The organism is Arthrobacter sp. AL05, from assembly GCF_029960715.1.
Classification (GTDB): Bacteria; Actinomycetota; Actinomycetes; order Actinomycetales; family Micrococcaceae; genus Arthrobacter.
In genome coordinates this window covers 1-44168 of sequence record NZ_JASBRC010000018.1, presented here as the reverse complement: position 1 = coordinate 44168, position 44168 = coordinate 1, and the positions used below count along the sequence as shown (strand labels likewise).

Annotated in this window: 44 protein-coding genes and 2 pseudogenes; 18 read left to right on the top strand and 28 right to left on the bottom strand. The window is 66.0% G+C overall.

Annotated features, from left to right (window positions below; genetic code table 11):
* Positions 1–220 precede the first annotated feature (220 nt).
* From rpsN to rpmB, 3 genes are read right to left on the bottom strand one after another with little or no spacing between them, the layout of a single operon-like run.
* Positions 221–526, bottom strand: coding sequence for a 30S ribosomal protein S14 (rpsN, locus tag QK287_RS16655; protein ID WP_011693742.1), 306 nt, complete (start codon positions 524–526; stop codon positions 221–223).
* A 4-nt stretch (positions 527–530) separates the two neighbouring features.
* Positions 531–698, bottom strand: a complete 168-nt coding sequence (gene rpmG, locus QK287_RS16650) for a 50S ribosomal protein L33 (RefSeq protein ID WP_011693743.1) — start codon at positions 696–698, stop codon at positions 531–533.
* Positions 698–934 (bottom strand): 50S ribosomal protein L28, encoded by a 237-nt coding sequence (gene rpmB, locus QK287_RS16645; RefSeq protein ID WP_056342125.1) that lies wholly within the window; start codon positions 932–934, stop codon positions 698–700. Before rpmB ends, rpmG begins: the two co-directional genes overlap by 1 nt.
* 484 nt (positions 935–1418) lie before the next feature.
* On the opposite strand from rpmB, the gene QK287_RS16640 reads away from it, so the two are divergent.
* From QK287_RS16640 to QK287_RS16630, 3 genes are all read left to right on the top strand, one after another.
* Positions 1419–2855, top strand: coding sequence for a ferredoxin reductase family protein (locus QK287_RS16640; protein ID WP_282360837.1), 1437 nt, complete (start codon positions 1419–1421; stop codon positions 2853–2855).
* Positions 2852–3412, top strand: coding sequence for an FMN-binding protein (locus tag QK287_RS16635; protein WP_282360836.1), 561 nt, complete (start codon positions 2852–2854; stop codon positions 3410–3412). The genes QK287_RS16640 and QK287_RS16635 overlap by 4 nt, the downstream gene beginning before the upstream one ends.
* 70 nt (positions 3413–3482) lie before the next feature.
* Positions 3483–4244, top strand: coding sequence for an FAD:protein FMN transferase (locus tag QK287_RS16630; protein ID WP_282360835.1), 762 nt, complete (start codon positions 3483–3485; stop codon positions 4242–4244).
* Here the strand turns inward: QK287_RS16630 and QK287_RS16625 are convergent.
* From QK287_RS16625 to QK287_RS16615, 3 genes are all read right to left on the bottom strand, one after another.
* Positions 4241–5002, bottom strand: coding sequence for an SGNH/GDSL hydrolase family protein (locus QK287_RS16625; RefSeq protein ID WP_226774134.1), 762 nt, complete (start codon positions 5000–5002; stop codon positions 4241–4243). The two genes, QK287_RS16630 and QK287_RS16625, sit on opposite strands and share 4 nt — an antisense overlap.
* A gap of 65 nt (positions 5003–5067) precedes the next feature.
* On the bottom strand, positions 5068–6885 hold the full coding sequence (glsA, locus tag QK287_RS16620) for a glutaminase A (RefSeq protein ID WP_282360834.1): 1818 nt from the start codon (positions 6883–6885) through the stop codon (positions 5068–5070).
* Positions 6886–6895: 10 nt separating this feature from the next.
* Positions 6896–7402 carry a MarR family transcriptional regulator gene (locus QK287_RS16615; protein ID WP_226774136.1) on the bottom strand — a complete coding sequence of 169 codons (507 nt, stop codon included), beginning with the start codon at positions 7400–7402 and terminating at the stop codon, positions 6896–6898.
* A 102-nt stretch (positions 7403–7504) separates the two neighbouring features.
* Here QK287_RS16615 and QK287_RS16610 point away from each other — a divergent pair, with 102 nt between their 5' ends.
* The gene (locus tag QK287_RS16610) at positions 7505–7792 is read left to right on the top strand and encodes a YciI family protein (RefSeq protein ID WP_282360833.1); all 288 of its coding nucleotides are present in this window, start codon (positions 7505–7507) and stop codon (positions 7790–7792) included.
* A 28-nt stretch (positions 7793–7820) separates the two neighbouring features.
* Here the strand turns inward: QK287_RS16610 and QK287_RS16605 are convergent, their stop codons facing one another.
* The 6 genes from QK287_RS16605 to QK287_RS16580 form a co-directional block, all read right to left on the bottom strand.
* Positions 7821–8657 carry an SGNH/GDSL hydrolase family protein gene (locus QK287_RS16605; RefSeq protein ID WP_282360832.1) on the bottom strand — a complete coding sequence of 279 codons (837 nt, stop codon included), beginning with the start codon at positions 8655–8657 and terminating at the stop codon, positions 7821–7823.
* 67 nt (positions 8658–8724) lie between these two features.
* The gene (locus tag QK287_RS16600) at positions 8725–9795 is read right to left on the bottom strand and encodes a siderophore-interacting protein (protein WP_282360838.1); all 1071 of its coding nucleotides are present in this window, start codon (positions 9793–9795) and stop codon (positions 8725–8727) included.
* 5 nt (positions 9796–9800) lie between these two features.
* Positions 9801–10637 (bottom strand): ABC transporter ATP-binding protein, encoded by an 837-nt coding sequence (locus QK287_RS16595; RefSeq protein WP_282360831.1) that lies wholly within the window; start codon positions 10635–10637, stop codon positions 9801–9803.
* A gap of 1 nt (position 10638) precedes the next feature.
* A complete protein-coding gene (locus tag QK287_RS16590) occupies positions 10639–11661 on the bottom strand; it encodes an iron chelate uptake ABC transporter family permease subunit (protein WP_282360830.1) in 1023 nt (340 codons plus the stop codon).
* Between the two features lie 77 nt (positions 11662–11738).
* On the bottom strand, positions 11739–12812 hold the full coding sequence (locus QK287_RS16585; RefSeq protein ID WP_282360829.1) for an iron chelate uptake ABC transporter family permease subunit: 1074 nt from the start codon (positions 12810–12812) through the stop codon (positions 11739–11741).
* Between the two features lie 10 nt (positions 12813–12822).
* Entirely contained in the window at positions 12823–13905 is a 1083-nt protein-coding gene (locus QK287_RS16580) for an iron-siderophore ABC transporter substrate-binding protein (RefSeq protein WP_282360828.1), read from the bottom strand.
* 442 nt (positions 13906–14347) lie between these two features.
* On the opposite strand from QK287_RS16580, the gene QK287_RS16575 reads away from it, so the two are divergent.
* Entirely contained in the window at positions 14348–14842 is a 495-nt protein-coding gene (locus QK287_RS16575; protein ID WP_226774142.1) for an FBP domain-containing protein, read from the top strand.
* Positions 14843–14864: 22 nt separating this feature from the next.
* Here QK287_RS16575 and QK287_RS16570 read toward each other — a convergent pair whose 3' ends face one another.
* From QK287_RS16570 to QK287_RS16560, 3 genes are read right to left on the bottom strand one after another with little or no spacing between them, the layout of a single operon-like run.
* Positions 14865–18350, bottom strand: a complete 3486-nt coding sequence (locus QK287_RS16570; protein ID WP_282360826.1) for an ATP-binding protein — start codon at positions 18348–18350, stop codon at positions 14865–14867.
* Entirely contained in the window at positions 18347–19351 is a 1005-nt protein-coding gene (locus tag QK287_RS16565; protein ID WP_282360825.1) for a DUF4194 domain-containing protein, read from the bottom strand. Before QK287_RS16565 ends, QK287_RS16570 begins: the two co-directional genes overlap by 4 nt.
* A gap of 2 nt (positions 19352–19353) precedes the next feature.
* Positions 19354–20802, bottom strand: a complete 1449-nt coding sequence (locus QK287_RS16560; protein ID WP_226774145.1) for a DUF3375 family protein — start codon at positions 20800–20802, stop codon at positions 19354–19356.
* A gap of 314 nt (positions 20803–21116) precedes the next feature.
* On the opposite strand from QK287_RS16560, the gene QK287_RS16555 reads away from it, so the two are divergent.
* The 3 genes from QK287_RS16555 (at position 21117) to QK287_RS16545 (ending at position 24485) form a co-directional block, all read left to right on the top strand.
* A complete protein-coding gene (locus QK287_RS16555) occupies positions 21117–21443 on the top strand; it encodes a hypothetical protein (protein WP_226774146.1) in 327 nt (108 codons plus the stop codon).
* A 63-nt stretch (positions 21444–21506) separates the two neighbouring features.
* Entirely contained in the window at positions 21507–23519 is a 2013-nt protein-coding gene (locus QK287_RS16550; protein ID WP_282360823.1) for an acyl-CoA dehydrogenase family protein, read from the top strand.
* A 153-nt stretch (positions 23520–23672) separates the two neighbouring features.
* Complete coding sequence (locus QK287_RS16545; RefSeq protein ID WP_282360822.1) at positions 23673–24485, top strand: TIGR04086 family membrane protein; 813 nt, start codon at positions 23673–23675, stop codon at positions 24483–24485.
* A gap of 35 nt (positions 24486–24520) precedes the next feature.
* Here the strand turns inward: QK287_RS16545 and QK287_RS16540 are convergent, their stop codons facing one another.
* A complete protein-coding gene (locus QK287_RS16540) occupies positions 24521–24958 on the bottom strand; it encodes a YchJ family protein (RefSeq protein ID WP_226774149.1) in 438 nt (145 codons plus the stop codon).
* A 226-nt stretch (positions 24959–25184) separates the two neighbouring features.
* Between QK287_RS16540 and QK287_RS16535 the strand changes: the two genes are divergently transcribed.
* From QK287_RS16535 to QK287_RS16515, 5 genes and pseudogenes are all read left to right on the top strand, one after another.
* Complete coding sequence (locus QK287_RS16535; protein WP_282360821.1) at positions 25185–25850, top strand: hypothetical protein; 666 nt, start codon at positions 25185–25187, stop codon at positions 25848–25850.
* Between the two features lie 40 nt (positions 25851–25890).
* Entirely contained in the window at positions 25891–26895 is a 1005-nt protein-coding gene (locus QK287_RS16530; RefSeq protein ID WP_226774151.1) for an aldo/keto reductase family protein, read from the top strand.
* A 58-nt stretch (positions 26896–26953) separates the two neighbouring features.
* Positions 26954–27753 (top strand): annotated as a pseudogene (locus QK287_RS16525) (SDR family oxidoreductase).
* Between the two features lie 36 nt (positions 27754–27789).
* A pseudogene (locus tag QK287_RS16520) lies at positions 27790–27900 on the top strand (hypothetical protein); the annotation flags it as partial.
* Positions 27901–28276: 376 nt separating this feature from the next.
* On the top strand, positions 28277–28699 hold the full coding sequence (locus QK287_RS16515) for a DUF4282 domain-containing protein (RefSeq protein ID WP_226774153.1): 423 nt from the start codon (positions 28277–28279) through the stop codon (positions 28697–28699).
* 25 nt (positions 28700–28724) lie between these two features.
* On the opposite strand, the gene QK287_RS16510 is transcribed toward QK287_RS16515, so the two are convergent.
* The 6 genes from QK287_RS16510 to QK287_RS16485 form a co-directional block, all read right to left on the bottom strand.
* On the bottom strand, positions 28725–29528 hold the full coding sequence (locus QK287_RS16510) for an anti-sigma factor (RefSeq protein ID WP_282360820.1): 804 nt from the start codon (positions 29526–29528) through the stop codon (positions 28725–28727).
* Positions 29515–30144, bottom strand: a complete 630-nt coding sequence (locus QK287_RS16505; RefSeq protein WP_282360819.1) for a sigma-70 family RNA polymerase sigma factor — start codon at positions 30142–30144, stop codon at positions 29515–29517. The genes QK287_RS16510 and QK287_RS16505 overlap by 14 nt, the downstream gene beginning before the upstream one ends.
* Positions 30141–30914: a sortase gene (locus tag QK287_RS16500; protein ID WP_282360818.1), complete on the bottom strand. Its 774-nt coding sequence runs from the start codon at positions 30912–30914 to the stop codon at positions 30141–30143. The genes QK287_RS16505 and QK287_RS16500 overlap by 4 nt, the downstream gene beginning before the upstream one ends.
* Before the next feature lie 79 nt (positions 30915–30993).
* A complete protein-coding gene (locus tag QK287_RS16495) occupies positions 30994–31830 on the bottom strand; it encodes a DUF4397 domain-containing protein (RefSeq protein ID WP_282360817.1) in 837 nt (278 codons plus the stop codon).
* A 236-nt stretch (positions 31831–32066) separates the two neighbouring features.
* Positions 32067–33746 (bottom strand): DUF4389 domain-containing protein, encoded by a 1680-nt coding sequence (locus QK287_RS16490; RefSeq protein ID WP_282360816.1) that lies wholly within the window; start codon positions 33744–33746, stop codon positions 32067–32069.
* 53 nt (positions 33747–33799) lie between these two features.
* On the bottom strand, positions 33800–34855 hold the full coding sequence (locus QK287_RS16485; RefSeq protein WP_226774159.1) for a zinc-dependent alcohol dehydrogenase family protein: 1056 nt from the start codon (positions 34853–34855) through the stop codon (positions 33800–33802).
* 372 nt (positions 34856–35227) lie between these two features.
* Here QK287_RS16485 and QK287_RS16480 point away from each other — a divergent pair, with 372 nt between their 5' ends.
* Positions 35228–36724 carry an amidohydrolase gene (locus QK287_RS16480; RefSeq protein ID WP_282360815.1) on the top strand — a complete coding sequence of 499 codons (1497 nt, stop codon included), beginning with the start codon at positions 35228–35230 and terminating at the stop codon, positions 36722–36724.
* Here QK287_RS16480 and QK287_RS16475 read toward each other — a convergent pair.
* Entirely contained in the window at positions 36721–37230 is a 510-nt protein-coding gene (locus QK287_RS16475; RefSeq protein WP_282360814.1) for a hypothetical protein, read from the bottom strand. The genes QK287_RS16480 and QK287_RS16475 overlap by 4 nt on opposite strands.
* A 410-nt stretch (positions 37231–37640) precedes the next feature.
* The gene (locus QK287_RS16470; protein ID WP_282360813.1) at positions 37641–37808 is read right to left on the bottom strand and encodes a hypothetical protein; all 168 of its coding nucleotides are present in this window, start codon (positions 37806–37808) and stop codon (positions 37641–37643) included.
* Here QK287_RS16470 and QK287_RS18530 point away from each other — a divergent pair.
* Positions 37762–38202 (top strand): nucleotidyltransferase family protein, encoded by a 441-nt coding sequence (locus QK287_RS18530; RefSeq protein WP_348774720.1) that lies wholly within the window; start codon positions 37762–37764, stop codon positions 38200–38202. The genes QK287_RS16470 and QK287_RS18530 overlap by 47 nt on opposite strands.
* Positions 38203–38482: 280 nt before the next feature.
* Here QK287_RS18530 and QK287_RS16460 read toward each other — a convergent pair whose 3' ends face one another.
* Entirely contained in the window at positions 38483–38896 is a 414-nt protein-coding gene (locus tag QK287_RS16460) for a GNAT family N-acetyltransferase (protein WP_282360809.1), read from the bottom strand.
* A 749-nt stretch (positions 38897–39645) separates the two neighbouring features.
* Positions 39646–39783: a hypothetical protein gene (locus tag QK287_RS16455; protein WP_282360808.1), complete on the bottom strand. Its 138-nt coding sequence runs from the start codon at positions 39781–39783 to the stop codon at positions 39646–39648.
* A 371-nt stretch (positions 39784–40154) separates the two neighbouring features.
* On the opposite strand from QK287_RS16455, the gene QK287_RS16450 reads away from it, so the two are divergent.
* Together QK287_RS16450 and QK287_RS16445 are read left to right on the top strand one after the other, a co-directional pair.
* Complete coding sequence (locus QK287_RS16450) at positions 40155–40835, top strand: TetR/AcrR family transcriptional regulator (RefSeq protein ID WP_282360807.1); 681 nt, start codon at positions 40155–40157, stop codon at positions 40833–40835.
* A 135-nt stretch (positions 40836–40970) separates the two neighbouring features.
* Positions 40971–41450, top strand: a complete 480-nt coding sequence (locus QK287_RS16445) for a carboxymuconolactone decarboxylase family protein (protein WP_282360806.1) — start codon at positions 40971–40973, stop codon at positions 41448–41450.
* Between the two features lie 680 nt (positions 41451–42130).
* On the opposite strand, the gene QK287_RS16440 is transcribed toward QK287_RS16445, so the two are convergent.
* Positions 42131–42556, bottom strand: a complete 426-nt coding sequence (locus tag QK287_RS16440) for a helix-turn-helix domain-containing protein (protein ID WP_282360805.1) — start codon at positions 42554–42556, stop codon at positions 42131–42133.
* A gap of 55 nt (positions 42557–42611) precedes the next feature.
* Between QK287_RS16440 and QK287_RS16435 the strand changes: the two genes are divergently transcribed.
* Entirely contained in the window at positions 42612–43451 is an 840-nt protein-coding gene (locus QK287_RS16435) for an alpha/beta hydrolase (protein WP_282360804.1), read from the top strand.
* Positions 43452–43733: 282 nt separating this feature from the next.
* Here QK287_RS16435 and QK287_RS16430 read toward each other — a convergent pair whose 3' ends face one another.
* Positions 43734–43937 (bottom strand): tautomerase family protein, encoded by a 204-nt coding sequence (locus tag QK287_RS16430; RefSeq protein WP_226775800.1) that lies wholly within the window; start codon positions 43935–43937, stop codon positions 43734–43736.
* Positions 43938–44168: the final 231 nt, after the last annotated feature.

The window sequence follows — 44168 nt, the reverse complement described above, 5'->3', positions numbered from 1 at the left end:
CCCACACCCCCAAAAACCCCGCCACGGCGGGCAAACCAAGCCCCCTGCGGCCGCGTCCAGCACCCACAGCCCGGAAATCCACCCCTGTGTACCGGGTCACACCACGCCGCAGCGCGCTCCACTTACACCAGGCACCCGTCGTCGAGCGCTTAAACGCAAGAAGGGCCGGCGCCAAGAGGCGCCGGCCCTACTTCAAGCTACTGGCAACAGCTGTGCTGAATTACCAGGAAGACTTCGTGATGCCCGGGAGCTCACCGCGGTGAGCCATGTCGCGGAAGCGAACACGGGAGATGCCGAACTTCTGGAAGGTACCGCGCGGGCGGCCATCGATGATGTCGCGGTTACGCAGACGCACCGGTGAAGCGTTGCGGGGCAGCTTCTGCAGGCCGAGGCGTGCAGCTTCGCGGGCCTCGTCGGTCGACGCGGGGTCAACCAGAGCCTTCTTCAGTTCGAGGCGCTTTGCAGCATAACGCTCGACGATGACTTTACGCTGTTCGTTCTTAGCGATCATTGACTTCTTAGCCATGTGTTTAGCGCTCCTCTCGGAATTCGACGTGCTTGCGGATGCGGGGATCGTACTTCTTCAGAACCATACGGTCCGGGTCGTTACGACGGTTCTTGCGCGTCACGTAGGTGTAACCCGTGCCCGCGGTCGACTTGAGCTTGATGATCGGACGTACGTCCTTGTCCTTAGCCACTAGAGCTTCACTCCTCGTGCCAGGATGGCGGCTACGACTACGTCGATGCCACGCACGTCGATGGTCTTGATGCCCTTTGCAGACAGCTGCAGAGTGACATTACGGCGCAGGGACGGAACCCAGTAGCGCTTCTTCTGGATGTTCGGGTCGAACCGGCGCTTGTTGCGACGGTGCGAGTGCGAAATGCTGTGTCCAAAGCCCGGCTCGGCTCCGGTCACCTGGCAATGTGCTGCCATGACGACTCTCCTCAAAAAATATATGAAACGGCTGCGGAGTTCCCGCGAAACCGTGCGGCAGGCAGCGTCCGCATCCAGCTCCCACAGGGTTTCGGTAGTTCCGCAGCGTTCAGGCAGAGGGCGTAAACCGACTGCTTTGCTCACTACGGCGAAAATTGTGGGCCACGGTCACCGGGCGGAGGAAACCTTGTGGGAAGCCACCGCGAAGTACCGGGATGCCGGGCGAATACAGGAGTGCACGCAACTTGAGCCCCTAACTACCGGCCCTCAGGACTGTCGATATTGCAGACAAATCCCGTCAACCGGAGCAATTGCACACGCTCCGCGCCACCTAGCGCCTACCAAGTCTACGAGCTTGATGAATTAAAGACCAATCCGGCAGCTGGAGGTGTATAAGGGGGCGCCAGCCGGTTCGGCGCGAAGTCACATCGGGACCCTAGGGCTTTCACAGCAGATTGATAGGCGACGGACGGACGGTGGAACCATGAACTCCTCACTCCAGGCCGCCGCGCCGGCCACGGCCCGCCGCACTCCAGTGGAGCGGTTCCGCGGCCAGTCACGGCGCCGGCTGCTCCGGGCGGACCTACTGACAGTGCTCGCGTGGGCTTCGGTGGCCGGGTCCATCGCGCTCTGGCTCGCCGACGGCGGGGCAGCGGGGTTCTCGACCCTGGCCGGCTCCTTCACGGCCATCGGAATTGTCGCCGGTCTGGCCGGCATGGACCTTGTGCTGCTGATGTTGCTGCTGGCGGCACGCACTCCCCTGATCGACGGCGCCGTGGGGCACGACCGGGCGCTGGAGTTCCACCGCAAACTCGGCAAACCCTCGCTGTATTTGCTGCTCGCACACGGAATCCTGATCGCCATCGGCTACGGGATGGCGGAAGGACTCAATCCGGTCAGTGAGCTTGTGTCCCTCTGGGTGCTGGTCCCGGACATGTGGCTCGCCATCGTCTCAATCGGACTGTTCATCGCCGTTGTGGTCACCTCGCTTGTGGCGGTCCGCCGCCGGTTCCCGTACGAATACTGGTACGCCATTCACCTGCTGACCTACGCGGCGGTGCTGACCGCAATCCCCCATCAGTTCAGCACCGGGGCTCTCTTCGCCGAGGGCACCTGGCAGCGCTGGTACTGGCTGGCCATGATTATCGCCACCGGCGCCGCCCTGGTCCACTACCGCGTGCTGGAGCCAATCGTGGCGACCGTCCGGCACCAACTGACGGTGAGCCGCGTGGTGACGGAGGGTCCCGGCGTCGTAAGTATCGAACTGAGCGGCCGCCATCTCGACGAACTGGCTGGCAGCGGCGGCCGGTTTTTCATTTGGCGGTTCCTCTCCCCGGGTGCGTGGTGGCACCCGCATCCCTTCAGCCTCTCCGCGGAACCCGTGCTGTTCGATGCCTCCGGCCGGGGCCGGTTGCGGATTACTGTCCGCAACCTCGGCCGGGGGTCCGCGCAGCTGGCACGTTTGAAGTCCGGGACCAGGGTAGCCATCGAAGGACCGTACGGGCTCTTCAGTACAGCGGCCCGCAGCCGGAACCGCATTGTAATGATCGGGTCAGGCATTGGAATCACCCCTATCCGGGCACTGCTGGAGGGCACCCCCTTTGAACCGGGAAACGCCACAGTGATCCTCCGCGGTCACAACAAGGCGGGACTTTATCTCGGCGAGGAAATCCTGGAACTCTGCCGCCGCCGCGGTGCGACGTTGTTCCATCTCACCGGCCCCCGTTCCACCGGGAAGCAGGGCTGGCTGCCCGAGTCGTCCTTCCGGTCCGGACACCGGCTGGCCAGCTATGCCCCGGACATCGCCGACGCGGACGTGTACATTTGCGGCCCGTCCTCCTGGGCGCGCAGTGTCATCAGCGAAGCCCGCGCGGCAGGCGTCCGCGAACCCCAGCTCCACTACGAAAGGTTCGACTGGTGAGAATACGCGCAGCAGTTTCAGCAGCACTGGCTTCCGCCGGGATCCTCCTGGCCGGCTGGCAGTCAGGCGCCCACGTGGCAGATACGGGAAGCACCGCGGCAGCCACCTCGGCGCCTGCGCTGTCCGGGACCGGCACCAGCGGCGGGACCACCAACGATGCTTCCGGGTTCAGCCCCGCGGGCGGCTCAACCGGTTCCACCGGTTCCAACGCTTCCACCGGTGCCAGCGGTGCCAGCGGCTCGCCGGGTTCCTCGGGAAGCTCCGGAACCGCGGCACCGACGGCGGGGACCTTCGCCGGAAAAGCAGTCCAAACCCGCTACGGCAGCGTTCAGGTGCAGGTCACCGTCAAGGCCGGCGCGATCACCGATGTCACTGCCCTCCAGTTGACCGACGACGACCGCAGGTCGGTGCAGATCAGCAACCGGGCCGCGCCGCTGCTGCGTGCCGCGGTGCTCAAGGCCCAGTCGGCCCAGGTGCAGACCGTCAGCGGCGCAACCGTGACCAGTGACGCCTATTTGACGTCGCTTCAGGGAGCCCTCGATGCAGCGAACCTCTAAGCCTTCACCCGCCGGGAGCCCGGCGCAGGGCGCCACCGGCCCGGCACTGAGGAGTACGAACTTCCGGTCCATGGGGACTGTCATCAGCCTCGCCCTGCCGGCGAATGGTCCCGGGACGCCGGACAGCGCCACCGCGCTGGCAGGCGCCGCGGCCGCCGTCGAACGCGTTTTTACCGGTCTGGACGAGACGTTCAGCCTGTACCGCCCCGGCTCCGAAGCGAGCCGGCTGGCCCGCGGCGCACTCACACTCCGGGACACCTCGGCGGCCTTCCGCGCCCGCTTTGCGGACGCCGCCGGCTGGCGGCTGCTGACCGCCGGGTTTTTCACCGCCGAGCGGCCCGACGGTGTCCTCGACCTCTCCGGAATCATCAAGGGCTACGCCATCGACCAGGCTGGCGCCGCACTGGGAGCGGCCGGCCTCACGGATTGGTGCCTGAACGCCGGCGGCGACGTTCTGGTGAGCGGATCACCAGCGCCGGGTACCGGAATACCCTGGCAGGCCGGCGTCGTGGACCCGCAAAACCGCGGAATGCTGCTCTCGGGCTTTCCCTTGGGCAGCACCGGCCGTTTCTCCGCACTCGCGACATCCGGCACTGCGGAGCGCGGAAACCACATCTGGCGGGCCGGTGCCGGCCGCACCGGCTTCGGCGCCCTCGAATTCCGCCAGGTGTCGGTGGCGGCGCCGGACATTCTTACCGCCGACGTGCTGGCAACGGCGGTCGTCGCCGGCGGCAAGCAGATGCTGGACCGGGCGACGGACGGCTGGGATGTCGAGGTGCTGGCAGTCCTCGGCGGCGGGGAACTGCTCGCGACGCCCGGCTTCCGCGCCTAGAGGTGCGTGAGCTGGGGGTAGCGCGGTGCCAGTCCGTCACCGGAGGACCTGCCGGTGATCCGGCGCACCACCCACGGCCCGGCGAATTCCCGGACCCAGCGGGCATTGGCGCGGACCGCTTCGGCCGGGCTCAGCTCAGGAACCGGGGTCATCGGCGGGACCTCAATGGAGTGGTCGTGCTCCAGGACGCCGAGGAAGCGCTTGGCCATGTTCGCGTGGCCGGCGGGGGACATATGCATCCGGTCCGTCGCCCACATTCCCCAGTCGTAATACTCGCTGAAGCGCCAGTAATCCACCAGGAGGGCACCGTGGTCCCCGGCGATTCCGCGGACCAGTTCGTTGTAGATGGCGGTGCGGCCGCGGGTGGTGCCGAAGATCTTTGAGCCGCGGGAATCGAACCCGGTGAACATCACCACTGTCGCTCCGGTCGCCGTGAGCTTGCGGATACCGGCGTCGTAGTCGACCAGCAGGTTGTCGATATCGACCTTGGGCCGGAAGATGTCATTGGCGCCGGCGTAAATGCTCACAAGGGTGGGCTTGAGTGCCACGGCGGCGTCGATTTGTTCGGTCATGATCCCGCGGAGCTTCCGGCCACGGATGGCGAGGTTCGCGTACCCGAAGCCCGGATCTGCGGCGCCGAGCTGCTCGGCCACCCTGTCCGCCCAGCCCCGGACGCCGTTGGGACGGCCGGGGTCCTCGTCACCGACGCCCTCCGTGAAGGAGTCGCCAAGGGCTACGTAGCGGTGCGTAAGATCCATGGATCCAGTCTGCCAGCAGTTGCCCCAAGCAAACAAAGCCGGGATTACGCCGGCCGAAGAAGCCGCTATTCGCGGATCCGGACAGCCGATTCGCGCAGGTACTGCTCGACCCGGGTGTAAGCGTCGCGGGTCAAGGCTTTCCAGAGGGCGATCGCCAGGCGCGGGTCGGCGGATTCCAGCTCGGCGATCGCTTCCGCGCTGAGCACCATCACGGTCACCGGCGCGACCGCGCGGACAGTGGTTTCCTGCCGGTTGCCGCTGCCCAGCGCCAGTTCGCCGAAGGTCATGCCGGCGCTGAGGGTATTGAGTTTGACCCGCTCCGCCGTGGGCCCCGGAGACGTGCTGCTGACCCGTCCGGAAGTGATGAAGTAGACCCCGCCGAAACGCAGTCCAACGCGGCGAATCACGTCACCGTCTTCGAAGGCTTTCGGCGTCATTAGGGCTTCCAGCGCCGCGGCGTCCGCCTCGTCCAGCGGGGCCAAAGCCGGCGATGCGGTGACCGGAACGTGGTCCGGCAGCAGCAGGTGGCTTCCGTGTCGCTCGAGCAGGCGGTTTTCGGAGTATTCGACGGCGGCGCTTCGGGTCGCGAAAGACGGCAACAGTTGCTGGTCCAATGGCCCCAGAGCCTCGGCGAGGGAGCCGTCTGACTCGATCAGTACCAGTTCCCGGCCGGCGTCGGCCATCCCTTGCCGGATCCTGGCCAGCATCCGAACGGCGACCTCGCTGATCTGGTCGGTGCGGCGGACATCCAGAACCACCAGGTCCACCTCGTCCGGCAGGCTGCTGAGCTCCCGGGCTGTGGACTCAGTTCCGGCAAAAAGAAGGTCGCCGTTGACTTCGATCACACGCGCGCGGTGGCCGTGCTCCCGGAGGACGTCGGCAGCCTCGTCGTTTCGGCGGATGCCCGAGGGCGTTTCGGTCACGTCGTACGCGGCGAGGATGGCTGACCGGCCCGTTCGGGCCGCTCGGACAAAATGCAGTTCCATGTCCCGGGAGAGGCGCTGGGCGGTGGCCAGGCCCCGGACGCTGCTGCCATGCTCATCCAGCGGCGGCGAGTAGACCGCGAGACCCACCTGACCTGGAAGCACTGCGATGATCCCGCCGGCCACCCCGCTCTTTCCCGGCATCCCCACGCTGCTGATCCACGCGCCGGCGTCGTCGTACATGCCGGAGGTCATCATGACCGACAGCACGCGTTCCACCGGGCCGATCTCCAGCACCTGCTTTCCGCTGAGCGGGTTCCGGCCGCCGTTGGCGAGCGTGGCGGCCATGATCGAGAGATCGAAGCAGTTCACCAGGACGGAGCACTGGCGGAAATAGTCCTCCAGCACGGGCGCCGGGTCATCCTCAATAATGTTGAAGGAGCGCAACAGGTACGCAAGGGCCGTGTTCCGGTGGCCGTGCTTGAGCTCGGATTCGAAGACCTTTTCGCTGACCGAGAGCGGGCGGCCGGCGAAGGCGGAGTAGGTGCTCAGGATCCGTTTGAAACCGGATTGCCCGCCAGAGCCCCTGATCAGCGACGTGGCGGTGAGGGCGCCGGCATTGATCATGGCGTTGGCTGGCCGGCCCGTCCCCTCGGCGAGGGAGATCTCATTAAACGAGTCGCCAGAAGGCTCCACGTCCACTTTGGCGTCCACAGCCTCGTTGCCGAGGTCTTCCAGCGCCAGGCCGTAGGTGAAGGGCTTGGAGATGGACTGGATGGTGAATTCCTCGCGGGTGTCCCCAATTTCGTACACCGTGCCGTCCACTGTGGCGAGGGCAATGCCGAAGTTGTCCGGGTCCACGTTGGCCATGGCGGGAATGGTGCTGTAGGGCTTGCCGTCCTTGAGCAGCGCGATCTCGGCGTGGATCTGGCGTAAGTAACTGTCGACAGGCGATTCCATAAGGCCAACTTTAGGTGTTGCGGGGGTCCCCGGCTTGCTTCCCCTCACGCAGGATCCAGTGGTGCCGGTCCAGGCCGCCGACGATCTTCTCGCCGATCCGTGCGAGGTCGGCAACGTCTTCCTCGGTCAGGGCGTCCAGGAACAGCGAACGGACGGCTTGGACATGCGCCGGAGCGAGCTCTTGGATGGTACCCATTCCTGCCTCAGTGAGATGCGCAGTCGTCACCCGGGCGTCACCGGGGTGTGGACGGCGCTCCACCCAGCCACGGCTTTGCAGTTTGGTGACCACATGCGAGAGCCGCGACAGTGATGCGCTGGTGCGCGCGGCGAGTTCACTCATGGGAAGAAACCGGCCGTCAGCCTCGGAGAGCATCGCGAGGACGTGGTAGTCAAAGAGGGAAATCTTGCGCGCGTGGTGAAGCTGCGTGTCCAAGGCTGCCGGAAGCAGTGTGTTGATGCTCACTTGGGCCAGCCAGGCCCGTCGTTCGTCGGCATTCAGCCAGCGCGGTTCAGTCATGGATACAGTGTAGGAGCAAGGAAGCTTGACGGTTCAACTTCGTAGGATTCCGGGCCGGCAGGATCACGCTTCGGCGCGCACACGAGACGGTAGGCTGACGCTATGTATGTAGTCTCGCTGACCTATAAGGTCCCCGAAGAGATCGTTGACTTCCATCTTCCGGCGCACGCTATGTGGCTGCAGGATGCCTTCGACGAGGGCATTTTCCTGGTCGCGGGGCGGAAGATTCCGCGCACGGGCGCCCTGTTGCTCTCCGCTGCGGACCGCGGCGCCCTCGATGCCTCGCTGGCGAGGGACCCGTTCTACGTCAACGGAGTCGCTGAATTCGACGTCGAGGAGTTCCACGCCAGCCGGGTGGCGCCGGGCTACGAGAACCTGCTGGACAGCTGACACCCGCGGCCCGGCCCAGGACGGTCGTTCAGCCCCCGGGGATCTTGGCGGTCAGCTTTTTCAGGCCGGCCTTTGGCGGGACCCTCACCGGCGCAGGCCAGCGCGGCCTGAGTTCATCGCCGAGCGTGACTCCCCGCAGTTTGCGCCTGAACAGCGGCAGGACCCAGTCATGGACCCAGCGGCGCTGGCGGCGTTCCCAGTCCCGGAGACCGAGCTTCGCCGGCGGAGCCCACTCCTTGGGCTTGACCTGGTGCGGAACTCCAAGGTGGTCCAGGACCTGGCCGGCGAGGTACTTGTGGCCCGCCTTGGACATGTGCAGCCGGTCTGAATCCCACATCCGCGGATCGTAAAACGCCTCAAAGCACCAGTAATCGACCAAAACGGCCTCGTATCGCGCCGCCACCTCGCGGACCCGCTGGTTATAGACCGCGTTGCGCCTCTTGAACGGTTCCAGCAGGGCCGAGACGCGAACATCGAAACCGGTGAACAGCACCACAGTGGCCCCGCTGGCTGCCAGTTTGGCGACCAGGAACTCGTAGTCCTTCATCAGTGCGTTGATATCCGTTCCGATATCCAGGACGTCGTTCCCGCCGCCGTACAAGCTAATCAGCGTCGGTTCCATGCCAAGCGCGGCGTCCAGCTGCTCCGTGATGATGTGCCGCAGCCTTTTGCTGCGGATGGCAAGGTTGGCGTACTCCCACCCCGGATCCGCCCTGGCCAGCTGCTCCGCCACCCGGTCCGCCCAGCCGCGAACCCCGTTGGGCAGCCGGGGGTTATAGTCCCCTACCCCCTCGGTGAAGGAATCCCCCAGGGCAACATATACCCGCCGCCCACCGGCGTCGGGGGATAGAAGGTTTTCGGCCATGGCGCCACGGTAGCCAACCCAACGGGCCGGCAGGGGACAACAAGGTAAACGGCAGGGGCTCTCCGGATTAGAGCTCGGCCTTGCCCTGCCGCCAGTACCCCATAAACGACACCTGCTTCCGGTCGATCCCGACGTCCCGCACCAGGTACCGGCGCAGCTCCTTGACTGTCCCGGCTTCACCGGCGATCCAGGCATAGAACGGCATCGCCCCCGCGGGCTTGGCCGGGTTCCTGCTGGCGCTGATCGCCGCGGCATCCATCCGTGCGGGCGTTTCCCACAGAATGTCCCGGTCCACGTTGACATCCTCGGGCTCGGGGCCGGCAGCAGGCTCACGGGAGGACTCAAGCCAGACCCAGCCGGGGAGGGTGACGGCGGCCCGGACCGCCTCCTGCAGCAATTCGCCGCGCGGACGCGAGCGGCCGATCGCCGCCCCGCGCGCAAGCCAGGTGATCTCGACGTCGGCGGCTGTCGTGATGACCTGGAAGTCCCGGGCCTCCGGAACCTCGAGAATCGCGTGCCCGCTAACGTCCGGCGGCAGGCTCTCCAGAATGGCGCTGATGGCAGGCACTGCCGTCTCGTCTCCTGCCAGCAGGACCCGCTGGGCCAGGCCCGGCCGCCATTCGATCCCGGAGTACGTTTCCGCGGTGACGCAGTGCGCAGCCCGGTTGTTTGGTCCGATCACGGTCAGGGTGTCCCCCGGCTTGGCGTTCAGCGCCCAGTTGGCCGCCGGTCCTCCGTGCCCGGCGTCGTCAAAGTGCAGGACAAAGTCGACGTCGATTTCCGGATAGACGGCATCCAAGCGTTCTTTCCGGACGGTGTAGGTGCGCATGGAGCCGCGGGTCGCAGGATCCATGGCCAGCCACGCGCGGTACCAGCCGGCCTGCTCCATCCGGAACTCCGGCAGCGGCAACGCGGTGCCATCCGCGTCAAACGACGGAATCATAAGTTTGACGCGCAGGTCCAGTGTGCTGCCATGGACGCCAAAGTCCCGCAGCGAATAGCCGCCCAACGTGACCCGCCGGAAGTTGGGCCCGAGTTGCTGGACCGCCGTGACCTGGACTTCGAAGGCAAGGGCTATGGGTTCGGTGGCGCGTGGGGTCTTGAGGCCGGCCCGGTTGCGGGCCGGGGTGGGGTTCATTGCAGTCACGGGACCAGCTCCGGGGTTGTAGTGTGCGGGAAACTGGCATGGTGGCGGCCCAGCGGGATGATCAGGGGAGCGCCGGACACCGGGTCCGGGAGCACCCTGGACGCCAGGCCGAACACCTCGCGCACCAGTTCCTCGGTGACCACCGCCCGGGCGGCGCCTTCGGCCACGATCCGTCCGTCCTTCATGGCGATGATGTGGTCCGCGTACCGTGCGGCGAGGTTGAGGTCGTGCAGCACGATCGCCACGGTTGTTCCGCGCCGGCGGTTGAGGTCCGTGATGAGGTCCAGGACCTCCACCTGGTGGGTGAGGTCCAGGTACGTGGTGGGCTCATCCAGCAAGAGCACTTCGGTTTCCTGGGCCAGGGCCATCGCGATCCACACCCGCTGCCGCTGCCCGCCGGAAAGTTCGTCCACGTTGCGCCCGGCGAGTTCCAGCGTTTCAGTGGCGGCCATCGCCTGTTGCACGGCGCGCTCGTCATCCACCGAGCCCGCGGTCGCCCCGGACCGGAAGAATCCCTGGTGCGGATAGCGGCCGCGGCCCACGAGGTCCCGGACGGTGATGCCCGCCGGTGCTGTCGGATGCTGTGGAAGCAGCCCCAAGGTGCGCGCCACCTCGCGGGCGCGGCGGCGGTGGATGTCCCGCCCGTCCAGGGTGACCGTTCCGGCCGCGGGTTTGAGCAGCCGGGCCAGGCCGCGGAGCAGGGTGGATTTTCCGCAGGCGTTGGCGCCGACAATCATGGTCACCCTGCCCTCGGGGATTTCCGTGCTGAGTCCCTCGATCACGGTCCGATGATCGTATTTCAGCGTCAGGCCGGAGGTCTGAAGAGTTGCCATCTCAGGCATCCTTTCGGTTGGAGGTGACAAGCAGCCAGAGCAGGAACGGGGCACCCAGGGCACCGGTCACCACCCCGACGGGCAGGACGGTGCCGCCCAGCAGCAGCGGTGCCATGTTGGTGGCGAAGTAGTCAGCGGCCAGGACGATCACCACACCGGTCAGGGCCGAGGCCGGCAGGCTCGCCGCGCGGACGAACCGGCGCGAGATTGGTCCGGCGAGGAAGGCGACGAACGCCACCGGCCCGGCGGCTGCAGTGGCCGCTGCCGCGAGTGCGACGGCGACCACTACAACCGCCAGCCGGACCGCCCCCACCCGGACACCGAGGCCGGCGGCGGAATCCTCGCCCAGTTCGAGGATGCGCAGCGGACCGGCGAGGAACCCGACGCCAGGAACCAGGACGATCAGTGCGAGGCCGAGGACTCCGGCCCGGTCCCAGTTCGCGGAGTTGAGGGAGCCGTTGAGCCAAATCAGGACGTCGGCGGCGGTGCGGATGTCCGCTCTGGTCATGAGGAAACTGACCATGGCGTGAAGGGCTGCGGCGATACCCGCTCCCGCCAGGATCAGCCGGCCCCCCGCGGCGTCCCCCCGGCGTCCGCCGGAACCGAGGGATCCGCTGCGGGAGATGGCGTAGATAAGGACGGCCACACCCAGCGCCCCGGCGAATGCGGCGCCCGAGACGGCGGCACCGGATGCGCCGAAGACCACAATGGCCGCCACAGCCGCGGCGCTGGCTCCGTAGCTGATGCCAATAACGTCAGGGCTGGCCAGGGGATTGCGGAGCATGGTCTGGAACAGCGCGCCGGAGAGTCCGAAGGCCGCGCCGACCAGCGTCCCCACAACGGCCCGCGGCAGCTTGTGCTCCATCACGATGAAACTGGCGCCGGGGATCTTCTCGCCGCCAATGAGGTGCGCGCCCAGGATCCTGACGAAGTCGGGGATGGTGACGGTGTAGCTGCCAAGCAGCACGTTGGCTGCGAAGAGCACCGCGACGGCCAAGGCCAGGCCGGTGGTCCGGCCGGGCACACTCCCGCGAGTTGGCAGATATGGCCAATGTTTGTGCGGATCATTGCCGCGAAGTGCCAACTCGGCGGCGGATCCCCTCATAGTCCCGCCCCCTTGCCGCGTCTTACCAGCCAGACGAACACCGGCGCGCCGACGAGCGCGGTCATGATCCCTGCGGGGACTTCGCCCGGAAGCAGGATCACGCGGCCGATCACGTCGGCGACCAGCAGCAGCGCCGGGGCCAGGACCAGGGAAAAGGGCAGGATCCAACGGTAGTCGGGACCGGTGAGGAAGCGGACAGCGTGCGGAATGACAAGACCCACGAAGCCAATCGGGCCGGCCAGTGCCGTGGCAGCGCCGCAGAGCAGGACGATGCCGAGGGCCGTGATGCCGCGGGTCAGCCCAACACGCTGGCCCAGGCCGCGGGCGAGGTCGTCGCCGAGGGCCAGATTGTTGAGGATCCGGCCCGCGCAGAGCACAATCGCGGCACCCAGCAGCAGGAACGGCAGGGCCGGGAGGATAAGGGACCAGTCGCGCCCGGCGATCCCGCCAACCTGCCAGAACCTGAAGCGGTCCAGGGTGTCCCGGCTGGAGACCAGGATGACGTTCATGAGCGAGAAAAGTCCCGCGCTCAGGGCCGCGCCGGCAAGGGCGAGCTTCACCGGCGTCGCGCCGCCCCTGCCGAGTGCGGCGATCAGATAGACCACGACGGCGGCACCCGCCGCGCCAAGGAACGCGAACCAGATATATCCAGCCAGAGAGGAGACACCGAAGACGTAGATTCCCGTGACGACGGCCAACGCAGCGCCGGCATTGATGCCGAGGATCCCCGGGTCCGCCAGCGGGTTGCGGGCCACTCCCTGCATTGCCGCCCCGGCGAGTCCGAGGGCGCTGCCGGCCAGCAACCCGAGTGCGGTCCGCGGAACCCGGGCGAGCACCACTGCGTGGTCACCGCTGGCCGGATCGAATTGGGTCATTGCCTGCCAGACGGTCTCAAGGGTCAGGCCGCGGGCCCCGATGCCGAGCGACGCCGCGGCCACGAGCACCAGCACGCCGACGGCGGCCAGCAACCAGAGCGCCTGCGGGCCCCGGACGGTCCGGTCCGGAGCCGTAAGTATCTCCGGGGCGGGCCGGGCGGCGGTGCTGGCCGCCGTCGTCGTAAGTGGGCTCATGGGACGCTGCCTACTTCACCGGGGCAGCGGCTTTGCCGGCTGCCGTCGCCAGCTGCGGCAGGAAGGTGTCGAGGGCCCAGGGCAGGCTCAGCGGAGATGACGCGGAGATGGACAGCGTTAGCGTGTTATCCGAGTCCGCGACCAGGGCACCGCTCTTGATGGCCGGGATCTGGCCGAGCAACGGGTCAGTTTTGATCGATTCGGCGGTTTGCGCGTCCGGGACCCAGGTCACAAAAAGGTCGGACGTGAGTTCGTTGGCTTTCTCCGCGGACCACGGGATGAAGAACTCCTTGGAACCCTGGGTATTGTCCGCCACCACGGGGGCCAGCTTCATGCCGATCTCGCTGAGGAATCGGGGGCGGTTGTCGTTGGCGGTGTAGACGTTGACGCCGTCGCCCTTGGCCGGCTCCAGGTTGCCGTAGATGAAGCTCTTGCCGGCCAGCTGCGGGTATTGGGCGGCCTTGGCCTGGATGGTGGCCTCGGTGTCGGCGATGAGCTCAGCGGCTTCCGCCTCCTTGCCGAGCGCCTTGCCGATGATGGCCGTGGAATCCTGCCACGAGGTGCCGTAAGCGACCTCCGGCTGGGCCACGACGGGCGCTATCTCGCTGAGCTTCTTGTAGTCCTCCGCGGTCAGGCCCGAGTAGGCGCCGAGGATAACGTCCGGGTTGAGCTTGGCGATCTCGGTGAAGTTGATGCCGTCCGCCTCGGAGTACTGCGCGGGAGCCTTCGCCGAGCCGAACCCGGCGCCGAGCTTGTTCAGCGCCGCGTCCTTCCACGGCGTGGACCCCTGGGCGTTGCCGCCCCATTCGTTCTTGGGCACTCCTGCCGGGACTACGCCGAGGGCCAGGGCGACGTCGTCGTTGACCCAGGAAACCGTGACGACGCGCTGCGGCTGTTCCTTGATGGTGGTCTCGCCGAAGGCGTGCTTGATGGTCAACGGGAAAGCGGCGCCGGCCGACTGTGCGGGGGCCTCCGCTGTTGTGGCGGCTGGTCCGGTGGAGCACCCGGTCAGGACCAAGCCGACGGCGGCCAGGAGCACGGCTGTCGCGCGGAGGGGGCGGCCGATGGTAGCCGGGAAGACTGCGAAAGCCACGGAACTCCTTAGGTAAGTGAAGTGAACCTAAGTAAGGCTAGCCTATCTTTGAATTAATTACGCAAGGTTTGCATAACTTAATTACCCTGATGTGGGTTCCGGCTGGAGCGGGGCTCGAAAACTGGACAGGAATCCGGGTGTTTGCGAGGATGGGCCGCACGGGTGAATCGGCACCGGTGCCAAAACTATTGGCTGCGATCTATCAGGGAAGTGAGCATGGGCATCCACATGATGACTGTTGCCACGGTTGGCGGGGTGGCCGCTCTGGCCTGCTACGCGCCCGCACAGTCGCCAGCCCTTCCCCGACAATCGGGTACCGCTGCGGTCTGATACCGCGGCAGCCCCGGTTCAAACCGGAGTCGCAGGCTGGCAAACGCCTGCCTGCCTTCCGTCCCGGCGCACCTTGGCCGGACCGGACCACCCGACTCCGAAAGTTTCCAACATGCAAAAAATCACTGCGCAGCAGATCCGCTCGTCCTTTATCAACGCAAGCCGGTCGGAAGCCTCGAAACTCAATCTGCCCCGGAACTTCGATGCCCTCGACTGGGAGAGCCTCGACTTTCTGGGCTGGCGCGACGGGAAGATGCCGCTGCGTGGCTATCTGGTGCTGCCCGGCCCTCAGGGTCCCGCCGGAATCATGTTTCGCGCCCCCGAAGGCGGGCCCAAGAAGAACCGATCAGTGCTGTGCGAGCTGTGCCGCGACATCTTCTCCAAGGACGATGTCCTGCTGTGGGTGGCCAAGCGGGCCGGGCAGTCCGGCCGCAACGGAAACACCGTGGGCACGCTGATCTGCGCCGAATTCGGATGCTGCCGCAACGTGCGGGTTGAACCTCCGGCCAATGAAATCAACCCGGACCCGGCCGCCGTCGTGCTGCGGCAGATAGGCGGGCTGGCGGCACGCACCGCCCAGTTCCTGGAGCGGGTCCAGGAAGCGTAGCACCGGCACGGGCACTGTGCCGTCAGCGCAGGACGATGTCCACCGGGTTTGCCTCGGAGCGCCACTTACCCTCGGAACCAGGGCCCGGGGCAATCACCGGCGCCGTCAGCACACCGGAACGGTTAGTGCGCTTGTCCCGCAGGATCTCGGTGACCGAGCCGAGGTGCCGGGACAGGTCGATCACGTTTTCCGGGGCGGCCAGGAGCAGCTGGAAGCCGAATTCATGTAGCGCCTTGATGCCGGCGCCCGCAAATTCCTCCGAGGCGAGCACAAAGGCTTCGTCCATCATCACCGTGCCGTAGGTGGTGAAGCCCTGCTCGGCGATGCCCAGCTGGTAACTCAGCGCCGCTGCCATAATGAACGCGGTGAAGCGTTGCCGCTCGCCGCCGGACATCGAGCCGGTGTCCGCGTGCATAAAGACCTCGGTCTTCACTGCGCGGTTCTTACCGCTGCCCTTCGCCGCACGCGGGCCTTGGATCTCGCGGTGCTCCTTGCACTGGATAAAAAGGTGGCCCCTGACGTCCAGCACCTCGGCACGCCAGCGCCGGTCCTCGGGGGTCTGCGAACCCAGCCGCTTCACAAGCGTTTCGAGCGACTTGTAGCGGCTGGTGAGCTCAACGTCGTCGTCCGGCTCGCCGGGCGTGCCGGCGGCAGGCGCGGCTGCCGTGCCCGGGCGGCTGTGCCGGACCTTGAGCGCGTTCTGGATCGCGTCTTTGAACTGCTTCGCCGTGGCCGGCAGGGTCTGCTTGATATCGAGTTCCAGGAAGCTGCCTTCGTGGAAGTTCACCTCGGAGAGGATGCCGTTCAGCGGCAGGATCCGGCTCGTGATGGAGCGGCGCTCCTCATCCAGCAGGTGCAGCAGGGTGCTGAAGGACTCATGCGTGCGCTGGTTGAAGAACTGCCGGAACTCGGCTTCCTGCGCGGGCAGTCCGTCGCTGACAATAGCGTGATAGCGGGCCTCGAACTCCCCCGCGGCCCCGATCGCGGTGCCGTGGTCCACGGAGATCGCGGTTCCCCATTCGCGGACAAAGCCCTCGAAGATCCGGGTGAGCCGCTCCGAGGTCCCCTGCCCCCGGGATTCGGCAGCGTGGAGCTCTCCGAGCAAGCGGGTCCGGACCTGGTTGGCAAGGTGGTCCAGCTCATGCATCTCCAGGACATCGCCGGCATCGGTGAAGTACGGTTCCAGCGCCGTGACAGTGGCCTCCGACGGCGGCGACTGAGCCAGCCGCTCCCGCGCGGCATCCAGCAGCGAATCGGCGCGGGAAAGTTGCGCGTCGACAGCCTTGTATTCGCTTTGCAGCACGGCCGCGGCCTCGGTGCTGGACTGGTGCTTGTGCCGGGCCGCCTCGATGTTGGCGCGCAGCGGTTCCAGGTCCGCCTGCGCGGCGAGGGCGTCCTTGAGCCGCTGCTCGATCCGGGCAAGTTCGTCCGCCGCGACAACTGCCGAGACCTGCTCCCAGGGGCGGTGGTCCTCGGTGACGCGGCGCAGGGCCTCTAGCTGCCGGTTCATCCCCTGGTGCGATTCTTCCCGGCTTTGCGCGAGCTCTGCGGCCTTGGCCAGTTCCTGCTGCAGGTCCTGGACCTGTGCGGCCACGAGCTCCAGTTTGGCGGCGTTGTCGAAGCCGAGGACATAGTCCTGCCGGGATGCGAAGCGGTCGTCCTTTTCCACGGTGTGGCGGTTGCGCTTTACCACCCCGCCCAGGCTCAGGCCCTTGTCCAGGCGGGCAAGTTCGTCCGGGTCCTCAACACACGGGTAGGCGAAATCGAGGGCGATCCGTTCCCGGATCCACTCGCCCGCGTCCGCTGCCGCACCCACGGCGAGGATGTCCAGCTTGGTGAGCAGATCGCCGTCGGCCGCGTCCTCGACGGCCAGCGCGCCGCCGGCAAGGGGCTTGGAGACGTCGACCGCGCGCACCGCACCGCGGACGGCATGGTCGTTGAGGTAGCGGGTGACGGCGGCGAAGTGCTCACCGGGAACCAGCAGCGTTGTGGCCAGACTGCGCAGCGCGCGTTCGGTGGCCGGGCGCCACCGTTCCTGTCCCTCGGTGAGGTCGATCAGTTCGCCGCCGAACGGCATCTGCTCCTCGGGAACGCCCGTGGCGGCCGCGATCGCGCTGCGGTTTTCAATGCTCGACGGCGGCAGCAGGGACTTGCGAGTCTTGAGTGACACCAGTTCCTGCTGGGCCGCGGCGAGTTCCCGCTTCCTGGCGGCGTGGCCGTCGAACGCCTCGAAGCGCAGTTCCTTCAGTATTTCGGCGTCCCCCGTCAGCTCGGCGGAACGCGCGGCGGCGTGTTGGTGGGCCTGCTCCCAGCCGGCCGCAGTCCACTGAAGTTCCAGTCCGGCCTCGGACAGCGTCTTGCGGGCTGATTCCTCCACCTGCTGGCGCAGTTTGAGCCCCACCCGGGCGTTGTCGAGCGACTGCTCAATCGCGGAGATTGCGTTGCCGCCCTGGTTGTTGTAATCCACTTCAAGCCGGCGCAACTCTTTGGCCAGGCCGTCCCGGATGCCGCGTTCGGCGCCAAGATCCCTGGCTTTCGCCTGGGCCAGGTCCTTGAACCGGACGAGGGTCTTCTCGTGCACGGTGACGGCCAACTGCTGCCGGTACGACTCGAATTCTTCGCCGGCGAGCTCCCGCAGCCGGTGGGCGTCGAGCAGGGACTGGGCATACTCCTTATTGAGGCCGGGGACCGGGGCCAGCTGGTCGCGCTGTTGCCGGACATCCTCAAGCCGCTGCCGGATGGACATCAGGTTGCTGAATTCCTCCACCACGTCATCCGACGCGGCGAGGGTAGCGGGTGCGTCCAAGACCTGGTCACGGAAAAAAGTGTTAACGCTGCCGCCGAGGCCCTTGCCGGCCTGGATGACGCGCAGCAGGGGCAGGGCCTGGTCCGAATTGATCCCAAGCAGGCGCCGGAAGCGTTCCGCAAAGGCCTTGTGCACATCGAAAACCTGGGCGTCGGGGAAGATCACATCCAGCGCCGACTTGGTGAAGCGTTTCTCCGCGATGCCCTCGATGGCCGTCAGGTCCAACGGTCTGTTGTCGATCAAGTAGAACCTGCCGACGCTGGACTCCGTGCCGTTTTGGGGCAGGTCGAACAGCGCCGACACCGTCACCCGGGTGCCCGCTGCGTTGTCGAATGTCAGGGCGACGGCGGACCAGGTGGCACCGGGTCGCTGGAAAGCACTGGCCGAGCCCTCCCCGACAGCTTTGTCACCCACCTTGCCGCGCATGTACGTGAACGTGGTGCGCTTGTCTTCGACGGCGCCCCCCGCCCGCTGGGCAGCGGCTTCGTTGGAGCGCGGCCTGGCATCAAAGACCCTGAGCATCGCATCGAACAGCGTGGACTTGCCGACGCCGGAATTGCCGGTCAGCAGCGTGCCGTTGCGGTCAACATGCATGGTGTGGGCGCCATGGAAGGTGCCCCAGTTCACCACCTGGACGAGGGCGAGGCGCATCTGGCCCGGGTTGGTGAGGTCCCCCATCGGCAGCATGGTCGCGATGCTCACTTGGCTTCCTCCGAGTCTTTGGTCATGCCCTTGTGGTCGCCTTCCGCGGCGCCACCGGACACATGCTCTGCATGCTCGCTCGTTCCTCGCTTAGACGCATGCTGCCGCATGTCCCCGGCGCCACCGCTGCTGTCAGTAACCGGATCGACGGCATCGCCGTCGTCCGAGTCATCCTCCCCCGGGCCTACCGCGTCGCCGTCGAACTCCAGCAGCGGCTCCGTGCCGGACGGGTCGGTGCTGGCGGCGACCAGGGCGTCGATTTGGGCCGGGATGTCGCCGATGTTCTCGAACGGGAGGGCCAGCGGGAGGGCGTTGGAGATCGTGTAAACCTCGTCCAGGCCGGTGGCCAGGAGGAGCTGGCGGGCCAGGAGTTTGGTGATGGCGCGGGTGACGACGTCGGAATCGCGCAGCGCGTCCTGCTGGCCGGCGGGCTGGTAGTGGGCCACCAGGTCGGCGATTTCCTCGCGCGTGATAGTAGGGTCGGTCTGGGCCGTGACATGGCGGTCCAGGAGCAGGCGCAGGCGCAGCAGGACGATGGTTTCGATGCGGCTGAGGGCCCGCTGCTGGCGCAGGATACTGGAGCGGGTGCCGCCGCCGATCGCTTCGGGGTCCACCGGTCGCAGCACGGCCACTTTTCGTTCGTGGTCCAGCTGAAGCGTCAGGAACAGTTCGGAGAGCCGGCTGCGCAGGATCAGCTGGTTGTCCAGCAGTGTGGTCCAGAGCTTCTCGTCCCGGCCGCCGTCGATGTACGGGCCCTTAAGGAGTTTCACCAGCGCCTGGCGGACCTTCATCGGAAGCACTCCGGTGTCCCCCGGAAAGAGCGCAGCGCCGTCGACGAAGGTGTCACGCGGGGTGACGGCGAAGGGATCTGCGGACACGTGCCGGGCGGGCTGCCCCGCCGGTTCCGCCGTCCCCGCCGGCCCCGCCGGTTCCGCCGGTTCCGCCGGTTCCGCCGGCCCCGCCGGTTCCGCCGGTTCCGCCGTCGTGTTTTCTTCAGTCATCTTCAATCCTTCTTGAGCGTGACGACCGGCAGGTACGCGGTGCGCGTGGAGCCGTCGATCTGTTCGAAGTCGAGAGTGTCCCAGGCCCCGCGGTCAAAGCCGGCGCCCACGTGCAGGGCGTGGGAGAGCAGGGCACGGATGGAGTTGATGTGGCGTTCCGCAGCCGGGAGCTGCTCCCAGGCCTCGGCCAGGGTGGAAGCGCCGTTGAACGCGGCGCGGATAGCCCCGGGGCTCGCTTTCGAAGTCCGCGGCGAGCGCACACGGTCCGAGTCGCTGAAGGCGATCGGGTCCGCCAACTTTGGCGGGGCCGCGAACTCGTCCGGGTCAAAGAGCTTGATCATGGCGAGGGATTCGAAGCCGGCGTTGAACAGCGCCGGGCCGGGGACCAGGCCGGGGCGTTCACGTTCGTACGGCAGCGAGCGGATGGCCTGCTCGGCCTCCCGGAGGACCTTGCGGAGCCGGACGGACTGGCGGAAATCGTCACTCTGGACATAGGTGTTGAGGCTTTCGCTGAGCTTGCCGTAGATCCGCTGGATCTGGCTGTGCTGGCTGCGCAGTTCGGCCACCAGGTTCTTCAGCGTCTCGCGCTCGTCCTGGCTGAGGTCGTCTGCGAACTGACGGCTAAGCACCTCCCCGATCGCCGAACGGAACCGCAGTTGTTGCTGCGGGTCCTCCAGGAACGCCGTGAAGGACCGGAACGTCCTGCCCTCCGGGCTCTGCCGAAGGCGCTTGTCCGCCGCCAGCACCTGCGCCATCGTGGCGCCCTTGCTGAGGGACTCCTCAATGATCTGGTTGCGGAGCTCGCCCACCAGCTCCTCAATACGGTCACGCATCTTCTTGTAGTCCGCGGGCAGGCTGGCTGCGAGGTCCAGGATGTTTCCCGCGGCTTCCACTGCCTCCTCGTCGTCCAGCAGTCCATCGAAGCCGCCCGAGCTGATGTCCTCGATGAGCTGGCGCCGCTCGCCGATCTCGTCCTCGAGGGACTCCAGCCGGGCGCTCTGATCCGGGTTCGTCTCGTTGGCGAGCTTTTCGACGTCGCCCAGCAGCGTACCGAGGCGGGAACCGTTGAGCGTGGAGCGTTCGCTTGAGAGGCTGTCAAGGAAGGCGAGGACGCGGGCCGCGGGTTCGGTGACCTCATACACGATCTGCCCTGACTGGTTCCGCCGGGTCAGGAAGTTCTTGCGGGTCCACTCATCGCCGAACGTCTTGCCGTTTGCGGTACCGCCGAGCCCCGGATCCTGGCGGCGGAGCTGCTCGAGGAAAGCGTCGACGTCGGCGTGGAACTGTTCCAGCGGGAGCTGCGGCCTGGTGCGGGTAAAGGAGGCCTGCAGCACGGCGATCACCCACGGTGCCGAACGGGTCAAGGCCCAGGCTGGCCCTTTGGTAAGCAGTTCGAGGTCCCGCAACCTGGCGCTTATTGCGTCGGCGGAGGACAGTGCTGAGCGGGTCATTCACTCTCCTTCAGCTGCCGCGGGACCTGGATCGGGCAGCGGATACGGAAAAACTGCCAGCTACAAGGTTAACGCAGGCCCCGGATTGCATCCATCGTGATGCGGGATCGTCTGGGGGCAGTAGATCTGCACGTCCGGACGGGCGGGCCGGAGCAAACCGTGCGGTGACCGCAACCGCTCCGTGACCTACGCCCCGGTAGCATTTCGATCCCGTATCAAGAACTCCGGCACGCGCGCCGGACTCTGGCGGGTCTCCGGCCCGAACCCTACGCTCGGGCTACTGATTCAGCCGATGCAAGGGTGCAGGGGGAAACATGCAGTTCGACCTCAACGCAGTGGAAACGGCAACGCTGGTGTTCATCGGAACGCTCGTATTTGCCCTGGTAATCACGGTGTTTATGATGATGGCGTCATTCGCGGCCCTGGTGCTGGTGGGGGTCGGCCGGCTCGCCTGGTTCATCGCAGGGACTCTCCTGCTGGGTCTTGTGCGAGGCATCAACCATGCCTGGGACCTGCTGGTTCATCATGCCTCCCGGGTAGAGCTGCCGGGCGACTTCGCCTCAGACATTGCCGCAGAAATGATGGGCCAACCGGCCCCTAGTACCGGGACCTACCCGCGGGTAGTATTGCGTGACAGCTGAAGGGTCCTCCACCCACGGCGGATCCAGGGCTCAAGCCGGTACCCCGGTTAGAGGAGATGCCCGATGAGCTCCGCCGTTGAAAATCCAGCCACTGGCAAACCAGCCGCCACGCCCGCCTCGGACGCCACAGCTCCACCTGCGGCGCTCGGTCCGGACGCTACTGCGGCCGACGCGCGGGCCATCAGCGAGGCTGCCCGTGAGTCCAGTTGGGACCGGCCCAGTTTCGCCAAGGGCCTGTACCTCGGCAGCTTTGACCTCAGCCTGATCCACCCGTGGCCGGAAGCCCCCGCGGACGACGTCGAACGCGGCGAAGAGTTCCTGGCCCGCCTAACCGAGTACTGCCGCACGATGTCCGGGCGCACCATCGAGCGCGACGCGCTGATTCCGGATGCGTACCTGAAGGGCCTCGCCGACCTCGGTGTTTTCGGCATGAAAATTCCCCGCGACTACGGCGGGCTTGGCCTCTCCCTGGTCTACTACGGACGGGCACTGGCGCTGCTGGGTTCCGTCCACCCCAGCCTCGGCGCCCTGCTCTCGGCGCACCAGTCGATTGGCGTCCCCGAGCCGGTGAAGGTATTCGGCACGCCGGCACAGAAACAGGAGTATCTGCCGCGCTGCGCCGCCGGCGCCGTGACCGCCTTCTTGCTGACCGAGCCCGATGTTGGCAGCGACCCCGCCCGGATGGGCAGCACCGCAGTCCCTTCCGACGACGGCGAGTCCTACCTCCTGGACGGCGTCAAGCTCTGGACTACCAACGGGGTGATCGCCGAACTCGTGGTGGTCATGGCGGTGGTTCCCTCCCGGACCGGTGCTGACGGCACGGTGCACAAGGGCGGAATCAGCGCCTTCGTCGTTGAGATGGATTCCCCCGGCATCACAGTGGAAAACCGCAATGCCTTTATGGGGTTGCGCGGAATTGAGAACGGCGTCACCCGCTTCCACCGGGTTTGGGTGCCGGCAGCCAACCGGCTCGGCCGCGAAGGACAGGGCCTCAAGATCGCCCTCACCACGCTCAACACCGGCCGGCTCGCACTTCCAGCGCTCTGCGTCGCCTCCGGGCGGTGGAGCTTGAAAATCGCCCGCGAGTGGTCCAACGCCCGCACCCAGTGGGGTCGCCCGGTGGGCCAGCACGAGGCCGTGGGCAAAAAGATCGCCTTCATTGCAGCCAGCGCCTTTGCCCTCGACGCGGTTTTTGAGCTTTCCGCCGAAATGGCCGACGCCGGGCAGAAGGACGTCCGGATCGAGGCGGCCCTGGCCAAACTGTGGTCCACCGAGATCAGCTGCCGGATCGCCGATGAACTGGTGCAAATCCGCGGCGGCCGCGGTTTCGAAACAGCGGACTCGCTCGAGGCCCGCGGCGAACGCGCCGTACCTGCCGAACAGCAGCTCCGGGATCTGCGCATCAACCGCATTTTCGAGGGATCCTCAGAGATCATGAAACTGCTGATCGCCCGCGAAGCCGTCGACGCGCACCTGACCGCGGCCGGAGATCTCGCCTCCGCGGACGCCAGCCTGTCCGACAAGGCCCGGGCCGCCGTCGGGGCCTCCGGCTTTTACGCGAAATGGCTGCCCAAACTGGTCGCCGGGGCCGGCATGGACCCGCGGTCCTACAGCGACTTCGGCAGGCTCGCGAAGCAACTTCGCTTCATCGAGCGGACCTCGCGGCGGCTGGCCCGGCAAACCTTCTACGGGATGGGCCGGTGGCAGGCCAAGCTTGAACACAAACAGGCTTTCCTGGGCCGGATTGTGGACATCGGGGCTGAACTGTTCGCCATGGCCGCGGCCTGCTCCCGGGCGGAAATGCTGCTGCGGACCTCCCCGGAGAAGGGCGCGTCCGCTTACGATCTTGCCGAGGCATTCTGTGAGCAGGCCCGGGTGCGGGTTGATGAATACTTCGACCAGCTTTGGCGGAACACCGACGAGACCGACCACGCGCTTTCCCGCACGGTTCTGGCCGGCGATCACCAATGGTTGGAGGCCGGCGTCCTTGACCAGTCCGAAGGGACCGGACCGTGGATTGCCGACGCCAGTGCGCGCGCGTCGGTGAAACCGAATCTGCACCGAAAGTACCGCTGACAGGAGACGACACCCAACGAGCAATAGTAAGCATCCTTGCTACCATGTTCTGGCCGTGATTAGCTGGTGGTGAGGCCCGCACGCCGGCCTCCGCCTGGCGGTGCCCGGCTCAAAAAATGAGTCCGGGTCATTCAGTGAAAGTGAGCAGTCCTCATGAGCAACCCAGCAGGCCCCGATGATCGCACTCCCCGACGCGCCCGTGACGAGGACACGCCCGGCAGCCAGAACGCCGGGATCCACGACGCCCGCCAGGATGCCGACCGCCACAACACCGTCCGCATCAACGACACCCAGGCCATCCCGACCGGCACCGAACCAGCCCGCAGCCGGCCCGTCACTGCCGTGCGCCACGACGCGACGGGGCATGAGACTGTGCTCGACGATGTCCCCACCCGCGAAACCGTGGTGGCCCGCGAAAAGGAGCAGTTCGGCGGCATCAAGATTGGTTCAGCATTCTTCGGCTGGCTGGCCGCCACCGGAATGGCCGTCCTGCTGACGGCACTGGTCGCGGCTGCCGGCACCGCCGTTGGCCTCGCCACTAATACGGACGTCAACGCTGCAGTCACCGCGGGCAACGAAACGATGGGGCTTGTCGGCATCATCGCCGTGCTGGTCATCTTGTTTGTGTCGTATTTCTCCGGCGGCTACGTCGCTGGCCGGATGGCACGTTTTAGCGGCGCAAAACAAGGATTTATGGTGTGGGTCTGGGCCCTCATCGCCGCGGTTGTCGTCGCCATTCTCGGCATCGTGGCGGGACAGCGGTACAACATCCTGGCCCAGCTCAACAGCTTCCCGCGCATCCCGGTCAACGAGGGCGAACTGACCGCCACCAGCGCCATCGCCGCAGTTGTGGTGGCCGCCGTGGCCCTTGTCGGCGCCGTCCTGGGCGGAACCGCCGGCATGCACTTCCACCGCAAAGTGGATCGCGCCGGGTTCACCCCGGTGGAACCGGTCGAGGAACGCTAGGCAGGCAATTTCGCCGGCACCTGCAAGCCGGTCATTCAGCCGAACTCGACGGCGTCAACGTAATACCAGCGGCGGTCGACCCGGACGAAGCGGCTGGTCTCATGGTGAACGCCGCGTCCGCCGTGGTGACGGAAATGGGCCTTGAACTCCACGATGCCCTCGGAGTCCAGCGGGCCACCGCGCCGGGTGGCGACGATGTCCAGCCGCCGCCACTGCAATCCATGATCCAGGTCCAATGCGGCCGGCCTGCTGTCCGGGTGCCAAGTCCGCAGCAGATAGCCCGCATCCAGCAGCACAAAAGCGCTATACCGGGAGCGCATCAGCTGTTCGGCCGTCGAGGCCTGCGCCGCGCCGCTGTGGAACCTGCCGCAACAGAGACCGTACTGCTCCCCCGAGAGGCACGGGCAGTTGTCCGTGAACGGGGCCGGACCGGGTTGGCCGGATCCGGGAGGGGCGGTGTCTGGGGGCGTCACAGTTTGTCCTTTCCAGGTTGCCGGACGACGCCGGCGAGGCTCCTTCCGACTATAGACTCAGGCCCGATGGTGCTGGCCGGGCCGGGTCCGTAACAGCTTCGACACGTCTTGGCGAAGACACCGCCTGCCTGCGTGTCCGGCAGAGAAAGTACGTATGGTTAAGGGGTGCCGTTGCCCGCAGCGCAGAGCGGGACGCGCCGCCGCAAGGCCAGCAAGGAGAGGTGAAATGGGAGATCCGACAACCATCGCCCTCAATCTGACGTTCTTCGGGACCTTGGCCGTTGCCTTTGTGATGACCTTCGGTCTCTTCCTGGCCTTTGTTGCCACGCTGGTGATTGCAGGCCTCGGCCGGCTGATCGCCGTGACCGTTATGGCCTTGGGACGCGCGCTCTTCAGTGCAGCAGGCAGAACCGCCGAACCGGTCGAGCACACCGGTCCGGTTCGCGCCGCCGTAACGATCCAGCATCGTCCGGCCCACCCTTCCGAGCCCGCCCAAGCGGCCGGGCCGGTAAGGACGGAACCTGCCCTATCAGCGGGCTGGGCTGACGCCGTCGCGCAGGCCGACGCCCGCGCAGCTGCCCGCGCCAAGGCGAAGATCGCGCCGGCCGTTAAGGTCACGGTCCGCGAACTGCCGGACCCGGCGGTCCCGGCATGTGACGTGCGTGCCGTAGCTCCGCTGGTAGAGTCCGCCACCGACCGGAACGGCCAGCTTGGGAGCGTCCCGGCCGCGTTCAAAAAGATCCCACTGCCTGCGCCTCAGTCGCTGCTGGACACTGGTTCGCTCGCTTCCGTTTCCGGGCGGCCTCCGCTGAAGCCGTTGCGCGCGTCCGTTTCCCGGCAGCCGAACGCCCGACCATCCGGGACCCAGTCCCAGAAGCGCAAGGCAAGCTAGGGCCTTACCCCCGGAAGCTAAGTCGGCTACGTTGGAACCCATGGAATTCAGATACCTCGGGAACAGCGGCTTCAAGATTTCGGAAATCACCTTTGGCAACTGGCTTACCCACGGTTCGCAGGTAGAGAACGAGGTCGCAACCCAGTGCGTACGGGCCGCACTCGACGCCGGCATCAGCACCTTCGACACGGCAGATGTCTACGCCAATACCGCCGCGGAGACCGTGCTGGGCAAGGCCCTCCAAGGCGAGCGGCGCGAGTCGCTGGAAATCTTCACCAAAGTCTTCGGCCCTACCGGCCCCAAGGGCCACAACGATCTTGGCTTGTCCCGCAAGCACATTATGGAGGGCATCAACGGCTCCCTTTCGCGGCTGCAGACGGACTACGTGGACCTCTACCAGGCACACCGCTTCGACTACGAAACCCCGCTGGAAGAGACGATGCAGGCGTTCGCGGATATCGTGCGGCAAGGCAAGGCCCTCTACATCGGCGTCAGCGAATGGACCGCCAACCAGATCCGCGACGGCCATGCCCTCGCCCAGGAACTGGGTTTCCAGCTGATTTCCAACCAGCCGCAATACTCCATGCTGTGGCGGGTCATCGAGGCCGAGGTGGTTCCGACGTCCGAGGAACTTGGTCTCTCGCAGATCGTTTGGTCACCGATGGCGCAGGGTGTGCTGAGCGGGAAATACCACCCGGGCAAACCCGCGCCGGAGGGCAGCCGAGCGACGGATTCCAAGGGCGGCTCGAAGATGATCGAGCGCTGGATGTCCAACGAGGTCCTCACCGGCGTGCAGCAACTCAAACCAATCGCTGACGAGGCCGGCCTGACCATGGCCCAACTGAGTATTGCCTGGGTCCTGCAGAACAAAAACGTGGCCTCGGCCATTATGGGCGCATCCCGGCCGGAGCAGATCGAGAAGAACGTCGCGGCCGCGGGCGTGCAGCTGGATGCCGGGATCATGGCCAAGATTGACGCCGCGATCGGCTCTCTCGCCGAGCGCGACCCGGCGCAGACCAAGTCGCCGGCGTCCCGGGAGGCCTAGGCCCGTGACGTGTACGCCCACGCTCGCCGTCACTGGTTCCACCGGGCACCTCGGCGGCATGGTGGCCCGCCACCTGGCCGACGCCGGCACCCCGCAACGACTGCTCGTCCGTGACCCAGCAGGGCCCCGCAGCTGGAACGCGCCGACGCCGCCGTCGTGACCTACGCCAACCCGGCGCTGGCAAAAGCGGCACTTGCGGGGGTGGAGACGCTTTTTATGGTCTCCGCCGCCGAGGCCGAAGACCGGATGCAGCAGCACTTCACCTTCGTGGACGCGGCTGCCGCAGCCGGTGTGCAGCACATCGTCTACACCTCGTTCTTCGGCGCGGCGGCTGATTGCGCCTTCACTCTCGGCCGGGACCATTTCGCCACTGAGGAACACATCAGGGCTTCCGGTATGGACTACACCTTCCTGCGGGACAACTTCTACCTCGATTTCCTGCCCTTGCTGGCGGGCGAGGACGGCGTGATCCGCGGACCCGCCGGGGACGGTTCCATGGCGGCCGTTGCCCGGGCGGATATTGCCCGCTCCGCCGTTACCGTGCTCCGGGACCCGTCCCTGCACATCAGCAGAACCTACGACCTCACCGGACCTGAGGACCTCTCCTTGGCCTCGGCCGCGGCACTTCTCACCGCCGGGACCGGCCGGACCATCACGTTCCACAACGAGAGCCTGGATGAGGCGTACGCCTCGCGCGCCTCCTACGGGGCTCCGGCGTGGCAGGTGGACGCCTGGGTGAGCACCTACACGGCAATCGTCACCGGTGAACTGGCCGGGCCGACGTCGGCCGTCCACGAACTCACCGGCCGCGAACCTTTGGGCCTGGCGCAGTTCCTGGCCGAGTCGCACGCGATCTAAGCTGCGGGACTGGGCCGGTGTTGACGCCGCACCCGGTCCTGCCGCGCCACTGACGCCTCCGGCGCAATCCAGCCACTGGAACAGTCCTGGAACTACCAGGGGATGGGCAATAACGTGGTGCAACGGATCAAGGTGACGGTCCAGTAGCAGGCCGTCCCCGGTTTAGTCCCACGTGGCACTGCCCCAATAGTCTTCGATCGCGACTGCTGAAATGCTGACAGTGTCCCCGGAGACGACCACCGCCTTATTTGGGGCCATAAAGCAGGCAAGGTTTCCGACGTCGGCAGGCGTTGCGGTGCGGTTCAGGTGGGCGGTCCTACCCCGCAGCAGCCCCCTTGCGGCACCTCGTTATTCAGCAGGCCCGCCGGCGTCCCGGAAGGCCCTGGGCCCGGCCGTTTCGACGGTTCGCTGAACACTCGACGCAGCACAACAGCAAAACCGCAGGAAACCGCCGCAGCTGCGGTTATGCTCAGCGTGACAAACATAAATCGTCGCTGTCAACGGCGCTACTTTGGGGGAAATTGTGAAGAACTTGTTTGACCTGTCATTTACTCGTTTTATCTCGCCATCCATCGCCAAGATCGTCTACATCCTGATCATGATCGCCTTAGGCGTGATGTACCTGGTTTTTGTTATCGCAGCGTTTAGCAGCCGCAGCCCCGTTTTGGGTCTGCTCGTTCTCTTGGTGATCGGGCCCCTGTTCGTCATCATTTACCTCGCGCTGGCAAGAATCGGCCTCGAATCCCTCGTAGCCGGTATCCGCACCGCGGAAAACACCGCAGAGCTGGTCCGGCTCCAGGGCGGAACGCCCGCCGCAGGAACCCACGGCGGGCTCCCTGCCGGGCCCAACTCGCCGCCGGTGTGGAATGCGCCGACCTCCCAGTCACCCGGAACGCAGCAGTACCCCGCCGGATACCGGACGCCGGAACAGCCGCCAGGGCAGTAGGGCCGGCATCTGGGGATCGGTCAGCTCACAAGGCAAGGGTCCCGCGGACAATGCTGACGCTGGAGTGCGCGGGATTCCCGTCAACCGGTTCGTCGGACACGTCCACGATCGGGTATTCGGCCAGATCCAGGCCCTCCGGCACGGAAAATGTGCCGGAGCCGGCGGTCATGACCCCCAGGCTCACCAGCCGCGAGAGATCCGGCGCGATCAGCCAGACCTCCTGGTAGCCGCGGGCCTCGTTTTTGTCGACCTGTACCTCCAGGGTGCGCTGCCCGTCCTTGGCCTCGACGACGCGGGCCGATCCGGTCGCGGAATGCCGGTCCACCGGAGTGAGTTCGGCCCGTGCCAGTGGGGTCACCGCCGACTGGTTCTGCTGTATGGACCAGAAGGCCCCGCCGGCCAGCAGCGCTGTGGCCGCGGCCGCAGCCAGCCACATCCCGGACCGGCGGATCCGGCCGAAGCGCCATCCGCCCGTCTGCTGCTCGCCGGTGCTTTCCGCCCGGGACGGGAACGGCGTCACGGACCCATGCGCCGGCGGTGGCTCAGTCGCTGCCACCGGGCGGGAACCCGGCGTCGGCGCGGACCACAGCGGGTCGGCAGCTACAGCGGCGGAAAGCCCCAGGACGCCGTGAATCCCTGCCCACACCTGCGGCCCCGGCGGCTCCAAGGCGACGATGGCCGGTCCGGGCTTGGCCGCCAGCACAGCGCGGCGGAGGCCAGAAAATTCTGCTGCACAACCAGCGCAGGCCCGGAGGTGGTCCGCGGCGTCGTCGCCGATCGCTTCGCCGAGGGCTAGCAGGCTCAGGGAATCCGGATCAAGATGTTGCACGGTCTACCTCCAATCGGCTTCTGAGCTGGGACAAGCTGCGGCGGATGTGGCTCTTGACCGTACCAAGCGGCAGGTCCAGTTTCTGTGAAATCTGCGAATGCGTCAGGTCATCGTAGAAGGCAAGCCTAAGGATTGATCCTTGCGGCTCGCCCAGTCTCTCCAGTTCCCCGTCCAGCAGCAGTCGGTCGGCCAGAACCTCCGCAGCCGCGTGCCCGGCCGCCTGTTCCGGGTCCGGGGAGCGTTCGACGGCGGCCAGTACCTTCCGGGCTTCCCGCATCGAGGCCGCTTCCGCGTCCGTGATCACGTTCCGGGTGATGCCCACGATCCACGCCGGCAGCCGCGCTTTCTTCGGGTCGAACGCAGACCGCGACCGCCACACCCGGATGAACACCTCCTGGGTAACGTCATCGGCCGCGGAGTTGTCGCGCAGCGAGCGAAGCGCCAGCGTGTGCACCAGGGGAGAGAACTGCCGGTACGCCTCTGCCAGCACAGTTTCGTCACCGGCGGCGAAAGATTCGGTGAGTTCCGGGTCCCAGCCGGAAGAGTCCTCGCGAGGTGCCAATCCCGGCTCCTTCCCGCTGTTGGTGGCGACGATGAGCCCTGCGCCTTGAATCATGCCGGAGCCGCCGTGACAATCACATTGTCACCGTAGTCCTGCTGTTCGTCCAGCCATCGGCCCCCGCAAGTCACCAGTTTCAACTGGGGCGGACCGTCACGCCGGAAGATGGAAACGCCGTCGAACGCGTCTTTGGCCATAAGTTCGACCCCGGTCACCCGGAACGTTAGGGCTGCCGACCCTTCGCGCTGGACCGTCACAATGGTGCCGGGCGCGAGGGACTTTAGTTGGGAAAAGGGCGCCGAGTCGGAGGTCGTGTCGACGTGTGCCGCAAGCACCGCGGATCCGGCCGCGGCCCCGGGAGCCGGGCCGTAGCGGTACCAGCCAGCCTCGTCGAACGGATCCGGGATCTCCATGGCCCCGTCGGGGCTGACACCCACCTGCACGATCGGCATGTTGATGGTGGTTCCCTCCACCGTAAGGAATCGGGGGGCCGGGTCCTTGGGCGCCCGGACCAGTGGGGTTGCCGGCCGGACCGGAATAGCTGAGGTGGGGACTGCAGGAGTCGCAGCCTGTACCGGCGGCGGGGGCTCCAGGCTGGGTCGGCCCGCGTCGGGGACGGACGCCTCCATTGCGGCGCTCTCCGTTGCCGGGCTCTCCGTTGCCGGGGTTAACGGCGCCACAACGTCCTGCGGAGCGGCGCACCCCGCAATCAGCAGGGCCATCGTGAGGGCGGCGGCCGCGTGTCGCGCGGCTGGGCTCCTTTCGGCTGTCCGCTGCCAAGGAGCCGACGATCCCCCGGCGCCCTCCGCCGTTGTCGTGCGCTTCATGACCGTCCTCCTGACGTGGTGAGACCCGGGCCCCGGCCGCCCGGCGGGTAGCCGGGCGGCCGGGGTTTGTGGTTGCGGCTTAGCGGGTGCGGTGGAACACCGGCTGCCTGCGGGACAAAGCGACGCCGCCTCCCAGCAGCAGGAGGATCACAACACCAATGCCTGCCATCGCGGCCGGCTGACCGTTTGATGCGGTTCCCGCGTCAACGGCACCGGAGCGTCCGCCGGGAACGCCGGCGGGGGCGGAATGCAGTCCTTCAATGTTCTGCACGGCCAGAATCAGGTTCTTGTCCGCGAGGCTGCCCCAGGCGTACACGATCGTGTGGGTGCCCTCCGCAACCGTCACATCGGCCGGACCAATCACCGGAGCCGTGGTCCCGGCGGCAGCAACCGCAACGGACAGGGTGCCGGGATCCAGCGTGAGGGTCTTCTCATTGGGGTTGGCCAGGCCGGAGATCACGGAGGCACCACCGGCGAGGATGTCCACGGCCGGCGCCGCTGCGGTGTGGCGGACAGTGAGCTTTCCCTTACCGGGCTCCAGCCGTGAAACGTCGTTCGTGAAGAAGTTAGCCGTCGGTTTCCCCCCTGCGTCAAGGTTTGCGACGGCCGTGTAGTTGCCGCTGGCAGCGAGGGTAACCTTCACGGGTCCGATCACAGGGGCGGAGGCATCCGCGGCGTCTGCGGCGGTGATGGCGAGGTCATAGTCGCCGGCCGGAAGGGCCAGCGGACCGGCCAGGGTGCCCGGAGCGAAGTTGTCAAGGGTCCGTTCGCCGTTCACCCAGACGTCAACAGTAAGTCCGGGAACGCCATGGAGGACGGAAAGCTGGGCGTCGGACTCGGCGGCCTGGGCGGGGCCGGCAAGGGTGAGAGCTGCCGCAATTACTACGGCGCCCGCTGCGAAAATCCTGGTACGCATCTACATCTCCTTCAACGGCCCGCCGGGCGGGCGATTTTTGCTTACACACCTACTACCGGCGCACGGGGCCGTTTGGATGCACATGCATGTAAACAATTTTTTTGAAGGAGGTCGAAAGCAGCGTCGAAGCACGGCCAACACCATGGCGGCGGTTTCGGCATAGCGGCCGGGCACTCCGGTGGACTTCCCGGCCGCTGCGTCGAGTGTCCCGAAACGGACTGGGGTCCCGGAATGGACTAGTGGCTCGGCCGGTTGTCTTGGCTCGCTGGGACGGTCGGGCCCGCCGCGGCCTCCGGTCCGGCTGGAGTCTCGCGTTTTTCCGGGCCGCGGGCTGCCGGCCCACCGATGCCGTAGAAGCCCTGCCCGCCATTTGTCGGCCGGGCATTTGTCGGCCCGGCGGGATCGCCACCGGGTGCACCGGGCCCGGCGGGATCACCACCGGGTGCACCGGGCCCGGCGGGAGACCATGCCGGGGGTATCGCGGCGGTGTCACCCGGATCACGCGGCCCCGAATCCAAATGGAAAGGCGGGTATTCATCCCGCATCAGGGAAACATAGGCCCAGACGCGGTAAATCCAGCGGTTGAGCCCCAGCAGGAAATCGAAGAGCCCCCTCGCGTACGCCCCTGTGAACAACAGGACCACTCCGGCGATGAGAACCAGCAGCCCAAGCAGCGACACCCCTACGCCCACCTGCGCCCAGCGACCGTCCCGGTAGACCCACGTCTGGGCAGTTCCGGTCAGCAGAGCCACGATCAGCAGGTGCGGGATGGCCAGGAGCCAGGACTTCACGAGCACCAGGCCGCGGGACAATTTCTCGGGATAATCGACGTCGAAGTCCGCCGGGTAGTCCGTGCGCTCCAAGGTGAACGGCGGATAGATATCCGTGCCGAGCGCCGCGTAGGAGTAGAAGGCCACCCGCCAGCTCCAGCGGAGAACGCCGACGTTGAAGTTGAACAGCGAGCGCGGGTAGCGGCCGGTAAAGAGGATCGCGAACCACGCCACGATCGTGACCACGCCAAAGGCAAACCAAAGGAAAAAGAGCACAATGAAGTGCGGGATCGCCAGGAACCATTTGAACAGCCACAACCACCGGGACAGCTTGGGGTCCAGATAGCCGCTGAGCCGGGCCGGATAGACGGCGGCAGATCCCGGCGGGGCACCCGCCGCCGCACCGGCCGCAGGGAACTGGGGGGCTGCCGCTCCGGCCACCGCCCAGCTCTGCCCGGGCATCGGCGGCGGACCACCCCGACCCAAACCGGCGGCGCCAAGCACTATCAGCGGAATCCCGATCAGCAGAAATACAACCCCGCCGATCAGGAGACCGACGAAGACTGGCCACAACAGCTCGGAGCGGGCTCCGGCCTTTAGCTCAACGGCCGTCGGAGGGCTGGCGTCCGCGTTCATAATCACCACAGCCCAGCTACCGGAGCGCAGGTCCCATTCCAGCTGCTGCTCCCCCGCACCGGTAGCAGAGGCGGCCCAAAAGCTTTGGTCCGCCGGCCGCGCCGGAACGTTGGCCCCGGCCACACTCCGGTACTCCACCCGGAAAGGGTTGAATCGGACATCGGTGATCTCCGCATGGCTGACACCGTCCAGGTAGGCCGCCACGTCGCTCCGCGGCCCGACCCCGATGAAGATGTCCTTGCCGGACTCCCCCGAACCGCTCAGCATAAGGCTTCCGACCACGCCGACCGGAACGGCATCGGGCACTCCACGCTCCGTCATGATGTCCAGGCGGGGTGTGGTCAAGGCGTAGCCGCTCGTGGCGTACCGTTCCGAAGGCGTGGTGAAGTACCCGTTGTCGCGCTGGACATAGTTGCCAAAGCCCGCGGCGCCTGCTCCGGCCAGCAGCCCCAGCCCGAGGAGGGCGCTGAGCGTACCCAGCACCAGCATGACGATCCGGCCTGGTCGCATGGCCGCCATCCTTTCAGATCACTCGGATAACCCTGCTCAGACAACCAGGGCTTTTATGCCGTGATGACTACTTTGAGCGCCTTCGTCTCTGCGGCACGGGCAAACGTGTCGTAGGCCTCCAGGAACTGGTCGAACGTGAAGTGGTGGGTGGCGAACTTTTCCGCCGGAACCTTCTTTTGAGCCACGAGTTTGAGGAGCATCGGGGTGGTGTTGGCGTTGACCAGGCCCATGCTGATATTGATGTTCTGGATCCAGAGGCTTTCCACGTGCAGCTCCACAGACTTGCCGTGCACACCGACGTTGGCCACGTTGCCACCGGGGCGCACGATTTCAGTACACATGCTGAAAGTCGCCGGGATGCCGACCGCCTCGATCGCCACGTCAACACCCTGACCATCGGTCAGCGCGAGCACCTGATCCTTCCAGTCCGGGTCGCTGGAGAGGACAACGTCGGTGGCGCCGAACTCCCGGGACTTTTCCAACCGGTTCGCGTCAAGGTCGACGGCGATGACGGTGGCAGCTCCGTAGAGACCGGCGGTGGCGATGGCGGCGAGGCCTACCGGGCCCGCGCCGACGACGGCGACCGTATCGCCGGGCTTGACGCGGCCGTACTGCACCCCGATCTCGAAGCCGGTAGGAAGGATGTCGGAAAGCATCACTGCCTGTTCATCGGTGACGCCCTCGGGGAGCAAATGAAGGGAGTTTTCGGCGTAGGGGACCCTGACGTATTCGGCCTGGGTGCCGTCGATCAAGTGCCCAAAAACCCAGCCGATGCCGGCTGCACCCTCCCCGCCCATACAGTGCGAGTAGAGGCCGGTCTTGCAGTTGGCGCAGTGGCCGCAGGACTTAATGCACGAGATGATAACGCGGTCGCCCACCTTCAGGCTGGTGACCGACGAGCCGGTTTCGGTGATGGTCCCCACGCCCTCGTGGCCCAGAATCCGGCCTTTGGTGACGGCAGGGACATCACCTTTGAGGATATGGAGGTCTGTCCCGCAGATCGTTGTAGTGTCCACTTTGACAATCACATCGCTGGGATTCTGGATCTTGGGATCGGGGACGTCGGTCCAGGACTTCTCTCCTGGACCGCCATAAACGAGGGCTTTCATGCGTTCTCCTTGATTGTGGTGACGGCCGGTGGATTGGCCACGAGGTGCCGGCACGGTGTGAACGAAGCGTCTTGGACGGCGAAAGTGCCGCCACGGCTTACCTGCTGCCCGTGGGGCACGGAGATGCATACCTCCCGCGCAGCCCGTGGGCAGGACGCTATTCCTTCCCAAGGCTCGAGCGGGACCCGGACCACCCATATGCAAGCGGTTCATCCCCCAATGCCCGCGCAGGAACCGCTACGAATCCAGCCTCGCCGGTACCCGGTTCCCGGGTAAGGGGCGAAAGTCCCGTGTCCGGCCCGACCCCTGGCAGCCAGCGGCGGCGGAGGGCCCGGATTGGCGCATTGCGCTCCGGCCCATACCCTGTGTCCTATGCCCGAGACTGCTGACGTTCCCCGCAATGACCTCGTTCTCGCCTCGGCGCGCTTCCCCGGCGGGACGACGCTGTATGACCTGCACCTAAGCGGCGGGGTGGTGGCGCGGATCGCACGCGCCGGACTGCCGGCTGTCGCTGCATCCCGGGTGGCGGATCTGGGCGGCCGCTACCTTATCCCGGGGTTGTGGGATGAACATGTCCATATGACCCAGTGGGCCCTCGCCGCCAACCGGATCGATCTCGCCGGCGCCGCCTCGGCGCATGCGGCAGCCGACGTCGTCAGTTCCCGTCTCGCCAGCCATAGCGCTGGCGGCATGACGGTGGTGGGCGTCGGCTTCCGCGACGCTCTCTGGGCGGATGTGCCCAGCCTGGAGCTGCTCGACGGCGCCACCGGGGGCGTGCCGGTGGCGCTGCTGAGCCACGATCTGCACTGCGTCTGGCTCAACAGTGCGGCGGCTCGCCGTTATGGCCTGACAGTGGACGCCTCAGGGCTGCTGCGCGAGGAGCCGGCCTTCGAACTGACCCGTGAGCTGGGCAACCTGCCCGATGCCGTGGTGGATGCCTGGGTGCGGGGGTCGGCGCAGGCTGCGGCCGCGCGCGGGATCGTGGGGATTGTTGATTTCGAAATGACGTGGAATGCCGGCGTCTGGCGGCGTCGCGTTGCGGCCGGCTTTGATTCGTTCCGGGTGGAGGCCGGCGTCTATCCGCGGGATCTGGCCCGGGCCATTGCGGAGGGGATGCGGACCGGGCAGGAACTCGACGGCGGGGCGGGCCTGCTGCGGGTGGGCCCGTTGAAGGTGCTGATCGACGGCTCGCTGAACACCCGCACCGCCTTCTGTGTGGACCCTTACCCGCACGGCGGCCGCGGGCTGCTCACGGTGAGCGAGGCCGAACTGCTGGAACTGCTGGTCCGGGCCAAAGAGTCCGGCTTTGTCCCGGCCGTGCACGCAATCGGCGACGGCGCCAACGAGGTGGCTTTGAATGCCTTCGCCGCGGCCGGGATCGCCGGGCGGATCGAGCACGGCCAGTTCGTCCGCGGCCAGGACTTCGCCCGCTTCGGCCAACTCGGCCTGACGGCGAGTGTCCAGCCCGCCCATGCCCTGGACGATCGCGATGCCGCCGATTCCAACTGGGCGGGGCGCACCGACCGGGCATTCCCGCTCCAGTCGCTGCTGTCCGCCGGTGCGACGCTGGCGCTGGGCTCCGACGCGCCAGTGGCTCCGCTGGAACCGTGGACCGCAATGTCGGCGGCCACCACACGGGCGCGGCAGGACGGTCGAGACCCTTGGCACCCGGAGCAGGCACTCACACGGCAGGATGCCCTGACGGCGTCAACACGAGGGCGGGGCAGGATCCGGGTGGGGGATCCGGCGGATCTCGCGGTACTCGAAGGCGACCCGCTGGCGGTATCCGATGCTGTCTTCGCGGCGATGCCGGTGGCTGCAACGCTCGTGGCGGGGCGCTTTACGCACGGCGGGGCAGCCTGGAGCTAGCTGCCCTTGACCCGGGCCTGGACCAGGTTGGCGTAGGGCAGCCGTCCGTACTGATCAACAAACGCGGCGTGGTGTCCGGCCTCGGCCGCATGGAGCTGCTCAACAGGCAGCTCTTTCCACGCGACGACAAGCGACCCGGCGGCGGCGAGCTGCCAGATCAGCCGGCCGTCCCAGTGGCCGGGTGGTTTGCCGATGCCGAAGTCGACGAATTCCTGGATCTGCCGGCGCAGTCCGCGGTTGCCCTTGCTGCCGGGGCCGGCCTTCCCCATGTAGAGGACGTCGGCGCCGTCGACCCATTCGGCAGCGAGCGCTTTCGCCGTCAGGGTGGGGTCCTTCTTCTTGAAGATGCCGGCCGTGCTCTTGGCCAGGAACTGATGTCGGAAGCCCTCCGGCTGCAGCACGGCGAAAATCCCGGGTTTCTGCGGGATCCGGTTGATATCAAGGTCTCCGAGCGGGCGGAAACCGGTGAACCCGTCCTGTTTCAGTGTTTGTCTGTTGATCGGCATGGGTTCCTTGGATCGGGGCGAGGGTGTGGTTTTACGAAGTCGTCTGCACAAGCTTCCCCGAAAGCACGGGGGTTTGCAGCCGGGTATGGACATCTGGTGTCCGAAGTCCCCTGCACAAAGCGTCACTTTGGTCAGGAGTCGCCTGCCCAAAACGTCAGGGTACCGCGCGGCCCGAGTAGGCCTTCTCCGGAGTCTCTGTGTCAGGGTCTAGCGAGGCGTTGAACGAGGGTGTCGGTGCAGGTCCTGGTATGCGGCGGGAAATTGAGCGCCCATGCCGCGCCGAACCGATGTTCACGATGTGCCGGCTCGCTGGCTCGCTGGCTCGCTGGCTCGCTGGCTGGAGAAGATCACGTGGCCGGCGCGGCGCGCTGGATGGCCCGGTAGACGGTGGAGCGGGCGACGCCAAAGAGTTAGGCGATCTCCGTTGTGGTGTGTGTGCCGCCCCGATGGAGGCTTACGAGGTGCGCTTCCCGCTTTTTGGAGAGTTTGGGCTGTCGGCCTCGAAGCTTGCCTTTGGCCTCCGCCAACGCCATGCCTTCGCGGGTCCGGGCGCGGATGAGGTCACGCCACCGAGGCATTCGTATGCAGTGGCATCACCCACCAGGCCGACCAATCGGTCGAAGGACAACAACATCGCGTAAGGCTTACGGTGAGTCAGACCCCGTAGGTGATGCCACCTATATCCTCACTGGCTTACGGGCAGCACGCGAGCCTATGCCACACTGTCGGAATGACGCCATAGACAGTTTCGCCGCGACAGCCTGCTGCGTTGCGCTGACCCGCGTCGGGCAGTTCATCGACCTCTACGCACCATTCGGCCTCGATGACACCATCGCCATGCATTTGAAACCGAACCGCCGCCTGGCTCCACGCAGCGTCTATGAGACCAAGGCGAATCAGTACCGGGCCAGATGGCCACAGCTCACCGCCGATCCGTGGGAGCCAGGACCGCCATCGCGCCAGTCCGGGTGAAGGATCGATGGGCGCTATCACGGCATGATCGTGTAACGACCGACTTCCCCTCGTTTCGTCGTGACGATACCGTCGAAAACACCGCCGCAGCGTTCTATGGTCTTCACCGAGGGAACGTTGTCCACAAAGCAGGCAAGCAGAACTCGATTCATGCCGCGGACCTTGGCAACGCCGCATGCAGGGCAACCGAAGGACGGACGAGCAGAGACATAGTCCAACGCTACCGTTCACGAGCGACCCGGTGAGGGACCCCTGCTGGACGCCGTCACTCCGTTGGGTCTTAGCCGCGGACCAGCCGTATTTCTGGCAGCTCACCCCAGGCCCGTGCCAGGACCTTGCGCGCCCCGTCCGGACTGAATCCTGACTTTCGGTAAAAGGCTCTGGCGCGCTGGTTGTCCTCGAGTACCCAGAGGTATGCGGGAGCGTCGCCGATGGCCGCTTCCATAAGTTGGGTGCTGAGACCCGAACCGTAGGTACGGCTCAAGGTATAAATCCTATAGAGCTCCGGGATGCCCACCATATCCGAGTCCCGTGCCGGGCCGGCGTCTGCCAGCCCCACTACTTCGCCGGTCTCGTCATGAGCTACGAGCCGGGGTCTTTGCTGGCCAGAAAAGGACCGCGCTGGTCTATACGTTCCCCAATGCTGTCCCGGTGGCTGGCAAAGAACGTCGATGGAAACAGGTGACCATAGCATTCCTCGTGTGCAACGGTGTGCATCCTGACTATGGCTTCAGCATCAGCAGGCGTTGCTTGGCGAATTCTGTAGGGCATCTTGCCAGCTTAACGAAACAACCCGGTGAGGGACCGGCATATCGGACGGGGTGCCGGGTAAGCCTCCCGGTTGACGAACATGGCCTGTGCGTAGGCTTGGTGCGTGATCATGCATGAGAGTCAGCTCAGTCTGGGCAGGACGGAAGCTGTGCGGCTGGTGCAGGGGCTGTTTTCCTCGGTCTCCGAGCCGGAAGTAACCGCGGTCGAGAGTGCCGGAACGGTCAATTACCTATACCGGGTGGGAACGCGGTGCGCCGCCAGGTTCCCGATGCAAGGCGGGGATGCTGACGAAGTCCGCGCAGTCCTTCTTGCGGAACACGCTGCAATGCGCGAGTTCGCCGCAGTGAGCACTGTTCCGTCTCCGTTGCCTGTTGCGATTGGTGAGCCAAGCGCCGAGTATCCGCTACCCTGGTCCGTCCAAACCTGGATCGAGGGCGAAATTGCGACCCCGACCTCGGTCGCGTCGTCGACATCCTTCGCGGTGGACCTCGCAGCGCTCATAGCGAGCCTTCGCCAGGCGGACACCAAGGGTCGCTCGTTCTCCGGCGAGGGCCGCGGAGGCAAGCTGACCGCGCAGGATGAGTGGGTCGCGCATTGCCTCCAACAGAGCGAAGGACTCCTGCCGGTGGGTCGGCTCCGCCGGGCCTGGTCATCGCTTAGGGCGCTCCCTCGTCACGGTGACGACGTGAGTCCCACAAGGATCTCATCCCAGGAAATGTGATCCTCGGCGCCGGCTGCCTCGCGGGCATCCTCGACACGGGTGCCTTCGGCCCCGCAGACGCTGCCCTGGACCTCGTTGCCGCGTGGCACATGCTCGACTCCAGGAGACGGGACGCCCTCCGCACCAAGCTCGCGATCGGGGACCTCGAATGGAGACGGGGCGCCGCTTGGGCCTACGAACAAGCGATAGGGCTCGTCTGGTACTACGCCGACTCGAATCCCGCGATGAGCGGACTCGGGAGGAGCACACTCGATCGCCTGCTCGCGGACCCGACCTTGGGCCTGTAAACCGATGGTGTCCCAGTCAGGGATGGCGGTTTCAACGGGCAGCAGGCTAAGCCATGCAGAAGGTCACTCATCGGTGTTCCTGCTGGGGGCCGACGACGGAACCTGCGGTGCCGGGTATGCATTTCTCACCCACTCGGAGCCTCATAATAGGACGACGCTAGGAGAGTCTTATTATGGGCAGTGCAGACAATCACGTTGGCAACCCGCGCGGCGTTCGGCAGGGGTATCCACGTGCGCGGCGGCGGGCTGCTGATCCGGCGCGCCCCCAGGCTGGCTCCCGAGAATCCGAGATCCGCTTGCAGGTGCTGAACGCAGCGAGCGATCTGGTTGACCGCCTCACCTATGACGAGGTCACCATTGATGCCGTAGCCAGGGCCTCGGGGGTGAGTAAGTCAACCCTGTACCGTCATTGGCCCTCGCGGCGTGTGTTGGTATTGGAGGCCTATACGTACAAAACCAATCTGGTGACCCACGTTGAGGATACCGGGGACGTTGGGCATGACTTGTATGCCTATCTCGTCGCACTGTCAAGGTGTCTCGACGAGGGGGAAACGGCCTCGACGGTGGCAAACCTGCTTGCCGAAGCCATCCGCAATGCTGAGTTTTCACGCCTGTATCGGCAGACCCTATTGTCGGAGTGCCGGCAGGGTTTCCGGGCAATTCTGGAGCGGGGCCGGGGCCGTCGGCAGATCCGTGACGACGTGGACCTGGGGATGGTAATCGACGCGGTGTACGGCGCAATTCACCACCGGCTCGTCGCGACAGGAGAACCCATCGAGGCCCCCTTCCTGCGGCATCTGAACGAATTCATCATTCTAGGCTGCGCGACACGTCCGTATCTCGAGTCGCACTGACGTACCCAGACGCAGTTTCAAGGTGGAACGTTCAGTGCCATTTCGTTTCATTTCTTACTCCTGGGCGTGGCGCTGGATCGATAGTTGAAGCAGCGCCGGACCAGGCGCTCAGGGACTATGAGAAGGATCGAACCCATGACCACCACCGCAACGGCACCGCGGACAAATATTGGCAGCAAGCACCCCGAGCTGTACGAAACAGTCGCCACGATGGCAATGACGTCGGATCAGGCGGCCCTCGCCGAGGGCCTTTCCCCGCTTCTGATCGAACTGGTCAAGATCCGGGTTTCCCAGATCAACGGGTGCGCATTCTGCCTACGCATGCACACCACCGACTCCCTTGCCAAGGGAGAGAGCCAGGAACGGCTCAGTGTACTGCCCGCCTGGCAGGAGACAAGGTACTTCGATGAGCAGGAACGCTCGGCCCTGGCCTTGGCCGAATACATCACCATGATCAGGGACGTCCACTCGAACGTGGACCTGTACGAATCCGCTGTAGAGCACCTGACTCCGGGCCAGGTGTCGGCCGTCTCCTGGGTGGCGATGTCGATCAACACCTTCAATCGCATCGCTATCACTAGCTCCTTCAAGGTCGGACCCACAAAACAACGCTGAGCAGCGAGCCCAAGAACAAAACCCAGGCGAGAACGGGACCGCCCAGTCGTCTCCCCGGTGAAGGCCGGATTCGAGTCAACCGGCTTCTGGTATACGTCCTTTTCGACCGCGGTCACGGTGGCTTCGATCGAGGTGGCGGGTTGGAGGCGAACGTCCACGTCAAGGAATTAACCGAGGAGTACCTCGCCTCAACGGCGCCAGTCACAAGCCGCGTTCCGGGCACCTGCGGATGGCTGGCAGCTAGACAGCATCGCCTCATCCCGTACACCGGGGCGTCGTGCCGATGTCATCGCCGAGGGCGAAGGCCCGCGCCCGCATGCCAGTGAGGATGTAGTTGGCATCATCCATTGGGTCTGACTCACCGTAAGCCTGACACGATTTTGTTGTCCTTGGATCGATTGGTCGGCCTGTTGGGTGGTGTCATTGCATGCGAATGGCTGGGTGGCGTGACCTCATAGGAGCGTGCGTTCAATGCGCCCATCACCGGCTTGTCCGTCCCACTCGAGCATCGTGTGCCAACTCAATGAACGCGCGAGGGGGAGCCCTCCGCCGACCGGGGCCGTCCCAGCGACGCCGCGCTCGAGCGCGTCAGCCGCTTCGTCGACGACCAGCTGGCGGCTCAACCCGTGAAGGCCGCGCTCGTCTGAACAAATGGCACCGGTCGAGTCGCGCAGCTCGCGCTAATGGGCCGCATCCCAGGCAGTGGCTGCGTCATCGATGGCAGCCATGTTCAATTCGGCCCACTCCCGCAGCGCCGCAATGGGATCGCACAACGTGATACCAAGCTCCGTCAAGGCATAGTGCACGCGCGGCGGCGTCGTCGCTTCCACACGACGGGCGACCAAGGAGTCCCGCTCGAGGCTTCGGAGAGTCTGGGCGAGCATCTTCTGCGACACCCCGGGCATCCGCCGCTTCAACTCCGCGAAGCGCACCTCCGTCGGCCACTCAGCGCCCAGCACCGTGATCGCCATTGCGACCCATTTGCCACCGATCCGGTCGAGAAGCTGGCGAGTCGGGCACCGCGGGTCGAAAAGATCGCCACGTCGCCCGACGGCGGTTACCGCCAGGTGACCAGGTGCGGTCAAAGTGCCGTCTTCCAAGCTCACGTCCAGTCTCCTACCGTTTGGTAGTACCTCATAGTAACCGCGAATGGAGTCCCTCATGCCCGAATTGACCGAAACGATGATCGCCACGAACGGAACGCGCCTCAACGTGGCGATCTCCGGAGAAGGGGCGCCGATCGTCCTACTGCACGGCTTCCCGCACACCTGGAAGGTCTGGTTCAAGATGATCCCGACCCTCGCCGAGAAGCACCGCGTCATCGCGCCCGACCTCCGGGGACTCGGCGCGAGCGACCGTCCAACTTCCGGATACGACGCACGGAACATCGCCTCTGACATCCGCGGGCTGCTCGACGCACTCGACGAAGGCGCTGCAACGGTGGTCGCCCTGGACGCGGCCGTGCCGCCCGCCTTCATGCTCGGCCTCGAGCACCCGCACCGCGTGACCCAGCTGGCACTGATGGAAGGCACGATCGGCCGGCTCCCCGGAGCCGAGGGCTTCTTCCGCGCTGGCGCCCCGTGGTGGTTCGGATTCCACGCCGTCCCCGGTCTGGCCGAGGAGGTCCTGCTCGGTCACGAACCCAGCTACATCGACTTTTTCCTCCACAGCGGGACGGCAAGGGGCCGTGGAGTAGGAGACTCACTCCGCGACGAATTCGTCGCCGCGTACACCGGGCGGGAGGCGCTGCGCGCCGCGTTCGAACACTATCGCGTGATGCCAATCAACGCTGACCAGATCGCCAAGGCGATCAGCAGCGCGCGGCTGAGGGTCCCGACCATCGCGATCGGCGGCGGAGTCGTCGGGCCGGCACTCGCAGGACAGCTCGAAGCCGTGACCGATGACCTCCGCAGCAATCTCCTGCCGGACGTCGGGCACATCATCCCGCTCGACGCGCCAGAGGCGCTGCTGAACATCCTCGCCCCAGCTCTCATCAGCTGAAGGCGTTGGGCACCAGACCCTTTGCCCTCTGCAACAACCAGCCTGGCGGACTTCGCATCCATCTCGAGGAATGCCCGGAACAACACCTGTACGTTCAGTCCGAGATGACGGAGATCGACGGGATTCCACGGCACTAGGCGGCGATACTGAACGCCGATTCCGCGCAAGACGGCGAATTCCTACGCGAGCACACGCGCGGTGTTTCACAAGGGGATCCTTGGGTTCTTGCAGTGATCCAAAATTGATTCGGCGCAGCGCATTTCCAAGGGCTATTGGGCCAGTTCAGACGGATTCGTTTTGGCCTGACTCCGCCAGGGTGATGCCGGCGACAGACCAGTTCTCGCGGGGGAGCTCGTGCAAGATCACCCGGATCGTGTCGGGACGGATTTCCATGACCTCAGCGTAGGTGGCCGTTAGCGCAGCCAGCAGCTGACGCTTCTTTTCCGTGGAGGAAGGGGACGCATTGAGAACCTGAATGAGGGGCATGCACAGATTGTGGCATCTGCTTCAGAGGAACGGGTGGACGCCGGATCGGCCTGATGTGTCTCAAAGTGAGCAAACCGCTTGACGCTGGCCATCTTGGGCCCGCCAGGTCAAGGATCCTCGAACGGGCGGGTGCTCGTGTCGCGCTTGATGCCCACCCACGCCCAGTTGAAAGCGGCCTTGACAGGCCAACTACTTAGATAGACAATCTAGTCATGAATGTTCCTGCCCCTG

What these genes read in the sequence shown, in the direction of transcription:
- rpsN (WP_011693742.1), bottom strand. Translation starts at nt 526, where the DNA reads ATGGCTAAGAAGTCAATGATCGCTAAGAACGAACAGCGTAAAGTCATC.
- rpmB (WP_056342125.1), bottom strand. Translation starts at nt 934, where the DNA reads ATGGCAGCACATTGCCAGGTGACCGGAGCCGAGCCGGGCTTTGGACAC.
- QK287_RS16640 (WP_282360837.1), top strand. Translation starts at nt 1,419, where the DNA reads ATGAACTCCTCACTCCAGGCCGCCGCGCCGGCCACGGCCCGCCGCACT.
- QK287_RS16630 (WP_282360835.1), top strand. Translation starts at nt 3,483, where the DNA reads ATGGGGACTGTCATCAGCCTCGCCCTGCCGGCGAATGGTCCCGGGACG.
- QK287_RS16625 (WP_226774134.1), bottom strand. Translation starts at nt 5,002, where the DNA reads ATGGATCTTACGCACCGCTACGTAGCCCTTGGCGACTCCTTCACGGAG.
- glsA (WP_282360834.1), bottom strand. Translation starts at nt 6,885, where the DNA reads ATGGAATCGCCTGTCGACAGTTACTTACGCCAGATCCACGCCGAGATC.
- QK287_RS16615 (WP_226774136.1), bottom strand. Translation starts at nt 7,402, where the DNA reads ATGACTGAACCGCGCTGGCTGAATGCCGACGAACGACGGGCCTGGCTG.
- QK287_RS16610 (WP_282360833.1), top strand. Translation starts at nt 7,505, where the DNA reads ATGTATGTAGTCTCGCTGACCTATAAGGTCCCCGAAGAGATCGTTGAC.
- QK287_RS16605 (WP_282360832.1), bottom strand. Translation starts at nt 8,657, where the DNA reads ATGGCCGAAAACCTTCTATCCCCCGACGCCGGTGGGCGGCGGGTATAT.
- QK287_RS16600 (WP_282360838.1), bottom strand. Translation starts at nt 9,795, where the DNA reads ATGAACCCCACCCCGGCCCGCAACCGGGCCGGCCTCAAGACCCCACGC.
- QK287_RS16595 (WP_282360831.1), bottom strand. Translation starts at nt 10,637, where the DNA reads ATGGCAACTCTTCAGACCTCCGGCCTGACGCTGAAATACGATCATCGG.
- QK287_RS16585 (WP_282360829.1), bottom strand. Translation starts at nt 12,812, where the DNA reads ATGAGCCCACTTACGACGACGGCGGCCAGCACCGCCGCCCGGCCCGCC.
- QK287_RS16575 (WP_226774142.1), top strand. Translation starts at nt 14,348, where the DNA reads ATGCAAAAAATCACTGCGCAGCAGATCCGCTCGTCCTTTATCAACGCA.
- QK287_RS16565 (WP_282360825.1), bottom strand. Translation starts at nt 19,351, where the DNA reads ATGACTGAAGAAAACACGACGGCGGAACCGGCGGAACCGGCGGGGCCG.
- QK287_RS16560 (WP_226774145.1), bottom strand. Translation starts at nt 20,802, where the DNA reads ATGACCCGCTCAGCACTGTCCTCCGCCGACGCAATAAGCGCCAGGTTG.
- QK287_RS16555 (WP_226774146.1), top strand. Translation starts at nt 21,117, where the DNA reads ATGCAGTTCGACCTCAACGCAGTGGAAACGGCAACGCTGGTGTTCATC.
- QK287_RS16550 (WP_282360823.1), top strand. Translation starts at nt 21,507, where the DNA reads ATGAGCTCCGCCGTTGAAAATCCAGCCACTGGCAAACCAGCCGCCACG.
- QK287_RS16545 (WP_282360822.1), top strand. Translation starts at nt 23,673, where the DNA reads ATGAGCAACCCAGCAGGCCCCGATGATCGCACTCCCCGACGCGCCCGT.
- QK287_RS16535 (WP_282360821.1), top strand. Translation starts at nt 25,185, where the DNA reads ATGGGAGATCCGACAACCATCGCCCTCAATCTGACGTTCTTCGGGACC.
- QK287_RS16530 (WP_226774151.1), top strand. Translation starts at nt 25,891, where the DNA reads ATGGAATTCAGATACCTCGGGAACAGCGGCTTCAAGATTTCGGAAATC.
- QK287_RS16505 (WP_282360819.1), bottom strand. Translation starts at nt 30,144, where the DNA reads ATGATTCAAGGCGCAGGGCTCATCGTCGCCACCAACAGCGGGAAGGAG.
- QK287_RS16500 (WP_282360818.1), bottom strand. Translation starts at nt 30,914, where the DNA reads ATGAAGCGCACGACAACGGCGGAGGGCGCCGGGGGATCGTCGGCTCCT.
- QK287_RS16495 (WP_282360817.1), bottom strand. Translation starts at nt 31,830, where the DNA reads ATGCGTACCAGGATTTTCGCAGCGGGCGCCGTAGTAATTGCGGCAGCT.
- QK287_RS16490 (WP_282360816.1), bottom strand. Translation starts at nt 33,746, where the DNA reads ATGCGACCAGGCCGGATCGTCATGCTGGTGCTGGGTACGCTCAGCGCC.
- QK287_RS16485 (WP_226774159.1), bottom strand. Translation starts at nt 34,855, where the DNA reads ATGAAAGCCCTCGTTTATGGCGGTCCAGGAGAGAAGTCCTGGACCGAC.
- QK287_RS16480 (WP_282360815.1), top strand. Translation starts at nt 35,228, where the DNA reads ATGCCCGAGACTGCTGACGTTCCCCGCAATGACCTCGTTCTCGCCTCG.
- QK287_RS16475 (WP_282360814.1), bottom strand. Translation starts at nt 37,230, where the DNA reads ATGCCGATCAACAGACAAACACTGAAACAGGACGGGTTCACCGGTTTC.
- QK287_RS18530 (WP_348774720.1), top strand. Translation starts at nt 37,762, where the DNA reads ATGCCTTCGCGGGTCCGGGCGCGGATGAGGTCACGCCACCGAGGCATT.
- QK287_RS16470 (WP_282360813.1), bottom strand. Translation starts at nt 37,808, where the DNA reads ATGCCTCGGTGGCGTGACCTCATCCGCGCCCGGACCCGCGAAGGCATG.
- QK287_RS16460 (WP_282360809.1), bottom strand. Translation starts at nt 38,896, where the DNA reads ATGCTATGGTCACCTGTTTCCATCGACGTTCTTTGCCAGCCACCGGGA.
- QK287_RS16450 (WP_282360807.1), top strand. Translation starts at nt 40,155, where the DNA reads ATGGGCAGTGCAGACAATCACGTTGGCAACCCGCGCGGCGTTCGGCAG.
- QK287_RS16445 (WP_282360806.1), top strand. Translation starts at nt 40,971, where the DNA reads ATGACCACCACCGCAACGGCACCGCGGACAAATATTGGCAGCAAGCAC.
- QK287_RS16435 (WP_282360804.1), top strand. Translation starts at nt 42,612, where the DNA reads ATGCCCGAATTGACCGAAACGATGATCGCCACGAACGGAACGCGCCTC.
- QK287_RS16430 (WP_226775800.1), bottom strand. Translation starts at nt 43,937, where the DNA reads ATGCCCCTCATTCAGGTTCTCAATGCGTCCCCTTCCTCCACGGAAAAG.